At 40.5% G+C, this 57,671-nt stretch carries 53 protein-coding genes, 1 tRNA gene and 1 pseudogene; 33 read left to right on the top strand and 22 right to left on the bottom strand.

Annotated features, from left to right (window positions below):
- Positions 1-258 precede the first annotated feature (258 nt).
- Entirely contained in the window at positions 259-738 is a 480-nt protein-coding gene (gene smpB, locus PAT01_RS03715; protein ID WP_154944770.1) for an SsrA-binding protein SmpB, read from the bottom strand.
- A 145-nt stretch (positions 739-883) separates the two neighbouring features.
- On the opposite strand from smpB, the gene PAT01_RS03710 reads away from it, so the two are divergent.
- Together PAT01_RS03710 and PAT01_RS03705 are read left to right on the top strand one after the other, a co-directional pair.
- Positions 884-1,321, top strand: coding sequence for a type II toxin-antitoxin system RatA family toxin (locus PAT01_RS03710; protein WP_154944768.1), 438 nt, complete (start codon positions 884-886; stop codon positions 1,319-1,321).
- Positions 1,321-1,638 (top strand): RnfH family protein, encoded by a 318-nt coding sequence (locus tag PAT01_RS03705; protein ID WP_029773434.1) that lies wholly within the window; start codon positions 1,321-1,323, stop codon positions 1,636-1,638. Before PAT01_RS03710 ends, PAT01_RS03705 begins: the two co-directional genes overlap by 1 nt.
- Positions 1,639-1,701: 63 nt before the next feature.
- On the opposite strand, the gene PAT01_RS03700 is transcribed toward PAT01_RS03705, so the two are convergent.
- Positions 1,702-2,061, bottom strand: a complete 360-nt coding sequence (locus PAT01_RS03700; protein ID WP_004587368.1) for an outer membrane protein assembly factor BamE — start codon at positions 2,059-2,061, stop codon at positions 1,702-1,704.
- 107 nt (positions 2,062-2,168) lie between these two features.
- Here PAT01_RS03700 and PAT01_RS03695 point away from each other — a divergent pair, with 107 nt between their 5' ends.
- Entirely contained in the window at positions 2,169-2,483 is a 315-nt protein-coding gene (locus PAT01_RS03695; protein WP_004587367.1) for a GIY-YIG nuclease family protein, read from the top strand.
- Here the strand turns inward: PAT01_RS03695 and PAT01_RS03690 are convergent.
- From PAT01_RS03690 to ilvC, 3 genes are all read right to left on the bottom strand, one after another.
- Complete coding sequence (locus PAT01_RS03690) at positions 2,469-3,647, bottom strand: tetratricopeptide repeat protein (RefSeq protein ID WP_121637161.1); 1,179 nt, start codon at positions 3,645-3,647, stop codon at positions 2,469-2,471. The two genes, PAT01_RS03695 and PAT01_RS03690, sit on opposite strands and share 15 nt — an antisense overlap.
- A gap of 79 nt (positions 3,648-3,726) precedes the next feature.
- Complete coding sequence (locus PAT01_RS03685) at positions 3,727-5,646, bottom strand: methyl-accepting chemotaxis protein (protein ID WP_138577512.1); 1,920 nt, start codon at positions 5,644-5,646, stop codon at positions 3,727-3,729.
- Positions 5,647-5,810: 164 nt separating this feature from the next.
- The gene (gene ilvC, locus PAT01_RS03680; RefSeq protein ID WP_096042061.1) at positions 5,811-7,283 is read right to left on the bottom strand and encodes a ketol-acid reductoisomerase; all 1,473 of its coding nucleotides are present in this window, start codon (positions 7,281-7,283) and stop codon (positions 5,811-5,813) included.
- A gap of 139 nt (positions 7,284-7,422) precedes the next feature.
- Between ilvC and ilvY the strand changes: the two genes are divergently transcribed.
- From ilvY to PAT01_RS03650, 6 genes are all read left to right on the top strand, one after another.
- Positions 7,423-8,328, top strand: coding sequence for an HTH-type transcriptional activator IlvY (gene ilvY, locus PAT01_RS03675; RefSeq protein WP_138577508.1), 906 nt, complete (start codon positions 7,423-7,425; stop codon positions 8,326-8,328).
- 121 nt (positions 8,329-8,449) lie between these two features.
- A complete protein-coding gene (locus PAT01_RS03670) occupies positions 8,450-9,496 on the top strand; it encodes a GGDEF domain-containing protein (protein ID WP_171036158.1) in 1,047 nt (348 codons plus the stop codon).
- 111 nt (positions 9,497-9,607) lie between these two features.
- The gene (locus tag PAT01_RS03665; RefSeq protein WP_404821001.1) at positions 9,608-10,471 is read left to right on the top strand and encodes a MipA/OmpV family protein; all 864 of its coding nucleotides are present in this window, start codon (positions 9,608-9,610) and stop codon (positions 10,469-10,471) included.
- A gap of 1 nt (position 10,472) precedes the next feature.
- The gene (locus PAT01_RS03660; protein WP_171036157.1) at positions 10,473-10,853 is read left to right on the top strand and encodes a DUF3019 domain-containing protein; all 381 of its coding nucleotides are present in this window, start codon (positions 10,473-10,475) and stop codon (positions 10,851-10,853) included.
- Between the two features lie 14 nt (positions 10,854-10,867).
- Positions 10,868-11,560: a response regulator gene (locus PAT01_RS03655; RefSeq protein ID WP_024031826.1), complete on the top strand. Its 693-nt coding sequence runs from the start codon at positions 10,868-10,870 to the stop codon at positions 11,558-11,560.
- 23 nt (positions 11,561-11,583) lie between these two features.
- Entirely contained in the window at positions 11,584-12,831 is a 1,248-nt protein-coding gene (locus tag PAT01_RS03650; RefSeq protein ID WP_064386818.1) for an ATP-binding protein, read from the top strand.
- Between the two features lie 312 nt (positions 12,832-13,143).
- Here the strand turns inward: PAT01_RS03650 and PAT01_RS03645 are convergent, their stop codons facing one another.
- Both PAT01_RS03645 and PAT01_RS03640 read right to left on the bottom strand, forming a co-directional pair.
- Positions 13,144-13,365 carry a DUF3820 family protein gene (locus PAT01_RS03645; protein ID WP_138577502.1) on the bottom strand — a complete coding sequence of 74 codons (222 nt, stop codon included), beginning with the start codon at positions 13,363-13,365 and terminating at the stop codon, positions 13,144-13,146.
- Positions 13,366-13,770: 405 nt separating this feature from the next.
- Positions 13,771-15,345 carry a cation:proton antiporter family protein gene (locus PAT01_RS03640; protein ID WP_054982159.1) on the bottom strand — a complete coding sequence of 525 codons (1,575 nt, stop codon included), beginning with the start codon at positions 15,343-15,345 and terminating at the stop codon, positions 13,771-13,773.
- 266 nt (positions 15,346-15,611) lie between these two features.
- Between PAT01_RS03640 and PAT01_RS03635 the strand changes: the two genes are divergently transcribed.
- Together PAT01_RS03635 and PAT01_RS03630 are read left to right on the top strand one after the other, a co-directional pair.
- A complete protein-coding gene (locus PAT01_RS03635) occupies positions 15,612-16,355 on the top strand; it encodes a sporulation protein (protein WP_004587355.1) in 744 nt (247 codons plus the stop codon).
- Between the two features lie 58 nt (positions 16,356-16,413).
- Positions 16,414-16,863 carry a GNAT family N-acetyltransferase gene (locus tag PAT01_RS03630; protein ID WP_004587354.1) on the top strand — a complete coding sequence of 150 codons (450 nt, stop codon included), beginning with the start codon at positions 16,414-16,416 and terminating at the stop codon, positions 16,861-16,863.
- A 101-nt stretch (positions 16,864-16,964) separates the two neighbouring features.
- Here PAT01_RS03630 and PAT01_RS03625 read toward each other — a convergent pair whose 3' ends face one another.
- The 6 genes from PAT01_RS03625 to PAT01_RS03600 all read right to left on the bottom strand — a co-directional run bounded on the left by PAT01_RS03625 (position 16,965) and on the right by PAT01_RS03600 (position 22,832).
- Positions 16,965-18,317, bottom strand: coding sequence for a sodium-dependent transporter (locus PAT01_RS03625; RefSeq protein WP_096739947.1), 1,353 nt, complete (start codon positions 18,315-18,317; stop codon positions 16,965-16,967).
- Between the two features lie 181 nt (positions 18,318-18,498).
- Positions 18,499-19,791 (bottom strand): sensor histidine kinase, encoded by a 1,293-nt coding sequence (locus PAT01_RS03620; protein WP_024031832.1) that lies wholly within the window; start codon positions 19,789-19,791, stop codon positions 18,499-18,501.
- A 17-nt stretch (positions 19,792-19,808) separates the two neighbouring features.
- Entirely contained in the window at positions 19,809-20,516 is a 708-nt protein-coding gene (locus PAT01_RS03615; RefSeq protein ID WP_154944767.1) for a response regulator, read from the bottom strand.
- A gap of 194 nt (positions 20,517-20,710) precedes the next feature.
- Positions 20,711-21,094, bottom strand: a complete 384-nt coding sequence (locus tag PAT01_RS03610) for a DUF3019 domain-containing protein (protein WP_004587350.1) — start codon at positions 21,092-21,094, stop codon at positions 20,711-20,713.
- Entirely contained in the window at positions 21,084-21,941 is an 858-nt protein-coding gene (locus PAT01_RS03605; RefSeq protein WP_004587349.1) for a MipA/OmpV family protein, read from the bottom strand. The genes PAT01_RS03610 and PAT01_RS03605 overlap by 11 nt, the downstream gene beginning before the upstream one ends.
- 87 nt (positions 21,942-22,028) lie before the next feature.
- Entirely contained in the window at positions 22,029-22,832 is an 804-nt protein-coding gene (locus PAT01_RS03600; protein WP_029773447.1) for a hypothetical protein, read from the bottom strand.
- A 136-nt stretch (positions 22,833-22,968) separates the two neighbouring features.
- On the opposite strand from PAT01_RS03600, the gene PAT01_RS03595 reads away from it, so the two are divergent.
- Positions 22,969-24,093, top strand: a complete 1,125-nt coding sequence (locus PAT01_RS03595) for a serine hydrolase domain-containing protein (protein WP_404821000.1) — start codon at positions 22,969-22,971, stop codon at positions 24,091-24,093.
- Positions 24,094-24,227: 134 nt separating this feature from the next.
- On the opposite strand, the gene yhbY is transcribed toward PAT01_RS03595, so the two are convergent.
- The gene (gene yhbY / locus PAT01_RS03590) at positions 24,228-24,524 is read right to left on the bottom strand and encodes a ribosome assembly RNA-binding protein YhbY (RefSeq protein ID WP_004587346.1); all 297 of its coding nucleotides are present in this window, start codon (positions 24,522-24,524) and stop codon (positions 24,228-24,230) included.
- 88 nt (positions 24,525-24,612) lie between these two features.
- Here yhbY and rlmE point away from each other — a divergent pair, with 88 nt between their 5' ends.
- The 8 genes from rlmE to PAT01_RS03550 all read left to right on the top strand — a co-directional run bounded on the left by rlmE (position 24,613) and on the right by PAT01_RS03550 (position 32,690).
- Complete coding sequence (gene rlmE / locus PAT01_RS03585; RefSeq protein ID WP_004587345.1) at positions 24,613-25,242, top strand: 23S rRNA (uridine(2552)-2'-O)-methyltransferase RlmE; 630 nt, start codon at positions 24,613-24,615, stop codon at positions 25,240-25,242.
- Positions 25,243-25,308: 66 nt separating this feature from the next.
- Positions 25,309-27,252 carry an ATP-dependent zinc metalloprotease FtsH gene (ftsH, locus tag PAT01_RS03580; protein ID WP_004587344.1) on the top strand — a complete coding sequence of 648 codons (1,944 nt, stop codon included), beginning with the start codon at positions 25,309-25,311 and terminating at the stop codon, positions 27,250-27,252.
- A 70-nt stretch (positions 27,253-27,322) separates the two neighbouring features.
- Complete coding sequence (folP, locus tag PAT01_RS03575) at positions 27,323-28,168, top strand: dihydropteroate synthase (RefSeq protein WP_154944763.1); 846 nt, start codon at positions 27,323-27,325, stop codon at positions 28,166-28,168.
- Complete coding sequence (glmM, locus tag PAT01_RS03570) at positions 28,168-29,508, top strand: phosphoglucosamine mutase (RefSeq protein ID WP_004587342.1); 1,341 nt, start codon at positions 28,168-28,170, stop codon at positions 29,506-29,508. The genes folP and glmM overlap by 1 nt, the downstream gene beginning before the upstream one ends.
- A gap of 80 nt (positions 29,509-29,588) precedes the next feature.
- Positions 29,589-30,338: a triose-phosphate isomerase gene (gene tpiA, locus PAT01_RS03565; RefSeq protein WP_055253015.1), complete on the top strand. Its 750-nt coding sequence runs from the start codon at positions 29,589-29,591 to the stop codon at positions 30,336-30,338.
- 1 nt (position 30,339) lies between these two features.
- Positions 30,340-30,687 (top strand): preprotein translocase subunit SecG, encoded by a 348-nt coding sequence (gene secG, locus PAT01_RS03560; RefSeq protein WP_004587340.1) that lies wholly within the window; start codon positions 30,340-30,342, stop codon positions 30,685-30,687.
- 83 nt (positions 30,688-30,770) lie between these two features.
- A tRNA-Leu gene (locus tag PAT01_RS03555) sits at positions 30,771-30,855 on the top strand.
- A gap of 209 nt (positions 30,856-31,064) precedes the next feature.
- Positions 31,065-32,690 carry a methyl-accepting chemotaxis protein gene (locus PAT01_RS03550; protein WP_154944761.1) on the top strand — a complete coding sequence of 542 codons (1,626 nt, stop codon included), beginning with the start codon at positions 31,065-31,067 and terminating at the stop codon, positions 32,688-32,690.
- Positions 32,691-32,917: 227 nt separating this feature from the next.
- On the opposite strand, the gene PAT01_RS03545 is transcribed toward PAT01_RS03550, so the two are convergent.
- The 3 genes from PAT01_RS03545 to PAT01_RS03535 all read right to left on the bottom strand — a co-directional run bounded on the left by PAT01_RS03545 (position 32,918) and on the right by PAT01_RS03535 (position 35,353).
- The gene (locus tag PAT01_RS03545) at positions 32,918-33,325 is read right to left on the bottom strand and encodes a type 2 periplasmic-binding domain-containing protein (RefSeq protein ID WP_096042052.1); all 408 of its coding nucleotides are present in this window, start codon (positions 33,323-33,325) and stop codon (positions 32,918-32,920) included.
- A 12-nt stretch (positions 33,326-33,337) separates the two neighbouring features.
- Positions 33,338-34,468, bottom strand: a complete 1,131-nt coding sequence (locus PAT01_RS03540; protein ID WP_096739942.1) for a porin — start codon at positions 34,466-34,468, stop codon at positions 33,338-33,340.
- A 294-nt stretch (positions 34,469-34,762) separates the two neighbouring features.
- Positions 34,763-35,353 carry a LuxR C-terminal-related transcriptional regulator gene (locus PAT01_RS03535; RefSeq protein ID WP_096739941.1) on the bottom strand — a complete coding sequence of 197 codons (591 nt, stop codon included), beginning with the start codon at positions 35,351-35,353 and terminating at the stop codon, positions 34,763-34,765.
- 413 nt (positions 35,354-35,766) lie between these two features.
- Between PAT01_RS03535 and PAT01_RS03530 the strand changes: the two genes are divergently transcribed.
- Positions 35,767-37,989, top strand: coding sequence for a TonB-dependent receptor (locus PAT01_RS03530; protein ID WP_024031851.1), 2,223 nt, complete (start codon positions 35,767-35,769; stop codon positions 37,987-37,989).
- Positions 37,990-38,267: 278 nt separating this feature from the next.
- Here the strand turns inward: PAT01_RS03530 and PAT01_RS03525 are convergent, their stop codons facing one another.
- The gene (locus PAT01_RS03525; RefSeq protein WP_024031852.1) at positions 38,268-39,032 is read right to left on the bottom strand and encodes an outer membrane protein assembly factor BamD; all 765 of its coding nucleotides are present in this window, start codon (positions 39,030-39,032) and stop codon (positions 38,268-38,270) included.
- A 141-nt stretch (positions 39,033-39,173) separates the two neighbouring features.
- Between PAT01_RS03525 and rluD the strand changes: the two genes are divergently transcribed.
- The 3 genes from rluD (at position 39,174) to clpB (ending at position 43,556) form a co-directional block, all read left to right on the top strand.
- Complete coding sequence (gene rluD / locus PAT01_RS03520) at positions 39,174-40,151, top strand: 23S rRNA pseudouridine(1911/1915/1917) synthase RluD (protein ID WP_004587336.1); 978 nt, start codon at positions 39,174-39,176, stop codon at positions 40,149-40,151.
- Positions 40,151-40,882, top strand: a complete 732-nt coding sequence (pgeF, locus tag PAT01_RS03515) for a peptidoglycan editing factor PgeF (protein ID WP_138577494.1) — start codon at positions 40,151-40,153, stop codon at positions 40,880-40,882. Before rluD ends, pgeF begins: the two co-directional genes overlap by 1 nt.
- Before the next feature lie 97 nt (positions 40,883-40,979).
- Entirely contained in the window at positions 40,980-43,556 is a 2,577-nt protein-coding gene (clpB, locus tag PAT01_RS03510; protein ID WP_138577492.1) for an ATP-dependent chaperone ClpB, read from the top strand.
- Positions 43,557-43,602: 46 nt separating this feature from the next.
- Here the strand turns inward: clpB and PAT01_RS03505 are convergent, their stop codons facing one another.
- Complete coding sequence (locus PAT01_RS03505; RefSeq protein WP_154944759.1) at positions 43,603-45,138, bottom strand: methyl-accepting chemotaxis protein; 1,536 nt, start codon at positions 45,136-45,138, stop codon at positions 43,603-43,605.
- A 617-nt stretch (positions 45,139-45,755) separates the two neighbouring features.
- Between PAT01_RS03505 and gshA the strand changes: the two genes are divergently transcribed.
- Together gshA and PAT01_RS03495 are read left to right on the top strand one after the other, a co-directional pair.
- Positions 45,756-47,342: a glutamate--cysteine ligase gene (gshA, locus tag PAT01_RS03500; RefSeq protein WP_126006354.1), complete on the top strand. Its 1,587-nt coding sequence runs from the start codon at positions 45,756-45,758 to the stop codon at positions 47,340-47,342.
- A 133-nt stretch (positions 47,343-47,475) separates the two neighbouring features.
- Positions 47,476-48,087: a transglycosylase SLT domain-containing protein gene (locus tag PAT01_RS03495; protein WP_024031857.1), complete on the top strand. Its 612-nt coding sequence runs from the start codon at positions 47,476-47,478 to the stop codon at positions 48,085-48,087.
- A 61-nt stretch (positions 48,088-48,148) separates the two neighbouring features.
- Here the strand turns inward: PAT01_RS03495 and PAT01_RS03490 are convergent, their stop codons facing one another.
- Positions 48,149-49,417 (bottom strand): HlyC/CorC family transporter, encoded by a 1,269-nt coding sequence (locus tag PAT01_RS03490; protein WP_154944757.1) that lies wholly within the window; start codon positions 49,415-49,417, stop codon positions 48,149-48,151.
- A gap of 61 nt (positions 49,418-49,478) precedes the next feature.
- Complete coding sequence (locus tag PAT01_RS03485) at positions 49,479-50,285, bottom strand: cytochrome C assembly family protein (RefSeq protein ID WP_024031858.1); 807 nt, start codon at positions 50,283-50,285, stop codon at positions 49,479-49,481.
- A 253-nt stretch (positions 50,286-50,538) separates the two neighbouring features.
- Between PAT01_RS03485 and ffh the strand changes: the two genes are divergently transcribed.
- The 6 genes from ffh to tyrA all read left to right on the top strand — a co-directional run bounded on the left by ffh (position 50,539) and on the right by tyrA (position 55,527).
- Positions 50,539-51,918 carry a signal recognition particle protein gene (gene ffh / locus PAT01_RS03480; protein ID WP_024031859.1) on the top strand — a complete coding sequence of 460 codons (1,380 nt, stop codon included), beginning with the start codon at positions 50,539-50,541 and terminating at the stop codon, positions 51,916-51,918.
- A 260-nt stretch (positions 51,919-52,178) separates the two neighbouring features.
- Positions 52,179-52,427 (top strand): 30S ribosomal protein S16, encoded by a 249-nt coding sequence (gene rpsP, locus PAT01_RS03475; protein WP_004587327.1) that lies wholly within the window; start codon positions 52,179-52,181, stop codon positions 52,425-52,427.
- A 17-nt stretch (positions 52,428-52,444) separates the two neighbouring features.
- Positions 52,445-52,981, top strand: coding sequence for a ribosome maturation factor RimM (gene rimM, locus PAT01_RS03470; protein ID WP_004587326.1), 537 nt, complete (start codon positions 52,445-52,447; stop codon positions 52,979-52,981).
- Complete coding sequence (gene trmD / locus PAT01_RS03465; RefSeq protein WP_004587325.1) at positions 52,981-53,748, top strand: tRNA (guanosine(37)-N1)-methyltransferase TrmD; 768 nt, start codon at positions 52,981-52,983, stop codon at positions 53,746-53,748. The genes rimM and trmD overlap by 1 nt, the downstream gene beginning before the upstream one ends.
- 33 nt (positions 53,749-53,781) lie before the next feature.
- Positions 53,782-54,141 carry a 50S ribosomal protein L19 gene (gene rplS, locus PAT01_RS03460; RefSeq protein WP_004587324.1) on the top strand — a complete coding sequence of 120 codons (360 nt, stop codon included), beginning with the start codon at positions 53,782-53,784 and terminating at the stop codon, positions 54,139-54,141.
- Positions 54,142-54,393: 252 nt separating this feature from the next.
- Entirely contained in the window at positions 54,394-55,527 is a 1,134-nt protein-coding gene (tyrA, locus tag PAT01_RS03455) for a bifunctional chorismate mutase/prephenate dehydrogenase (RefSeq protein WP_024031860.1), read from the top strand.
- Between the two features lie 104 nt (positions 55,528-55,631).
- Here the strand turns inward: tyrA and PAT01_RS03450 are convergent, their stop codons facing one another.
- A complete protein-coding gene (locus tag PAT01_RS03450; RefSeq protein ID WP_154944755.1) occupies positions 55,632-56,789 on the bottom strand; it encodes a chorismate mutase in 1,158 nt (385 codons plus the stop codon).
- 358 nt (positions 56,790-57,147) lie between these two features.
- Here PAT01_RS03450 and PAT01_RS03445 point away from each other — a divergent pair.
- Positions 57,148-57,671 (top strand): annotated as a pseudogene (locus PAT01_RS03445) (diguanylate phosphodiesterase); the annotation flags it as partial.

The raw sequence follows: 57,671 nt of genomic DNA, 5'->3' as shown, positions 1-57,671 counted from the left end.
GTATTGAGGGAAAAATATTCAATAATAGAAACAACGAAAAAGGATAGACAAGGCTAAATTACTCGCTTTGTACCATAAAATTTGCGCACTAAAATGGACAGGCATCTAAAGAAATTAAAAAAATAAATAAAGTGTAATAATTTATTTATATCATGCACAGGGATGAATTAAATAAAGCTGAGGGGAATTTGATCAGGTTGTTTTATATTTAACCGGTGAGAAATTAAAAAAAACGCCTAAATAAATTAGGCGTTGTGTTTATACTTTATGTTTCATGAGGCGTTCTTTCTCACGCGACCAATCTTTATTTTTGCCGTCTTCACGTTTGTCATGCATTTTTTTACCTTTTGCTAAGTGAAATTCAAGTTTCACCCAACATTTTTTCCAATACATGGAAGTGGCAACAAGTGAGTAGCCATCTCGTTCAGTGGCACCGACTAATCTATCAAGCTCTTTGCGGCTTAATAACAGTTTACGGTATCGCATTGGATCGCAAATAACATGAGTCGAGGCGCTATTTAAAGGCTGAATTTGACTGCCTAATAAAAAAGCTTCGCCATTTTTAAGATGAATATAAGTTTCTGAAATGTTTACCTTACCAGCTCGGATACTTTTTACTTCCCAGCCCTGTAGTTCAACACCTGCTTCAAACTTGTCGTGTAAAAAATACTCATGACGCGCTTTTTTGTTAAGCGCGATGGTATTACTGTTCGATTTTGATGATTTGTTCTTAGCCATAGTGCCCTATAATATACGTATTAAGAGATGTTTTACATCGATTTTTTATATGTGCCTTTAAAATAATCTGGTGAACTTAAGACCATGAAAATTTGGGGAAACGCGCAAAGCTTGCTAAAATTCGCCCACACAGTTGGGAGTGAGTATGCCACAAATAGAAAAAAGTGCGCTGGTTATGTACAGCACTAAAGAGATGTTTGACCTAGTTAATGATGTAGAAGCTTATCCGCAGTTTTTACCTAATTGCTCAGACTCTAAAATCGTTTCGCAGCACAATAATAACATGACCGCGAGTTTAGAAATATCCAAGGCGGGTATAAAAAAGTGGTTTACCACTGAAAACACCTTTATTGGCGAGCAAACCGTGCAATTAAGGCTGGTTGATGGACCATTTAAAACTCTTAAAGGGCGTTGGCATTTTCAAGCGTTAGATAAAAAAGCCTGTAAAGTTGAGCTTAAGCTTGAATTTGAATTCTCTAGCAAGCTTATAGAATTGGCGTTTGGTAAAATATTTAATGATGTAGCTAAAAATATGGTTAGTGCATTCACGCAACGTGCAAAAGATGTATACGGAGCAAGATAATGATTAGCGTTGAGATAGTTTTTGCATTACCGACTAAAGCAACCACATTAACGGTGGAAGTAGCGCAAGGAACCACAGCCGAACAAGCTGTTATTCAATCGGGGATCATTGAAAAGTGCCCTGAAATAGACCCAACTGCGCTTACTTTAGGTGTATGGAATAGAACAGTAAAAGCGCATTACGAATTAAAAGATGGCGACAGAATAGAAATTTATCGTCCACTAATTGCAGACCCTAAAGATGCTCGAAGAAAGCGTGCTGAAAAAGCAAAAGAGGAAGGTCGAGCAAATAAAGTTACCGGTGGGCGTCCTTTATAAAGGTCATTAATGTAGTTATTAAAAAAGGTGAGCCATGCTCACCTTTTTTAATAACTAAAGCGTTTACTGCTCTAGCGGAGTATCAAAGTTTTCTGGTTGATCATAATCACCCGAAACAGCAACTAGTTGATCATTTTCAAATTTAACCAGCAACTCTTTATGCTGCTCATTATCGCGGCCTTTGTTAAAGCTGTATACATAACGCCAGGTACTATTATCAAACGCATCTTCTGCTATTGGACGACCTAATACATAAATAACTTGCTCTCGTGTCATGTTTACACGAAGCTTATCTACATCTGATTGCTCTAAAAAGTTACCTTGTGGGATATTGATTCTATATACCCAGCTAGAACAACCGGCTAAAGAGCTGAATGTGAGAGCAACGATAAGCCAAAGAGAAAAAGTTTTTAACGACTGCATTGTTAGTTGTGATCCTTATTTTTTATAATCTGCATGATACCGATTAGTCACTGAAGGTAAAACCCTTTTAAGAAATTGTTTTTAGTTACGAGGGTTAGGGCAACGTTTTGACCACAAACACACAAAAAAGTTTAAGTATAAATATAAGCAAAGCACACAAAGTACCCTCAACGTGGTATTTGTATATAGTGCAAACGCGTTTAGGCCACTGGTATACAGGTATAACAACCAATGTTGATAAGCGCTTAGCCACGCATCAAGCGGGTAAAGGCGCAAAAAACTTAAAAGGCAAAGGCCCTTTAGTTTTAATTCATCAACAAAAGGTGGGCTCAAAAAGCGAAGCCAGCAAGTTAGAGTGGCAAATTAAAAAATTAAGTAGGGCCCAAAAAGAGCATTACGTACAACAGCTAATGACTAAGTGAAGCTGTGGCATTTTTTAATGCTTTTAATTTATTACGATAGCGGGCTTTGTCATAGTTAAACTCGGCGTTTATACCCGCTAAACGCATATAATGTGTTGCCTGCTTTATATTGCCGGTAAAATAATATGCTCGCGCAAGGCCAAAGTGGCTTTCGTGTAACTTAGCGTCAATTTTATAAGCGCTTTTAAAATGCTTAATCGCTTGAGAGTAATTTTTAAGTACCAGTTCACTATTACCCAATGATATATGGTAATACGGGTTAGCTTGGCGCTTTTTATTGAGCTGTTTTAGCATTTGCTGACCTTGTTTAGCGCGGTTACTTAAGGTGTACAGCACAGCGAGATTACCTATGGCAGTATGGTTATTTTTATCAAGCAATAAAGCATAGTTATATGCCTGTTCAGCTTCTTTTAAATAATTAAGCTGCCTAAATACAATACCTAAATTTCCCCAGCCACCACTGTATAATGGGGCGGCTTCAACGGCGGCACTAAAGTAGCTATAAGCTAAATTATAATTTTTATTTACTAACGCTTGAGCGCCTTTATTGTTATAAAACATAGCCGTAACAAACTCTTTGCTTATTGGGCTGGTTTTAAAGCGTTGTTTTCTTATATTCGGGTCGAAGTCTATGGTTAACTGTTTATCACGTTGATAAACCATTGTGGCTGGTATTGTTTGCATAAGCGCATTGTCAATTGATAAATTAATATGCCCTGTCAGTAAATTAACCCCTTTATTCATTGCCCAATATTCAGGAATATGAACCTTTTGAAAGCGCGCTTTTATACCTAAATAATCGGCTAAGCTATACGCTAATATCGATAACGACAGGCAATTAGCATTTAAATTAGCGTAGGTTTGCGATGCACTCAATGTGGCGCCACTTTGATAGGTTAATGAGTTATCGCCGTTTTTTAATAAAAAACTTAAAATACTGTTCGCTAAGTAATGCGCGCTTCGCTTACTGGTTAAGTGGGCATCAAGTTGGGAAGTGATTGTTTTGTCGAGCTTAAATATGTCTTGCTCGGTTTCGACGTTAATACGGTTAAATGTTGGATGGTTTGCTAGGGCAAGCGGCGGCGGTTCACGCACCGTGGTGTTACATGCACTTAAATATAAGCAACTACTTAGTAATAATGCGTTAAAACAAGATATGTTCATAAACCACCTCCAACATATTACATCTATAAGTGTAGATGCAATATGCGCAGGTGGTTTATTAAAGTGTTACAAAACGTGTTTAGTGGTGTTTTTCAAAGGTGGCTACGAGTGCATCAAGGGCTTGAGCGCTATTTGCTAAATCTCGAATTGCTTGCTCGGTGTTTATTTGCTCATTCATAGCACGGTCACTAATTTCACTTATTTGCTCAATATTACGTCCTACATCAGCAACCACGTTACTTTGCTGCTCAGTTGCGGTGGCAATTAAAGTAGCCATGTCGTTTATTTGATTTGCTGTTTCGCTTATCGCATCAAGCAATTCAACAGAGCTTTGCATTGCGCCCACGCTTTGTTGGGCTTTTTGCTTAGATTGACTAATATCGTTTACTACATCTTCAGAAATAGTGGTTAGCTCTTCAATCATTGACTGAATTTCGGTGGTTGATTGCGAGGTACGATTAGCAAGCGCGCGTACTTCATCGGCCACCACTGCAAAGCCTCTACCATGCTCACCAGCCCGTGCCGATTCGATGGCTGCGTTTAAGGCCAGTAAATTAGTTTGCTCTGAAATGCCGCGAATAGAGTCAACAATACTCGCTATATCAATTGTTTTTTTAGAAAGCAGTGTTACTTGTTCGGTAATGCCGTCAATGTCAGCGGCAAGCGCTGAAATTGTAGCTTGGCTTTGCAGTACTTGCTGATGGCTTTGGCTGGTGTTTTCTTGACTGCTTTGCGTTAACTTAGCTGCATTAGCCGCACTTTGTGCTATTTCTTGTACAGTTGCGCCCATTTCGTTAATGGCTGCAGCTACCGAAATGGTTTGCTCTTTTTGATTATCAATAGACTGCGAGTTGTTTTTTGCTTGTTCAAATACATGATTAGAACTTTGGCGTATTTCTGTACTTTCGTTGGCGACTTGCTTGATGGCAGTTTCAATTTTATGAATAAACTGGTTAAAGCCATGGCTTAAATTGTTTAGCTCTGGCTGATTAGACTCTGGCAAACGGTACGCTAAATTAGCATCGCCTGATCCTAAACGAGAGAACAGCTCGGCCATATCCGAAAGCGGTGACGCTAAAGAGCGTGCTAACAAGTAACTTAGCATGCTAGCAACGAGGGCTATCACTAGCGTAAATGTAAATATTTGCCACTCCAATGTACCTACAGTCGCAAATACCTCACTTTTAGGTACTTGGGCTAATACGTATAAGTCGGTATTGGCTATTGGCATGGCTGCTAAAAATGTGGCTTCGTTATTAAGTGATAATTCTGTAATTGCAAAACCAGAAGGGTTATACAAAGTACTATGAACATTACTGCCATAAAGTGTGTCTATGTTTACTTTAGCCACTTTATTTGCATCTTTATGTAACTGAATTAAGCCGCTTTTATCTGCAATAAACACAAAGCCAGTTTGCTCAATTTTAAATTGTTGTAATAGCTTTTGCATGTCGGTGATGCTTTTTGCAAGCCCCGCTAATCCAAGCCCATTTGTTTGTTGATGATTTACAAACATTTTTACATCAGTCGGGGATTCTTGATAAATACTGATTGAGTACGGATTATTTGAGTTGGTAAAGCCAAAAAACCACCCATCAGCCGCGTCGTTTTTAAGCACGCGTAAAAATCCGTGTTGGTTCCAATATTGTGCTGTATCACGGTTAGCCCACGACGCCGTTGCTAAATCAAACTGCTTTGCTACGCGGTTTAATTCTTTAAGCAGTAGTGTGTCGTCTTGGTTATTTGAGCGCGCCCACTCTAAGATAAATTCATTTGATGATAGTTGCTGTGCAGCACCTAGTAGTTCGTTTATTTCGCCACCAATTTGATTACTAATACTGTGTAATTTGCTGGGTAGCTCAGATTCAATCATACGTCGTTCTATAATATCTTCAGAGCTATATAAAGACGTTAAACCAATTAATGCAGCGACACAGATTGCAATGGTACTGCCTAAAATGGTGATTTTTTGAGTGATAGTTAGGTTTTTTATCGTCATATTATTTAACTTTACAACTAGGTAGATAGCCATGTTAGCACATTATTAATTAAGCGCTAATTATTGCAATATATCTAAAAGGGTATACTCGCTTTTTATTATTACTAGCACGAAAAAGCCCACAGCGTATGCATGTGGGCTTGGTTTCTAACAAGCGAAACTAGTTATACAATTTTCTTCATAGCTGACATGTAGCCGCGTAGTCTAGCGCCAACAATTTCAACAGGGTGCTCACGTAGTGCAGTGTTAATTTGAATCAATGTTTGGTTATCTACTTGGTTACTTTGCTCATTTAAGCCTTTACCAATAACATCGGTGTCGATGTTTTTCATAAAATCGGCCAATAATGGTAAACACGCATGATTGTATAAGTAACAGCCGTATTCTGCAGTATCAGAAATAGTACGGTTCATTTCGAATAACTTTTTACGTGCTATTGTGTTGGCAATTAACGGTGTTTCGTGTAAAGACTCATAATAAGCCGACTCGTCAATAATGCCTGCTGCAGTCATGGTTTCAAATGCAAGCTCAACGCCCGCTTTAACCATAGCAACCATTAAAATACCGTTATCGAAAAACTCTTGCTCAGAGATTTCTACATCACCAGCAGGGGTTTTTTCAAAGTTAGTTTCGGCAGTTTCTGCACGCCATTTTAGTAAGTTTGCATCGTCGTTTGCCCAATCTTCCATCATTACGCGTGAGAAAGTACCGTCGATAATGTCATCTTGGTGCTTGTTATAAAGCGGGCGCATAATAACTTTAAGTTCTTCGCTTAGTTCAAACGCTTTTACTTTTGCAGGGTTTGATAAACGGTCAAGCATGTTAGTAACGCCGCCGTATTTAAGGGCTTCGGTAATTACTTCCCAGCCGTATTGAATTAGTTTTGATGCGTAACCCGCATCAATGCCTTTTTCAATCATTTTATCAAAACATAAAATTGAACCGGTTTGTAACATGCCACAAAGAATTGTTTGCTCGCCCATTAAGTCTGATTTAACTTCAGCGATAAACGATGACTTAAGTACACCGGCACGATGACCTCCGGTACCCGCAGCGTAGGCTTTAGCTTGTGCTAAGCCGTGACCTTGTGGGTCGTTTTCTGGGTGAACAGCAATAAGAGTAGGTACACCAAAGCCGCGTTTGTATTCTTCGCGAACTTCAGAGCCAGGACACTTAGGAGCAACCATGATTACCGTAATGTCTTCACGAATTTGCATGCCTTCTTCAACAATATTAAAACCGTGCGAGTAAGCAAGTGTAGAGCCTTGTTTCATTAAAGGCATAATGGCAGTTACAACGGCCGTATGTTGCTTATCAGGTGTTAGGTTTAATACTACGTCAGCGGTCGGAATTAGCTCTTCGTAAGTGCCTACAGTAAAACCGTTTTCAGATGCATTTAGGTATGACTGACGACGCTCATCAATTGCTGATTGACGTAACGTGTACGATACATCTAGGCCTGAGTCACGTAAGTTTAAACCTTGGTTAAGACCTTGTGCGCCACAGCCAACAATAACCAGCTTTTTACCTTTAAGTGCATCAACACCATCGGTAAATTCACTTGGGTCCATAAATTCACATTGCGCTAATTGAGCTAACTGCTCGCGTAAAGATAAGGTATTAAAATAATTCGCCATGTTAGTGTCCTATAATTCGTGTTTGTTAGATGCAAAGCGTATTTGCTTTGCTTAAACACACCATAAAAAAAAACTTTGCTTGCGTAAAATGATATATTTGCACTAAAGTATTTCAAAAAATGAAACATAGAGGCATGTAATGGATCATAAGCATTTAAATTACTTTTTAGCGTTAGCTAAAACGCTCCATTTTGCCAGGGCGAGCGAGCTGTGCCATATAAGTGCACCTACATTAAGTCGCAATATTAAGCAGCTTGAAGATGAGGTCGGCGTTGCTTTATTTATACGCGATAACCGAAGTGTAAAATTAACTAAAGAAGGGGAGTCGTTTATTGATTACGCCACCTCTACACTGGCTAATTGGCAGCGCTTTAAAGCGAATGTGAAAGACCCAACCCAGCATATTTACGGTAATGTGAGTATTTATTGCTCAGTCACCGCCTCGTATAGTTTTTTGCATCAAATATTAGAACAACTCCGCGCGCAGCATCAGCATATAGAAATAACGCTAAATACCGGCGATCCGGCGTTGGCAATAAACCGAGTACTGGATGCCCATGAATCAATGGCTATTGCTGCACGGCCAAGTAAACTGCCTGCCCAAATTGCTTTTGTTAATATAGGCCACTCTCCACTGGTTCTTATTGGCCCTAAAATTCAATGCCCGATCAGCGAAAAAATAGCGAAAAACGCCCCACATATTGATTGGTCAGAACTGGAGTTTATTGTACCTGAGCAAGGTTTTTCTAGGCAGCGGTTAGAGCAGTGGTGGCGGAAAAATAATGTGCATGGAAAAATTTATGCACAAGTAGCAGGGCACGAAGCAATGGTGTCTATGGTGAGCCTAGGATTAGGTGTCGCCATGGTTCCAAAAATAGTGCTAGATAATAGTCCGCTACAAGACAAGGTACACGTACTGCCCAGTGAAAATCACCAGCCAGAAGGGTTTGATATTGGTTTGGCGGTGTTAAAAAAAGAGCTTAACGACCCTGCAATCAGTGCATTATGGAATATTGCACAAACTTTAGGCGCAAATGTTATATAAGCTTTTAACGATTAATATAATTCAGTAAATAGTATGATTAACAGTTGCGTATGAGTTTACTATTACTTAACATGAAAGCTTAATAATAAAAAATAATGACGCACGAGAGTTTATAATAATTATGGATCATGCTGTATCGCTCGCTCATTCTGCTCAATGTTTAAAAAAAGCAATTCCTCTGATGGTAAAATACCGAATGCCGGTAACGCCTATCAATTACGCTATTTGGTATTGCTATGTGCAAGGCAGTAAGCCAGCATTAAATGCTGAGCTTGATCACGTCATTTCTGAGCAACAAACATGTACTCAAAATAAAGCAAAAGAAATTTTTGATAAGCATTTAAGCGAAGATGACTTAGTGTTTTTTCAAGAAATGGCAGATCGCTTCCATGGCACTATGGAGCAAGTACAGCATGATATAAGCGTTACCCTCGATCATTCTAAAAGCTTTACCACGTCGTTGGTAGATTCTCAAAATGAGTTGGCAGGTTTAGCTAATGTAAATTCGTTTAACGAAATACTCGGTTGTGTTGAACGCTTAACCGACGAGTCGGTGGCTATGCAAGACTATGCGCGAGAATTTCAAACTAAGCTTGCGGTAGCCTATAACGAAATTAAAGATTTAAAAGAAGCACTTAACCTTTCTCAAGAAGCAGCTGATACAGACCCCCTGACAGGCTTTTTTAATAGAAGAAAGTTTGATGATGATATTCAGCAGTTTTGTCAAACCTATTCAGAGCAAGCTGACGAGAGCGTATTGGCGGTACTAATCATGTTTGATATTGATCACTTTAAACGTTTTAACGACGATTTTGGTCATCAAAAAGGCGATGAAGTACTTAAATTAGTAGCCAAAAAAGTTTCGCAAAATATTTCCGATAGCCTGAATGTTTACCGCTATGGTGGTGAGGAGTTTTGTATTACCGGGTATTTTGACAGCATCAACGAGATTATGGTGTTTGCTGATAAAATTCGTTTAGATATTGCCTCATTAACTATCCGTAAAAAAGACGATGTAAATTCTAAACGTGCAATTTCTGCAAGTTTTGGGCTCGCTATTTTACGTCCATTCACGAAAGGTTCGGTACTTATTGAGCGCGCCGACTGTGCTTTATATATAGCTAAAACACATGGTCGCAACCGTATTGAAATAGCCCCTGATATTTAAATGTGATACGCATGTATAAAAATTGTGAATGATTGTAACTAGGTGGCGCACATTTGTGCTTACCTTGCTAGTATGGGTCACTTACTTATTTTACTCATTTAGATTAGGTTAATGCGGCTCAATACTTTTATTTACATTTTTTGCTTTGTGGTGTGTCTTATTTGCGTGCCTAGCACAGCTTCGCAGGCCTATAACGAACAAGAGTATGCACAGCAACATATTACTGTTAAGAAGTGGCATGTAAATCTAAGTGTCGGCGCGGGTGTTATTACCAACCCTCTGCATGGCGGAAAAAACGTCCCGCTCCCTGTGATCCCGCAAATTGCTTTTTATGGTGAGCGTTGGTTTTTCGATAATGGTCGCCTTGGCTTCACACTTAAAGAAAATCAAAAGCATCATTTTAATATCGTTTCAGAACTGAACGCAGAGTCACGCTTTTTTATTGATTGGCATCCTAATAACCTCTTTGTTTTACCAGCAACAGCAGGTGCTTCTGCATTAGCGCAAAATAATCCCCAGCCTAAAAAAATAAATATCGATAATATTGATAATCGCCATTTAGCCCTAGATGCCGGGGGAAGCTATCATTATGTGCAGCAAAACCATGTGCTATCGATACAGTTATTACAAGATATAAGTAATGTTTATAACGGTACTCGAGGCGCTATACAATGGCAGTACCACAGTGAAGTAGGGCGTTTAAAGTTAAAACCAACGCTTGGGGTTAACTATAAATCAGCTGAATTAAACAGCTACTATTATGGTTTAAAAGCACACGAAACCTCATTAGGTAAAATTGACGTTGGTAGTAGCTGGCAACCTTATGCTAAAATCGACGCCAGTTGGCCATTGAGTGAGGCTAACAGTCTTCGTTTTCATGTAGCATATTACGACTATTCAGCTATGGATGGCAGTCCGCTTTTTGAACGTAACTATTCAATGACTGCTTTTATAGGATTCGATCATACTTTTTAATATGAAGTATTTAATGTTGATTGTGCTTACAGTTTTTCTGTTTAGCCCTCCCGTTGTAGCGCAAAATGCGTCTTTAAAGGTCTCTCCCAAAGTGTGTGTTGTGTCTGAGCAGCAAGCGTTTTGCGATCTCGATTTAAAGTTTAATTGGCAGCAACCATCGCCAAGCGATGTATGCCTGTACCAACAAAACAAACTGATTAAATGCTGGCAACAGCAGGCTGTTGGTGAGTTTGAGTATAAAGCGCGTGTTCAGGTAGAGACCATATACTCCTTAATCAATCCTCATACCGGTGTGTTAATTGCTAAAACACACGTTGAAGTGCAAAGTGCTGATGCTAAAAAAAGTAGGCGCAGGCTTCGCTCTCCATGGAGCTATTTTTAATTTAGGAGCAACTCATGCCAAAAATTTTACTTGTTGAAGATGACCTAGGTTTACAACAACTAACAAAAGATTATCTTGAACATAATGGCTTAGAAGTAGACGTATTAAGCCGTGGTGATGAAGTATTTAGTTATCTTGAGAATAACGCTGCTGATTTAATGATTTTAGATATTATGTTGCCAGGTAAAGATGGCTTTAGCGTATGTCGACAAGTACGTGATAAGTTTTCGTTGCCAATTTTAATGCTTACTGCAAAAGGTGAAGACTTTGATCAGGTGATTGGCTTAGAGCTTGGCGCAGATGATTATGTGGTAAAACCTGCAGAACCGCGTGTTTTACTGGCGCGTGTAAATGCATTACTGCGTCGCGGGCAACCCGTGGTTAAGGCCGCAGAAGAGATTCAGTTTGGTGATTTAGTCATTGATAAAACCAGCCGAATTGTTAAATTAAACGAAAACGAAATAGTACTTACATCCCATGAGTTTGAGCTTTTATGGCTACTTGCCTCAAATGCAGGCGAAGTACTAAGCCGTGAACATGTTCATCAACATATGATTGGCCGTCAATACGATGGGCTTGACCGTACCGTTGATGTACGCGTGTCACGAATTCGCAAAAAGCTAGGTGATAACAGCGATAAACCTTACCGTATAAAAACCGTGTGGGGGCAAGGTTACTTGTTTGTATCAGACGCCTGGGAAAAATAATATATGAAGGTAAATAAGGAATAATGGGCAAACTATTTATAAGTTTATATGTTTATATCATTGTTTCTTTATTTATTGTTAGTGGTGTTATAGAACAAATTTGGCCTTACGAAGAGACGCAGCAGCAAGTGCTGTTAGATGATGAGTTTGGCCAAGCACTTTGGTTATTATCGCAAACCGATGATGGTCTAGATAAGCTAAAACACAGCTTTGAAAGCCAAGTTATTGCCCGCAAAGATCTTATTTTACCCCTTAAGCAGCAAGCCTCATTAGATAAAAACCATTACCTGTATCTGTATGATAAAAAGCAGCGCATAGTGTGGTATGTTGAGCTTGGTGATAACAAACTACTTCAAATTGGTCCTGTAGGCGTTATCAAAGCACCTGAAAGCTCTGTTATTCCGTATTTAATGTTACTGGCTATTGTAGGGTTACCTGTGGGGCTGTGGAGCTTTTTACTATGGCGTGATTTTTCTAAATTAAGCCATGCGTGCGAAGCGGTAGATGGCTCGCAAGACTTTAACTTAAGCAGTCCTTCTAAATCGTTTTTTTTACCCGTTACTGATACTCTAAAAGTAATGCAGCAGCGCATAGAGCATCTTCTTAGTGCGCAACAAGAACTTACCTCCTCTGTATCTCATGAATTTAGAACGCCCCTTGCACGATTAAAATTTGGTATAGCCATGTTAGAAGAAACACTGCAATCGGAAAAAGGGCAACATTACCTAACTAATATGCAGGCAGATATAAGCGAACTTGAAGCGCTTGTGTGTGAAATGCTTGAATATGCTCGGCTTGATTCGCAGCAACCAAGCTTAGCTAGAAGCGACGTTGATTTGGCTGCCTTAACACAATCGGTCATTAATAAGCTAAATTTTGCAAGCGGCATAGAGTTTAATGCGGTGTTACCACAGGCTTTAGTGTACAAGTGTGATGCGCACTTTATTGCGCGTGTAATGCAAAACCTAGTGGGCAATGCGTTAAAGTACGCTGTTAGTCGTGTTGATGTCACACTCAAAGCGCAGGGTGATGCAATTTACTTTATTGTGGAAGATGACGGAGAAGGTATTTTAAAAAGCGACAGAGAAAGCGTATTTAAACCTTTTACTCGTTTAGATAAAAGCCGTGATAAAAGCACAGGGGGCTTTGGTTTAGGCTTAGCAATAGTGGCAAAAATTGTATCGTGGCATAAAGGGCACTATTCAATCACTGACTCATCGCTTGGTGGCGCTAAGTTTATAGTTACCTTACCTAATACCTATCCACAATAATATTTAATCATTTTGTGGGGCCAAATGTGTCGCTACCTACGTTAAAAATTCTCATTTACGATTGCATGGATGCAGAAGGTAGAGCAATGCAGGAGCAAATGCCGAGAACAACTAAATAGCGCATTTTTTGCTTAGCTATCAACACGTTTTTCCATCCTCAAAATAGATCTCTTTATTATGCGGATTGGTATAAAAGCAATTCACCTAAAAACGCCAGACATAAAAAAAGCGCCTAAGGCGCTTTTTGTGGTTAAAAACCAAAATCAACAAGTAGCAAAATAGTAGACCCGGCTACGTGGAAAAAGTTCTCAATTATTTTTTATTTTTTTTAAGTAGGGGCATCAGCATTTGCTCAAGCCCGTTTAATTTAACCTCGTACATCATTGCAAGCTGCGCTCCGAGTTTACTTTCTGGAAACCCTTGCTGTTTAAACCACACGAGGTAGGGCTCTGGCAAAAGCAATAAGGGTCTGCCTGCGTATTTTCCAAAGGGCATAATTGTATTAATAGCGAGCTTGAGTTCGGCTGTATCCATAATAAGTCAGTAATTGATAAAACGTATAATAGTAATACTACTGCTTATTAATAATAAACGCATTAAATAGCGGCTGGGTAAGCGGGCAAGTAAACAGAAATAAAATAGGCTGTGACGGGCAAGAAACAGCCTATTGAACGAGGGAGTAGGCCCTCTGATTGAATAAATTTGTGTTGATAAATAAATGCTTACCTTGCATTAATTAGCTGGAGTCTAATTATGCGACATAGGTGCGAAGGCGTTTATTTAAACAACACCGGTAGTTTATCTGTTTTTTTTACAGATAGAGAGAAGTAATGTAAAGGAATGTAAATAAAATGAGTTTTTAAACTAAAACTAATAAAAAAGCCTTATTAAAAATAAGGCGTTTTCATTTGGTTGTTTTTATTGTTTAGTATAAAAGTGCTATTTTTCGAATAGCTCTTGCTTTACGTGCTCGGCAAAACCACTTCCTGCTTCTAAATAAAAGTTATAGGTCGAGTTTACGCCCATTTGTTCAAGCTCTTTTTGTTGATCAGGGTAATTGGCGATAGCTGTTACTTGGCCGTTATAGCCTGAGGCTTGTAATTGCTCTAGTGCAAAAATATTTTGCATATGCTTTGGCATAGCTAACATGACCATTTCAACATGAGAGTGGTTAACGCGCTGCCAAAAGTCAGGGTCGGTGGCATCGGCAAGGAGTACCTTTCGATTGCGTTTAATATGTTTTTCTACCACCTCTGGTTTTATATCAATGCCCGCCACTACATTAGGGTGAGTCGCATTTATTGTTTCGTAAGCACCTGTACCTATGCGGCCCATACCAAATATAACGATTTTAGTGTCGTTTAAATTAACGGGTAACTCTTCAGCTAAGCGGGTTTTGCTTTCGAATTTTAATAGCCAGCGCTCAATTTTTACGTATAACTCGTTTGAGCGTTTATTAAGAGGCGATGCAATAACAAAGGTAATAGACACCGCAATAGCCATTACCGCCAGCCACTCTGAGGTGATCATGCCTGTAGAGGCTGCCACAGCACACACAATAAGGCCAAACTCACTAAAATTAGCAAGGCTAAATGCAGTGAGTAACGAGGTGCGCGCTCTGAGTTTAAAGGTATTCGTAAACACATAATAAAGTAAGGTTTTAACTGGCAGCACAAATATAAGGATTAACGCTACAATTAATGAATTAGCTGTAAGCTCTGCGTTTAAACCAATACTTAAGAAAAAACCGACCAGCAAAATATCTTTTAAATTAAGCAGCGATTTTGAAAGCTCTCCCGCCTTTTTATGTGGCGCAAACATCATCCCCATAATTAGCGCGCCTAAATCGCCCTTTAAACCTGCAAAATCAAAAGCGTTATAACCGGCTACCAACGCAAAGAAAAAGCCAAATAACGGCAATAGCTCACCATGTTTAGAGCGGTTAAGCACTGCATACATAAGTGGGCGTACTAAAGGTAGTGCAATAATTAAAGCAAGAGCCCACATATTAGGTACTTTGCCGGTGCTAATGGCTAAAAATATAACCGCAAAAATATCCTGCATAACTAAAATGCCAATGGCTATTTTTCCGTGTAGGCTTGCCATTTCACCGCGCTCTTCAAGTACTTTTACCGCAAATACAGTGCTTGAAAAGCTTAGCGCAAACCCAACTAATAAGGCACTTTGCCAGCTTAAATCAACAAACATAGGCACAGCAAAAATACCTAGCAGTAACATAAAGCCACTAAATAATGCACTGCTAAAAATAATGTGTAGGGTAGCGGGCGCCCATACTTGGGGCTTGATTAAGCTGTTTACTTTAAGTTTTAAGCCAATACTAAATAAAAGAAGTGTTACGCCCAGTGCCGCAATGGTATCGAGTAGTTCGGTGCTTTTATAGCCAGATAAATTTAATGCAAAACCGGCAAGTAAAAAGCCAATAAGGGGAGGAAGTTTTAATTGATAAACACCAAAGCCACAAACAAACGCGGCGGCAAAATAGATTAGTTCCATAATTCTTAATATCACTTCATTTGGGATTGCAGTGTAGCGAAAATTTTATACCATTGAAAATAAAAATAGCCCTAAAAATGAGCGCGTTTAATCAATTACTTGCCCAGCTACGTATAAAAAATGCACATTAAACACGTATTTAATCGTAAATAGCATGTAAATAACATTTTTTCACTGACATTGGCTTTTAAATATGGTTAAGATGCTTTAACGAAGGAGTTTAAGCTTGAGCAACAAACTGAGCCGCTCAGCTTAAGGAGATAGATATGTTTAAAAAGATTTTAGCGTCGGTAGGTATTGGCGCTGCAAAAGTAGATACAATTTTAGAAACTGAGCATCTTCAGCCAGGGCAACTTTTTAACGCTAATATCGTTATAACTGCAGGCGATGTGGCTCAAGAAATTGCTGGCCTTGATTTGTTTTTAATGACTCGCGTTAAAGTTGATGGCGAAGAAGGTGAGTACTTTACTAATCACGTAATTGATCAGTGGCGTATAACCGATATAGGCACTGTTGAGCCAGGTGAAGTTAAAAGTATTCCATTTGAAGCGCGCCTTCATCCAGAAACGCCAATTACTGAAATTAATGCCGGCTACAACCAATCACATGTATGGATTGAAACAGGCCTTGATATTGATTTAGCACTAGACCCAACAGATAAAGACCATTTGCATATTTACCCTAACGAAGCTGTTAAAACCTGTATGCAAGCAATGGATAAATTAGGGTTTAGTTTATTAAAAGCTGATGTTGAAAAAGGGCATTTACGTGCGCCTACTTTTCAGTCGGTATCGGGGTGTTATCAAGAGTTAGAATACAAGCCTAATAGCCGCAGCTTATTTGGTATTCAAGAGATTGAATTATCGTTTGTACCAGAAGCACACAAAACGCATGTTTTAATTGAGCTGGATAGAGCATTTAGAGGCGATGGTTATGTTGATTTAACCATAGAGCACGACCATGTGAATTTATCGCAGTTGTGCGACCAATTAGAGCGTTTGTTTGCCTAAGTGATGCGTAATTTAACTAAACCCAGCTTAGGCTGGGTTTTTTATTTTAGGATTTTATATGTCGTTTAAATGTGCGCATTTTGATGCGCTTGATACGCGTACTTTATTTACGATAATGCGCGGCCGTGTTGATGTATTTGTAGTAGAGCAAACATGCCCTTACCCTGAACTAGATGAGGTAGACATTAACCCTAGTACTCAGCATTTATATGCAATTGCAGATAATAGTTTATTAGCTTATGCCCGCTGCTATGAAAAAAACGAGCAGTACAGTGCAATAGGCCGTGTACTGGTTTGCAAAAGTGAACGAGGTAAAGGGCGGGCTACTGAGCTTGTAAATGCGGCCATAGCGTGTTGTAAAAAGCAGTGGCCACAGCGTCATATTTATATAGGCGCACAAACCTATTTATTAGCATTTTATCGCTCTTTTGGCTTTACAGAAGTGGGGGAGCAATACCTAGAAGATGGCATCCCTCATCAAGATATGGTGTTAAATACTCTAAGCTAATTTATTACGAGTAAATTTAAGCTATTAAAAAGCCCACTTAACGCGTGGGCTTTACTTAATTTAGAACTTAACCTGAACTCGGGTTAGTTAAAAATAACGTTTTAACTTAACACCGAATGTAAAAACACAGCACCAATAGCTATAGGGCACACAAACTTAGTGTATACAGGCCATACTTTCCAAAATAGTGTGTTATGAACCTCAGGGTTACCTTGCTGTATTGCTTTTAGTAGTGAGCCACGGTACCAAATCCAGCCAACAAAAATACAACACATCAAGCCAAGTAAAGGCTGAGCAACTTTAGTTGTTAGGGTGATCACTAAACCAAATAAGCTTCCTAAGTTACATACTATGGTAATGCTCACTGCGCTTATTAGCGCGCCAATTAGCCATGTTGCCTGCAGGCGGCTCATTGCAAAGCGCTCCACAGTATACGATACCGGCGCCTCTAACATTGAAATAGAGGAGGTAAGTGCGGCTATACTCATTAAGGCAAAAAATGCAAAACCTATAAATAAACCCACAGAGCCCATACCATCAAACAATGCAGGTAGCACTTGAAACACCAGTGTGTCTTCAGAGAGAAGTTTGCCTGTAGATGAAAAAATTTCTACGCCTTGAGCTTGTGCGACATACATGGCAGGTATAATTAAAAGGCCCGCTACAAACGCGATAAACACATCTATTAAGGTTACATAAGCGCCTAGCGTGACTAGGTTTTCTTTTTTACTTATGTAAGAGCCATAAATAATCATCACACTGGTGCCTAATGACAAAGAGAAAAACGCTTGGCCGAGTGCACTTACGAGTAAATTTGCATCAAATATAGATGAAAAATCAGGCACTAAATAGGCTTTAAGCCCTTGCATAGCACCTTCTTGGGTCATAACGTAGGCAATTAAGGCAAATAAAATACCTAAAAGCGCAGGCATCAGACGCTTAGACCATTTTTCTATGCCGTTTTCTACGCCACGGCTAATAATAGCCACGGTGAGTATGATAAATATCACTGTAAAAATGATGTTTCGTGAAAGTGACTGCTCACTTAACCACGTTGAAGCTTGGTTTGCACCAGCTAATGTAGTGATAGGTTCGATTGTCGCGCTGAGCATCCAGCCTGCCACAATGGCATAAAAACTTAAAATAAAGCCCGCACATAAAATCCCGCCAAAACCCACGATAAAAGCAAAGCGCTTTTGCCACGCGTGTGATGTTATTTTTGTTAAAGAAGACACCGCATTAGCTTGTCCGTGGCGGCCAATTATAAGCTCAGCCATAAGTGCGGGGTATGCTAAAAAGAACGCGAGTACCAAATAAGCGACTAAAAAAGCTGCACCACCATTGCTAGCTGTTTGGGTAGGAAAACCCCAAATATTACCTAAACCTACTGCAGAGCCTGCGGCGGCCATTATAAATCCAAAGCGAGAGCTAAACTCACCTCTAACTGCGCTCATATTGTTGTACTTCTCTATTTTTTGACGGCGCTGACAATCTACTGGAATTGCAAATAAATAAAAAGTACTTATTTGCCCAATTGTGACAATAATTATCGTCTGGTGTGTCTATCACGCGATGCATTTAATTAATGTTATCAACAGGTTTAGAATAAGGAGTTGATTTTGTGTAAATAATATTTTACGAATCGTGATGCTGGCCAATTTTAAGGGTAAAACACGCCCCTTGAAGCCGCGCACTTTTACTAACGCTTACACTGCCGTGATGCCAATCTGCCACTTTTGCAACAATGGCTAACCCTAAACCATAACTTTTATCAGCACGGTTACGGTGGCTTTCTTCTCTAAAAAACGGGCTAAAAACGTTATTAAAGTTCTCTGGTGCGATGCCTGGGCCATCATCTTCAACCGTAATATATAAATAATGCTCATCGCGCTTTGCACTGACATAAATAGTGTCTTTTGCAAAGTCGCAGGCATTGCCAATTAAATTACTAATAGCCCGAGCAAGCCAATGTAAGTCAGCAAAAACTATATCGTCACTACTGTTTAGTTGTATTTTAAGTTGGCTGGTTTCAATTTTAGGCGAAAGCTGAGTAAGTAAATCTTCAAGATAGTGCGATAAATTAGTTTGCGAGTAGGTGAGCTGGTTGGCATTTTGCTCAAGGGTTGCAAAGGCTAAATAGCTTTTAAGCATTGATTCCATATGATCAAGATCGTTTTCCATACGCACAAGGTATTGCTTAACTTTAGGCATGTCTGCGCTGTCGAGCGCAGCATCTAAGCCAAAGCGTAAACATGCGATAGGGGTTCTAATATCGTGCGATAAGCTCGATGCCATTAATTTGTTTTCCGCCACGAGCTTTTCTATCTGGCTAGCCATGCGGTTAAATGTAAGCTCAACATCTCTTATGTAGGTAAAGTGAGAGACCTTTATTCTCGCTTGCACATCTCCTGCGGCAAACTTTTTAGCTGCATCGTTTAATACTGTTAAGCGTTTAGCAAGTGGGGCAATAATAAAGCCCATAAAAATGCAGAGCCCAGCATAAAACAACAAAGTTAAAATAATATCGTTGCGCTGATCTGTTTCAAAGCCTTTGTCTAGGCGCATGGAAAGATGATAAGGCGACAATACTTCGCTACTGTAGAGCATATAAAAACCTTGCTGGTCTTCTAAAATAAGGCCGCTTTGGGTATGCATTTGTAGTATTAAAGACGGTGGCAGGGCAAGGGATTCATTGTTTTTGTAATCAAGCTTTACATTAAAGTCGTTTGCCAATTGCTTTACATAAGCTGCGCGCTCTGAGGTCGCTACACTACTCAAATGTTTACTAAAGCCGTTGATCATTTGGCTTTGTAGGCTAAATTCATCATGCGGTGTTTGAGTTTGTTGGCTAAATGCATCGATTAGCCAGCCTAATACAACAATAGAAAGCAGCGCACTACCGAGTAGTGAAATGTAAAATTTTTTCATTTAAACCGCCACGGTTACTATTCCCACGCAGTGGCAACAAGTAAATAACCACGCCCCCAAATTGTTTTAATTTTTTCTGGGTTTTGCGGGTCATCATGAAACTTTTTGCGCAGCGCAGATATTAGTACATCAACACTTCTATCAAGCCCATCGTATTCACGGCCTTTGGTTGCTTTAAACACAGCATCACGCGAGACTACTTGGCTTGCATTACTGGCTAAATAGTGCAGTAGGAGGTACTCAGCACTAGAAATAGCCATATCTTGATTATTAAGCGTTACACTGCGTGATTGAGTATCAATACTGAGTGCGCCTACAGTAATCACACTCTCGTTAGTGGCTACTTTAGTCGGTTCGCTGGTAAGGCGCAGTGCTGCTTTTATACGGGCAAGTAATGCGCGAGGGCGCACTGGTTTCATGATGTAATCACTCGCACCTACTTCTAAACCAATTACTTCATCCATTTCATCATCGCGGGCGGTTAGCATAATAATGGGCGCGGTGTAAAAGCTACGTAGCTCTCTGCACACACTTATACCGTCTTGGCCTGGCAACATAATGTCGAGCAAGACTATGTTAGGGTTTAAGTTTTTTACCTGGCTTATTACTTCATCGCCGCGGTGACAAACATGGGTGGTATAGCCTTGCTCGGTTAAGTACTCTGCAACCCATTGGGCTAAAGAGGTGTCATCTTCAACTAATAAAATAGTGCCGTAATTATCCATAAAGCTTCCTTAGTGTTAGAGGGTTGCCGTGTGTGGATTGAAACTCGCCCTTAAATAACCCTAAGGGCTGCATAGGTTTGGGATTTATGCTGCGTTAGTGCCTATTTAGCTGAACAACCACACTTTATAAACGCTGACTTACTTAATTACCAAACACATTGCTGTAAAATCAATCACGAAGGTCACACCTCTAATTAGAACAAGCGCCAGCGGCGTTTTTTTTGTCTATTTTGATAAACCCACTGCAGTTTAACCTCTGTTGTGGCAATAACTTGGGCTGTATTACTATCAAACAATTCAAAAGAAATACTTTGCTGGGAGTCGAAGGTGTATTCAAATACGCCTTGTTGCTGCTTTAACCAGCATTGCATTATATATTTTGATGTTGCGTCTCTTAGGCAGTAATTACCAATAGTTGGTTGCTGCCAGCTAAGGGTTACATCAGCGTAGCAATTGCGGCCTTCACGTAGTGCAACACAGGTGTCGGGCAGCGCAATTAATGGGGCCGTTTTATCTGTTGTTTTAGCAGATGAAATAGCAGGGAAGATCAATAATAAACAGATCCATCTAAAATACATAACGTAGGCCTACCTTGGCTTTATGTTGATACCCTTGAGAAATAATGGGGCTGTCGTCTATTTCTTTTGAAAACCACGTTGTTAACCAGCCAGACAAAAACACCCAATCTTGAGAAATAGGGTACTCAGCATGAAATTCAAACATAATACTGGTGCTGCCATTAGGGGTGTAAATAGGGCGATTAGCGGTGGCTTCGTCTGCATCTATACCAAAGTAATAGTTAGTAAAACTGCCCGAATAAGCGCTAATACCCACCCCAGATCTAAACTCCCAATTACGCCATGGCAAAATATGGCTAAAAAAGGTGTTAAACACCCAGCCATTATGTGTACCTGTAATATCATGTAAAAACTCAAACGAAATTTGCGAGTTTTCAAAGCGGCGCGTTAATCTTAGCCCAGCATCAAAATCGTAATTACGCGATTTTATACCCGCAAGCTCTTCTATTACACCGTGGTTGTAAAAACCTAAACCTTTGTCATCAAAGCCCGCCTGAGTATTGGTGCCTAATATATCCAAGCCCCAATCAAATTTATCTATAAGGCTGTAACCCACAACTAAGCCGCCGCTTAATTGGTTATGATCAAAGTCGAGATAAAAGTTTTCGTAGGAAATAGCCAGGCTTAAATCGAGTTCAATGCCATCGTCGTAGGAATCAAGGCCAATTAGGTAAGAGTCTTCTACATAATAACCAGCCCCAGCGCTCCAATCCCACGCAAAACCTTGGGTGGGCTCTAGCGTGTTATCAGCATAGTATCGATTGCTTGCCTGGCTTTGAAAGCTCAAAAAACTGGCGCAAAGCAATACGCTATTAATAAAAGTATGCTGTAAGAAAGCGTTTTTCATCCCTGGGGACCTAATTATTATTTGTTATTAAGCGTATTATATTGGTAAGTGAATCCTTGAATCTGTAAAAAAATGTAGTTTTTCACGTTATTGCACTTTTATTTTGTCAATTAAAATACTGCTTAAGTAATATTGCATCATAGGCGTTAAGGCACTCACCTCTGTACGCGTACATGGGCCTTGTAGTTTAGTTAAGCTGCTTAATTTAGTAATAGTTTTAAAGGGCGGTACAGTTACTTCCTTACCTGCGCGCGCTATACGGGCTTGCTCGGTATTTTGTTGATGTACAAATGTTGCCACTTCTAACTCATTAGTAATTTTTTGCTCTTGGGCAAAGCTAAACAATAAAGGCTCACGGTGGAAGCTTGCGCTGTCTATTGATGATTTTGCAAACCACACCACATCGCCAGAGGCGCGGTGCGTAATGCGCATGCTCACTTGCGCTAGTATGGTGGCGCATTGTTGAGTAGGGTATTGCTGCGCTACTTTGGCAAATAAAGGGTAAGGGTTTTCAGGTTGAGTTAACGCATACTTTGTATCGTCAGTAAATGCTAAATCTAACTGATGAATAGCTAACGTGTAGTCACTGTTTTTGCTATCAGTCACTTCTAAGCCTTTATCGTTCAAGGCTTGTGTTATTTGCTTTAATAGCGTGTCTGTTACGCTTGCTTTATCGGTTGTAATACGCACTGTTTGGCCGCGTGTTACTTTGTGCGCCGGTAACTGTACAGACTTAACTTTTGGCGATGCGTGCTCTGTTTTATACTCAAGCTGGTAAGTTTCGCTCTTTAATGTTGGCTTTAACGGTAAAGCCAAAGGCTCGGCCGGCTGTTTGGTAATTGCACAACCTGCTGATAATAATATAAAAAGTGATACAACTATAAAACGCATAAATACTTAACATCCACTTAAAAAGCCAATAATCGCAACATTGTACGTTAGTCCTATCAAAACTTCATGATATTATGCACATAGATGTAGTTAAAAAAGAATAAATTTGTAACGAATGAAGTATCTCACTAATTTTATGTACGTTTGGGTCGCTATTTGTCTATCTATATCGCTTCAGGCGATAGCTAAAGCAGACTCAAGCTGGGATGGATTCGTAAAACAGTATGGACGCTACGCAGAAAAAAAACTCAACAGTAAAGGTATTCCTGGCGCTGCGCTTTCGATAGTGAGTATTGGTAACGCTGATTATATCCACACCATGGGCCGCACTAAGGCAAGAAGTGGCACACAGGTTAACCGCCACACCCGCTTCAGGTTGGCTTCTGTGTCAAAAACATTTGCAGGGTCGTTAACTGCAAAGCTTGCAAGTGAAGGGTTAATAGATTTATTTAAACCGGTAAGCGAGTATATACCTGCTTTTAAAGGCACGGTTTATAAAGACAATTTAAAAGTGTTTCACTTATTAAGCCACTCCAGCGGGTTGGTCCCTAATGCGTATGACAATTTAATCGAATCAAGAATGAATTACCCCGATATTGTCGAAAAGCTATTAACAGTAAATCCCATTTGCGAACCAGGCCAATGCTATGGCTATCAAAATGTGATGTTTAGTTTAATTGATGATGTAATTTACAGCAGTACCAATAAAAAATATGACCAGTGGCTGCAAGAGGGGATTTTTACACCATTAAAAATGAGCGATACCAGCTTAGGCTACGATGCAATGGTGCAGGATAAAAATTATGCGCTGCCGCACGTTAGAGGAAAAAAACGTTGGTACACAGCCAAGCTGAAAAAAAACTATTATAAAGTCGGCCCGGCTGCGGGCGTAAATGCAAGTGCCACCGATATGGCAAAATGGTTAAATGCGCAATTAGGGCAAAACCTAGATGTACTTTCTTTAGATGCACTTGCTACACAAACACGCCCTTATACACTTACAAAAAAAGAGCGTTATAGACGAGTATGGAAAAAGGAATTAGAACAAGCTTATTATGGATTAGGCTGGCGTGTTTATAACTATAACGATGAAACGCTTTATTATCATAGTGGCTGGGTGCAAGGCTATCGCAGTGATTTGGTGGTTATACCGCATTTAAATGTGGGTTTTAGCTTGATTGTTAACGCGGAAACAGGCGTGATAAACGAATTAACTACTGAATTTTTAGACCGTTTATTAAAATACAAACGCACTAAATAAACATACCTAAGATTGCTTAAAAGAGCCGTGCTTTTAAATTTATTTTTTACCGGTAAAAAGCATAAATAAGCACATATGATAAAAAAACCAGCTTAATGCTGGTTTTTTTATAAAAAGCTCACTGCACAATTAACTTATGCACGTGGTAATTGAATCTTTTTTTCTGCACTTTGACGATACAATACAACAGTGTGACCTATTGTTTGTAGCTTAGTAGCGCCGGTTTCACGAACGATTGCATCAAAAATAAGTGCTTTTGTTTCACGATCGTCAGTAGGTACTTTTACTTTAATCAATTCGTGAATTTCTAATGCACTTTGAATTTCGACTACTACGCCCTCGGTTAAACCGTTCGAACCTAGTAAAACTACAGGCTTAAGGCTATGCGCCTGACCTTTTAAAAACTGCTTTTGTTTGTTTGATAATGTCATGTTTATACAAATTTTGCTGAATATGGCTTGAATTAAGGGTATTCTAACGCCATCTAAAGAATATTACTAATTAGTTGCGTGTTAATTTATGACAAATAAAAAACATTCAGCCAGTTCAAAGCGATGGCTGAAAGAACATTTTGATGATCAATATGTTCAGCAAGCGCAAAAAAAAGGCTGGCGTTCTCGAGCTGTTTTCAAATTAGATGAGATCCAAAATAAAGATAAACTGCTTCGCCCTGGTATGACCGTTGTTGATTTAGGTGCTGCACCTGGCAGCTGGTCACAATACTTAGCCGAGAAAGTATCAGATAAAGGTCAGGTTGTTGCGTGTGACATATTACCTATGGACTCACTTGCGGGGGTTGACTTTTTACAAGGCGATTTTCGTGAAGAAGCCGTACTTGATGCATTGTTAAAACGCATTGATGGTAAAAATGTTGATGTGGTACTCTCTGACATGGCACCAAATATGAGCGGTAATAACTCGGTAGATCAAGCGGGTAGCATGTATTTGGTAGAATTAGCACTTGATATGTGTCATCAAGTATTAAAGAAAAATGGTGCATTTGTTGTTAAAGTGTTTCAAGGTGAAGGCTTTGATCAATACTTGCAAGACGTTCGTAATAGTTTTAAAGCAGTGAAAATACGCAAACCTGATGCCTCACGTGCCCGTTCTCGGGAAGTATATATAGTAGCGACCGGCTACAAACTGTAGTACAGTTGCTTGGCGTTTAGTTGAATTTAAATTAATTGGATACAAGAGGTTAACCCCTTGAGCGATATGGCGAAAAATCTAATACTCTGGCTGGTTATTGCAGTTGTGCTAATGTCAGTATTTCAGAGCTTTAATGGCGGCGATCAAGTTGATCGTCAAACAAGTTACACTCAATTTGTAAAAGACGTGCGTAGCGGCTCTTTACAGGAAGTTATTATTGACCGTGGAACGGGTAATATTACAGGTACTAAAAGCAGTGGTGAGCGTTTTCAAACCACAATGCCAATGTACGATGAAGACTTAATTAATGATTTACTTAAAAATGATGTAAATGTGAAAGGCGTTCAGCCTGAAGAACAATCGTTTTTAGCAAGTATTTTTATCTCTTGGTTCCCAATGTTGCTGCTTATAGGTGTATGGATATTCTTCATGCGTCAAATGCAAGGCGGTGGCGGTAAAGGCGCAATGTCGTTTGGTAAAAGCAAAGCGCGCCTGATGAGCGAAGACCAAGTTAAAACAACTTTTGCTGATGTAGCAGGTTGTGATGAAGCAAAAGACGACGTAACAGAGTTAGTAGACTTTTTACGTGACCCTTCTAAGTTCCAAAAACTTGGTGGTAGTATTCCTAAGGGCGTACTAATGGTGGGTCCTCCTGGTACGGGTAAAACATTACTTGCAAAAGCCGTAGCCGGTGAAGCAAAAGTACCGTTTTTCACCATTTCAGGTTCTGACTTTGTTGAAATGTTTGTTGGTGTGGGCGCATCGCGTGTACGTGACATGTTTGAGCAAGCTAAAAAGGCTGCACCATGTATTATCTTTATAGATGAGATTGATGCTGTAGGTCGTAAGCGTGGCGCTGGCATGGGCGGTGGACACGACGAACGTGAACAAACACTAAACCAAATGCTTGTAGAAATGGATGGTTTTGAAGGTAACGAAGGTATTATCGTTATAGCGGCAACTAACCGCCCTGACGTACTAGACCCTGCATTACTTCGTCCTGGTCGTTTTGACCGTCAAGTAGTAGTCGGCTTGCCTGATATTCGCGGCCGTGAGCAAATTCTTAAAGTACATATGCGTAAAGTGCCATTAGGCGATAACGTAGAAGCGGCAGTTATTGCACGTGGTACGCCTGGTTTCTCTGGTGCTGATTTAGCAAACCTTGTAAACGAAGCCGCACTTTATGCCGCACGTGGTAATAAACGTGTTGTAAGTATGGCTGAGTTTGATGCTGCTAAAGATAAAATCATGATGGGTGCAGAGCGCAAGACCATGGTGATGAGTGAGCAAGAGAAAGAAATGACGGCTTACCATGAAGCGGGTCATGCTATTGTTGGCCGTATGGTGCCAGAGCACGACCCAGTTTATAAAGTGTCGATTATTCCACGTGGCCGTGCCCTTGGTGTAACTATGTACCTGCCTGAACAGGACCGTGTTAGCCATTCTAAAGAGCTTTTAGAGTCAATGATTTCAAGCCTTTACGGTGGCCGGATTGCTGAAGCACTTATTTATGGCGAAGACAAAGTAACAACGGGTGCGAGTAACGACATTGAGCGTGCAACAGATATTGCACGTAAAATGGTAACGCAGTGGGGCTTGAGTGAAAAACTAGGTCCGTTACTTTACGCTGAAGATCAAAACGAGATGTACATGGGTGGCGGCGGTGGTCGCGCAATGAGCATGTCTGATGAAACAGCTAAAGTAATTGATGCCGAAGTACGCTTATTCTCAGACCGTAATTATCAAAGAGCAGAAGATATATTAAAAGAAAATATTGATATTCTTCATGCGATGAAAGATGCATTAATGAAATACGAAACAATTGATGCTAAACAAATTGATGATTTAATGGCGCGTCAGCCTGTGCGTGAACCACGTGATGCACATGACCGTTTAGACGATAAGCCAACTAAAACAGTCGCACCTCAAGAAAAGCCGGTTGATGAAAGCCAAAAACCGGATGATTCATCGAAAAAAGATGAAACAAACCTTGATGATAAAGCTGAATAATCGTTAAAATAATACTTTAAAAGCCCCGTACTTCGGGGCTTTTTTGTATCAAATAACTAAAAGGTTGGCGATGACTAACATAATAAACCTTCCCAGTGGGCGTAAACTTAATTTAGAAAAACCGTGTGTGATGGGTATTTTAAATGTGACCCCTGATTCATTTTCTGATGGTGGAAAGTTTTTAGATACAGCGCACGCGGTGCAACAGGCAATGCAGTTGTTAGACGAGGGTGCAACTATCATTGATATTGGCGGGGAGTCTACACGCCCAGGCGCGCCAGATGTTAATTTAGACGATGAACTTAATCGTGTGATACCTGCAATAAAAGCCATTAGAGCTAAAAGTGATTGCGTTATATCGGTAGATACCAGTAAAGCGCAGGTCATGGAGCAGGCGATTTTAGCAGGTGCTGATATAGTTAACGACGTACGTGCATTACAAGAGCCCCACGCCCTTAGCACACTCGCTAAGTATCCCGATGTAGCAATTTGTTTAATGCATATGCAAGGGCAGCCACGGACAATGCAAAGTGAACCCACTTATACTGACTTGCTAGCGCAAATTAACCTCTTTTTTGAGCAGCGCATAAGCGCATGCGAAACAGCGGGTATTAAGGTGGAGCAACTTATCCTCGACCCAGGTTTTGGCTTTGGCAAAACCCTAGAGCATAATTTTGAAATACTTGCTAAATTTAATGCATTTAATAAATTTGAACTACCGCTTTTAGCAGGTCTTTCACGCAAGTCGATGATAGGTAATTTGCTAAACAGAAAAACAGATGAGCGATTAGCGGGTAGCTTAGCCGGTGCGCTAATTGCCGCGCAAAATGGCGCAAAAATTATTCGTGTACACGATGTAAAAGAAACAGCAGATGTGCTTGGTGTACTCCAAGCTTGCGAAAAAGGAGCTTTATAATGAGCGAAAGAAAATATTTTGGTACCGATGGGGTACGTGGTTTAGTGGGCACAGCTCCAATTAACCCTGAGTTTGCAATGAAATTAGGCTGGGCCGCAGGTCGAGTTTTGTCTCTAAGTGGAACAAAAAAAGTAATTATAGGTAAAGATACCCGTATTTCAGGTTACATGCTAGAAACCGCGCTTGAAGCTGGTTTAATTGCCGCAGGAATAGATGTCGTACTGCTAGGGCCAATGCCAACGCCCGCTGTTGCATATTTAGCGCAAACGTTTAGAGCCGAAGCAGGTATTGTAATTAGTGCATCGCATAACCCTTATTACGATAACGGGATTAAGTTTTTTAATGGCCAAGGCTTAAAATTGGATGACGACGTTGAGCTACAAATTGAAGCGATGCTTGATGAACCAATGACCTGTGTTGCCTCAGATAAGCTTGGTAAAGCCTCGCGCTTAGTAAGTGCTGATGGGCGCTATATTGAATTTTGTAAAAGCCAATTTCCACAAGGCTTATCACTTGAAGGTTTAAAAGTTGTACTAGATTGTGCCAATGGCGCAACCTACCATATTGCTCCGTCGGTAATGCGTGAGCTAGGCGCTGAAGTGATTACTCATGCATGTGAGCCTAATGGGGTGAATATAAACCATGAATGTGGTGCTACACACGTTGATACGTTAAAGCGCAAAGTGCTAGAGCATAAAGCCGATGTGGGTATTGCTTACGATGGTGATGGTGATCGCGTAATGATGGTTGATCATAACGGTCGCGTATTTGACGGTGATGACTTAGTTTATATTATAGCCTGCCAAGCGGCTGAAGATCATATGCTAGGTGGTGGTGTTGTTGGCACGGTTATGTCGAACATGGGGCTTGAAAATGCATTAAAAGCAAAAGGAATTGAATTTGCGCGCAGTAAAGTTGGCGACCGTTATGTAATGGAAATGCTGCAGCAAAAAGGGTGGAGAATTGGCGGTGAAAGCTCAGGCCATGTATTAAACCTCGATTTAATCACCACGGGCGATGGTATCATTTCAAGCCTTCAGGTATTGGCTGCAATGGTGGCTCAAAATCGCACATTACAAGATTTAGGGGCTGGTTTTACAAAGTACCCAATGAAAATGATTAATGTACGTTACACACCTGGCACAGACCCTACACAAGCACCAGAAGTACAAGATGCAGTTGCGCAAGTAGAGCAAGCTTTAGGCGAAAAAGGCCGTGTTTTACTTCGTAAATCAGGCACTGAACCGGTAGTACGTGTTATGGTTGAAGCCGAACAAGAAAAAATAGTCATAGACAGCGCGCAAAAAATTGCAGCAGTTGTCGAATCTATGAGCAAATAAACTGATTGAGAACAATAACCTCTTGTAACTTAGGGCGAGAAAAGTTAATATCTCGCCCGCTTTCTAATCTGGAGTGGAAAATGGCAATACGTAAGGCAATGGTCGCAGGCAACTGGAAAATGAATGGCTCTTTAGAGCTTGTCACTCAACTGTCTGATGCCATTAACAGTGTTAAATCAAATGAGATAGACATTGTTTTATTTCCTCCATTTCCATTAGTATCAGCACTGGTTGACAGTGGTGTTACCACGGGTACCCAAACGCTAAGTGAAAATACCCCAGGCGCCTTTACCGGTGAAGTGGATGCTCAGCTTATTAAAGATTTAGGTGCTAAGTACGTACTCGTAGGTCATTCAGAGCGACGCAGTATTTACAAAGAAAGCAATGCAACCGTAGCCGCAAAATTTGCCCGTGCGCAGCAAGTGGGACTAACACCTATCTTGTGTATCGGCGAAAGCGAGAGCGAACAAGAAAACGGTCAAACCGAACACGTGGTTGCTGCACAAATTGATGCAGTAATTGAGAAATTAGGTGTAGCAGCACTGAAAGATTCTGTGATAGCATACGAGCCCGTTTGGGCCATAGGCACAGGTAAGACTGCATCGCCAGAACAGGCACAAGCTGTTCATAAATTTATCCGTGACAAAATTGCATCATTAGATAGCGATTTAGCACAAGGGCTTACCATCTTGTATGGTGGTAGCGTTAACGAAAAAAATAGCGAATTATTATTTGCACAACCAGATATAGACGGCGGCCTTATTGGCGGTGCTAGTCTAAAAGCAGATTCGTTCACTGCAATCTGTAACAGTGCAAAAGGGACCGTATAAGATGTACGAAATTTTATTAGTAGTTTATTTAGTTGTTGCTTTAGCTTTAGTTGGTATGGTTTTAATCCAGCAAGGTAAAGGCGCAGACATGGGTTCTTCATTTGGCGCCGGTGCTTCGGGCACAGTTTTTGGCTCATCAGGTGCAGGTAACTTCATGACCAAAACAACAACAAGCTTAGCAACAGTGTTTTTTGTTTTAAGTATTGTGTTAGGTAACTTAACTGCCGGTCAAATTAAAAAGACCGATGAGTGGGAAAACCTTGAAGCAGCACCTGCAGTAGAAACTGTAGCGCCAGCAGAAGAAGACGTACCTGTTACTCAACAGCAGAGCTCTGACGTACCAAACTAATTTAGCGTAAAGCTAACGTTAAACGACTTATACTCCTCAAGTAAGTCAATAAGTTTAACAGCAAAGCGAAAGCTTAAAAAAATGCGGATGTGGTGGAATTGGTAGACACGCTACCTTGAGGGGGTAGTGCTTTCGGGCGTGGGGGTTCAAGTCCCCCCATCCGCACCAAATTATAAAACCAGTAGCAGCAATGCTACTGGTTTTTTTATGGGAAATTCTCCATTTGCTCACTTATTAATCGTTCAATCCTTTTTGCGTTTATTAGTTGTTTAAAACTCGCTATATTTGTAAAAAAAACTAGAAATATTACAAATTTAGTTAACACTTATAGGTAATAAGCCGATAATAGATATAGACAACAAAATAAGGTATACACAATGGCTTCAGGCTTCTCTTTTCAAAACCTCAGCATAAGTAAAAAAATACATGCGATTACCAGCATTGCGGTTGTAGCATTTTTAGCAATCGTTTTGATTAATTACTTTGCAATGAATGACAATAGAATCGCACTTGATGAAATGGAAAAGTCTTCATATCAGGTTGTTAAGTTAACATCAGCAAATGTAAGTCTTTTAGAAAAGCTCGATGAGTTTTATACGCAAGCAGTTACATTTGGTGAGCAGGAGTTAGTAGAGAAAGCAGCAGACACATACAATGCACTAAGCAACAACATAAATGCGGTTGAGCAAATAAACGCTTCGTATATTCATAGTGACACGAAAGTTCAGTTAGCAAATTACGAAAAAATATCAGCCAGTATTGCCAATGGCATGGTAAATGGAACAGCTGACTTCAGTAAAATTCAGCAACAAGCACAAAGAAAAACAGCACTGTATAATGATGTGCTTGAAAAGTTTAAAACCGCTCAAGCAAAAGCGGACGATCGCTTTTTTGAGTTAGTTGCAAGTACTAAAGAGCGTTCTGATCACGCACTAACACTTATGTTGGTGGTATCTATTGTTTCGTTAATTTTACTGCTATTTATGGCTATTTGGATTGCTAAACGTATTGCTGCCTCTGCAAGTGATGCCGCTAATAACCTGAGTCTACTCGCAAACGGTAAAGGGTCGCTGAGCACTAATCTGAGCGTAAATTCAGAGGATGAAATTGGTCAAGTATCAATTAACTTCAACTCCTTCATCGCTTTGCTGAAAAAAACAGTACTTGAAGTAATCGCGGTATGTGAGCCACTAATGGAGAACTCAACTCGCTTAGTGCAAGGTATGGAGCAGGCTGAACGCGCAACCACAAAGCAAACAACAGAGGCTGAGGTGGTTAAACAGTCTATGGAAGAGATGAAGCAAAGCGTGGGTGATATTTCTCAATCGGCGGCAAGTGCATCAAATGCAGCGCAAACAGCAGAAAAAGAGGTAGAACAAAGCAGAACTCAAGTTCAAATGTCAGTCACCGCCTCGCGTACGTTAAGTGATGAAATAAATCAAGCCGCCTCAACTATCAATAAGTTAGCTGATGATACAAAAAATGTGTCTCAAATTCTTAATGTGATTACATCTATTGCTGAGCAAACTAATTTATTAGCACTAAATGCTGCTATCGAAGCGGCCCGTGCAGGTGAGCACGGTAGAGGCTTTGCCGTGGTTGCGGATGAAGTAAGAGAGCTTGCATCACGTACAGCACATTCAACGAATGAAATTCGTGAGTTACTTAGCACCTTGACTGAGGCTGCAAATGAGTCTGTGACGGCGATGACATCAGCGCGAGATATGGCCACAGATAACGCAACAGCAGCAGAGAAAACTGGCGTTTCGATAGAAAAAATTGCAGAGCAAATGCTAGAAATAAATGGCATGAACTCACAAATCGCCGCTGCAACAGAAGAGCAAACATCGGTTGCTGCGATGGTTGTAGAAAATGTGACGAATATGCATGAATCGTTTGAAGACACCATGGACTCACTCGCGGCGGTGAGGGATGTAGCGAAAAACCTACACTACCTTTCAGATAACCTTTTAGATGCCACCGCGAAGTTTAAAATTGAGTAATATTAACTTGCAATAATACTTAAGCATTTTAGAGGCTAAGCCAAGTGCTAGCTGCATTCAAAAAAACGTTATTTAGAGCAACTAAATAATAATTTTTTGCTTAGCTTACTACACACTTTGTCTGCCTCTCAATTGCTTATTTATTTAAGGGTATTAGTATAAAGCCGTAATATTTAGATATAAAAAAACCACCTAATCGGTGGTTTTTTTATATCTAGCTACCGCGCTTAAAACGTAGCAACTACCTTAACTTTATCTGTTGCCTTACTGCTGTCTATGTAACCAATTGAGTCGCCATTACTAGCAACAAAATCAATAACAGCCTGGTCAGAATCAAATTTCTCTGGTGGTGTACCTTTACCGGTAAAAACAAGTTTTGACCAATAGGCATTTAATTGGCTACTTGATTTACCAACTACTTTAGAATTGAATTCATCAGCAACAGCGGTACCATTTTGAGTGGCTGGGTTCACTTTATTACCGTTAGCAAATGACTTTGCTTTTCCTAGGTAAATCTTTTTAATAGTATCGCCATCAAGTGCACTTGCATTGCCAGGGTTTACTATTACCGCAACTTCAGCATAGGCGCTAAACGCACATACCGACAGTACACTGGCTAGGATTAATTTTTTCATATTTCGCTCCAATTAGAATACTAAGTCAACGCCGACAGCTACTACATCAGTGTCAATATCAGTTACGTCATCATCAAAACGACTAAAATCAATTTTAAATGCAGCCGATGGGTGGAAGTCGTATCGTGCACCAATGGTGTATACATTGCTTTGCGCGCGCATACTTTCTAATGCGTAATTTACAGTAGTATTTAATAATGGAATTGACTCAAGCGTATTGAAACGTGATGAATCGTGTTTATCATCATTATTCTCATAAGTTACATGAACAGTTACATCATCGAATCGGTAACCTCCAGATACATAGTATTGTGACTGTTCAGCTAAAATACTGCCTTCTACTTCAAATTGAGTGTACTCAGCATCAAATAAGAAGTTGTCATAATCAACTGAGAAACCAATTCCGAAAAACGTGGTCTCGTCCTCATCAGTTACAAGATCATTGGCAGTATCGGTCAATCCACTCGTGTTTAGAACGTCGATAAGTTGAATTAGGTCGCTGTCATCAGAAGAGATTGAAGTATCAGCAACAATGTATGCGGCTCTCGCACTAAACCAGTCGTAAGAAACACTCCAGTTAACACCACCTAAGTTATTTAACTCAGCAGGTAAGCTATCTCCAAATACATCAATATCACCGTCGAAAGCGCCGTAAAAGCCTTGTAATGTAGAATCCCAGTCACCTAATTGGCTGTTGTATACTACGCTAAGTCCTTCATAAGTAGAAAAAGGAATACCGTATACAGATCTCGGTGGGCGAACCCAGCGATAAGCATAGCCAACGTCTAAAAAGTCAGAGTACTTGTAAAAAGGGACACGCATTTTACCAGCGCTTAATTGCAGTTCATCGCTGTATTCATAGGTAACATAGGCCCATTCGAATGTTGCGTCAAAGTCATCCTCTCCACGCGCAATAATTTGCGCTGTAGCTGTTAGCTTTTCTTGAAGGTCAGCAGAGAGTTGTAAGGCGAACTTACTCTCATTTTTAAATGAGATATCGTCATCATATCCGTATAAAGTTTGATCACTGTCTAGACTTTTGCCACCTACTATAGATGCAAAGCCATTTATGCGAACTTCAGCACTCGTGTAACTAGATGCAAGTGCGGCACATATTGCTACTGCTACAGATAGCTTTTTCATATGTATTTCCTATTTGTTATTTAGATGTTGATTTCATGGGGATTATAGAAGTGATTTTAGTTTTTATCTAATAATTTTAGGAAGTTAGTTAAAAAAACCTTACCGACCGTGTTTTTCTTTTGGTTACAAATGTTAAATCATAGAAACAATTATCTAAAGCAGTATGATTTCATTAGATATTTTTTTATTTAGGTACTAAATGATGATTAAAGAGTGGAATACTATTTTATTAATATAAGCTTATTGCGCATATAAAAGCCTAAAAGCATTTGTCGTTATGCTACATCTTTAAGCTTAATTATTTACTTTATTAAGATTGGCTTGACACCACAACAAGGCCTGCTGCTTGTTTTTAACAGAAATTTTTTGATAAATTTTGTGCAAATGCACACGAACTGTTGCTTCGCTAATAAATAAGTTGTCTGCAATGGCGCTGGAGTGTAGCCCTGAGAATAACAAGTTTAACACTTTTATTTCTTTGCTAGTTAAGTTGCTTGATTGTACCGCTGACTGCTTCTCAGTGGCTAGCATTTGCTTCATCCAACAATCAGAAATATCTCGTGGAAACCAGAGCTTCCCCTTTTCAATTGCCTCAAGGCCTTTTTGAAAATATTTTTCATCGGTATTTTCGTAAAATAACCCTTTTAGATTAGGCCACTCTTTTAAAGAAAGTGCATTGCAATTTTTAGGGACATCAAAAATAACTAACCCTTGTTGCTTATTCTGCGCCATAAATTGCGTAATTAAATCATGGGTAGTAATTATGTTAAGTGCTTGGTAGTTAACCAGTAAAATATTGTATTTCGCAGCTACGCAAAATAGCGAGGTGTAATCAGGGTTATTAAAACATTTAAGACTTTTATTACTAGTATTGTCTGATTCCATAACGATTCAATCCATAAGGTTGATAATTATACTATATTGTTATTTATTGACGATTTCAATGAAGTTTAAAGCCGTTATTTGAAGCAACTATTACTATAAAGAAAATTAGTTCATCTATATCTATTACACTGTTTTGCTATGTATTTGAATAGGTTGCTTAAAAGTGAGGCCTTATAGCCTGCCTTAATTATTTATAATGTAAGTAATATTATCCAACAATAATCAAAAATTATAATTAATTTGCACCTGTATGTTTATTAAATGAAAATTTTTATACATTTCTTCACAAATATGTAATATAATGCCCCTCCAGAGGAAAGATGCTATTAGGCGTCTTTTTTTATGCCCAAAACTTATTGCCCAAGCCAATAAGTTCGCATAACTAAATTATACGGTATCCTTTGGAGAATATTTTGAAACTACGCAAACTCTCACAGTTAAGCCTCGCAATTGTCGCTGCATTAACTACCTCAGTAAATGCTGAAGAAGCTAAAACAACAGCAAAACAAGACGCGTTTGAAAAAATCGAAGTTACAGCTCGTAAACGTACAGAGAGCTTGTTTGAATCTCCAACCGCTATCACATCAATTGGTGCTAACCTAATTGATAAAGCCAATATGAGTAACCTAGAAGATATTGGTAAATACGTTCCAAACTTAAATATCACTCGCTACGGTGTAGGTAATGCGGCGCATGCCTCTGTGTTTATTCGTGGTATTGGTCTACAAGATCACATAATTACAACCGATCCGGGTGTAGGTGTTTATTTAGATGGTGTTTACTTAGGCCGTCAAATGGGGTCAAACTTATCGTTACCAAATGTAGAGCGTGTTGAAGTTCTACGTGGACCACAAGGTACATTATATGGTCGTAATACCTTAGGTGGCGCAGTAAATGTAATTACTAAGCAACCAGGTGATGAAGGGATTGTTTCAACTACAGCTAAAATTGGTAGCCGCGGACGTATTGCTGGCGATGTATACTTTAATAACTCGCTAACAGATGAAGTAAGTATGTCTGCAAGTGCATCATACAAAACGCGCGATGGTGTGGGTGAAGCTGTCAATTTAGCTAACCCAGAAAAAGAAATTGGTGAAGAAGAAGAGTTTAGCGGTCGCGTAGCCCTTAAATGGCAAGCCAATAGCGATTTAGCGTTTACTTTTTCACTTGACGGTGTTGATAACGAGTCGGGTCAATCGCCTTACACTATTGAGCTAACTGAGCCGCTTGATGCAAATGATGTATTTAATGGTGACTTTCCTTTATTAACACAGGATATGATCCCATCTGACCCAGATGATTTAGGCACTACCGTTGCTGGTATTGAATCTACGTCTTACTCAGGGTGGGGTACGTCATTTACTGCTGATTGGGCAATTGATGATACGTACACGGCTAAATTTATTTCAAGTTACCGTACTTCTGAATACGAAGGTGGACTTGATGATGATGCCTCACCACTTAATTTATCTGAGTTCCCAGAAGAGGGTGGTGCAGACCAATACTCGTTTGAAATTCAACTAAATGCGACTTACGACAATATGGACTTTGTATCAGGCCTTTACTTCTTTAATGAAGATGGCTTTACACGTTCAGGTCCATTTGTATTTAGCCCATTCAATACACCTAATGGCTTATTAAACGATGGTGTTACACCTTCATTTGGTGGCTATGGCGATTTTGAAATTAACCAAGAAACAAATTCATACGCTGTATATTTTAATACAAGTTACGATTTAACAGATGATTTAAGTATTGGTGGTGGCCTTCGATACTCAAAAGATGAGAAAGATGCCGATGCGATTTTCCCAACATTTGCTGAACGTAAATACGTAAGTGCAGAGTTTGACGCTGTAACATGGGATGTAAACGCATCATATCAAATCAGCAATAACATGAATGTATATGGTCAAATTCAAAAAGGTTACCAAACAGGCGGTTTCCCTCCACGTCCATTTGGTGGCCCCGATCAGTTTGTATCGTTTGATGAAACTAAAGCAATTAACTACGAAATGGGCTTAAAAGGTCAGGTACATGAAAATGTATCTATGATGTTAGCTGTATTTGTAACAGATTACACTGACCTTGCTTTACCATTTTCTGACCCTACTGCAGGCGGTGGTTTTGTAACGATTGTTGAAAATGCAGGTGAGTCTAAAGCGCAAGGTATTGAGCTTGAAACTACCGTTGCCATTACAGACGATTTCACAATTCGCAGCTCTGTAGGTTACTTAGATTCTGAAATTACAGAAGTAGATGCAGGCGTACAAGGTATTGGTAAAGGTGATTCACCGGCATTAACACCACGCTGGACTGTAATGATTGCTCCTTCTTACTTTATGGATTTAGATAGCGGTGCAACCGTTGCATTTAACGCTAACTACTCTTACAGAAGCGAAATGCAAGGCCAGTCGGTTTACAATGAAAGCGAGACTATTGATTCGCGTGAGTTAGTTGGTTTTAATATTTCTTACACTAACCCTTATGGCGATATGGAAGTAACCTTATACGGTGAAAACGTATTAAACGAGGTTTACGATGTAGGTCGTTTACAGCAGTCAGGTTTTGTTGGTGTAATGCGCAGTAATGACCGTAGCGAGTTTGGTTTAAAATTCAAAAAAGACTTTGAGCTTTAATAACCCGCAATGAGTTAATTAAAAGGTAAGCTTAGGCTTACCTTTTTTTTCACCTGTAAAAAGCAAAACTTAGATCAACAGCGAATCTTTTTGTAACAAGCGCCATACAATCGTGTAGTGCAATTGCTATTGATATATTTAGTGTGGTGCGAAGGCTAATCGCTAAGTATTAAAAAGCGCCACAGGCATCAACTAGTCTTATTTTTAGGCAATAAAAAAGCCCTCATAGAGGGCTTTTAAACAATCAACATAGGTTTAAATAAAAACCTCTGCCATTCTTATTTGTTAGATTCATTGTATTCACGCGTTAGTCTTGCGTGCTCACTTAAATCTGTCAGGCCAAGCTTTTCGTAGCTTTTTTCCATCATCTCAAGTGCAGGCTCTAAATAGCTGCTTTGCGAGTAATGCTCAACAACGTACTTACCACGATTAGCGGCCGCTAGGTAAGCTTCACGTTCGTAGTAGTAATTAGCCACTTTTAGCTCGTAACGCGCCATGCGGTTTAAAAGCCACACTAAACGACGTTTAGCCTCTGGTGCGTAATCACTCTTTGGAAAGCGTTTTACAAGCGTTGATAAATCGGTAAATGCAACACGTGTACGGTTTGCATCGCGGTCAGCTCTGTCTATGCCAAAATACTCTTGGAAGGCATTTTTATCTGCTTTAATGTTAACCAAGCCACGCATGTAGTACATGTAATCTAAATCTTTGTGGTTCGGGTTTAAACGAATAAAGCGGTCGATAGTCGCTAATGCTTGCTCTGTATTACCTGATTGGTAATGGGCATACACTAAATCCATTTGTACTTGCTTTGAGAAAGGGCCAAATGGGTAGCGTGAATCAATAGCGGTTAACAGCTCAATTGCTCGGGCGTATAAACCAGAGTCGAGCGTTTGTTTTGCATCTTCATACAAAGCGTGTGCAGATTTGTTAGGAACGCGTTGGATATCTTCTTGGTCAGGCGCAGAAGAACAGGCCCCTAAAGTAAGTACAGAAGCTGAAAAAACAATGGCGAATGCACGTTTCCCTATTTTATTTATCATTTTATTTGTTACCTTCGATGTCTTCGGCTAGGCCACGGCGGTAAAACCGAGTAAACTATGCGTATTATATTATGCTTTTATTAAAAGCGATTCTAACCCAGTCAGGCACAGCTTGCACTGGTAAATTGGGTAAAGTTACTAATGTCAGAACAAATTTCACTTCAAGCCGAGGTTCCTACCGAGTTAGGTGGTAAACGTCTAGACCAAGTATTAGCGCAATTGTTCCCTGATTATTCACGTTCACGTATAAAAACATGGATATTGGATGATAAAATCACCGTTGACGGTGAAATCTATAACACACCTCGAGAAAAACTACTCGGTGGTGAAGTTGTAAATGTTGAAACCAGCATTGAAGCACCACGCGAATACGAAGCACAAGATATCAAATTAAACATTGTTTATGAAGATGATGATATTTTGGTTATCAACAAACCTATGGGCCTAGTCGTTCACCCAGGTGCAGGTAACCCAGATGGCACAGTGCTAAATGCATTGCTGCATCATTTTCCGGATATTATTAACGTACCGCGTGCAGGTATTGTGCACCGTCTAGATAAAGACACCACAGGCTTAATGGTGGTGGCTAAAACTATTCAGGCGCAAACACACTTAGTTAAAGCACTGCAAAAGCGCGAAAACTTCACACGTGAATACGAAGCTTTATGTAATGGTACTATGACCGCAGGTGGCATGGTTGAAAAGCCGATTGGCCGTCATCCAACGCAGCGTACACACATGGCAGTTCACGAAATGGGTAAGCCTGCCATTACACATTACCGTGTTGCTGAAAAATTCCGTGCTCATACACGTTTACGCCTTCGCCTAGAAACCGGCCGTACACACCAAATTCGTGTTCATATGGCGTATATAAACCACCCGTTAATTGGTGATAGAGCCTACGGCGGCCGTCCGCGCCCACCTAAAGGTGCTACGCCAGAGCTGTTTGAAATGTTACGTACATTTAATCGCCAAGCCTTACACGCAGTAAAATTGAGTATTGCGCACCCTATTACGGGCGAAATGATGACCTGGCAAGCGCCTATTCCTGATGACATGGTGGCAATGACTCAGGTGCTTAGAGAAGATACGAAAGCTAACCCTAACATAGAGTATTAATGGCTTTTTTGTCAGCCCCTTGGCCTAATTTAACCTCGGTAGGTACGCTTAGTACCACCCGAGAGGGCGGCGTGTCAAAGCGGCCTTTTAATAGCTTAAATTTAGGCCTACATGTTGATGATGATCCAGAGCACGTGCTAAAAAACCGTGCTTTGGTTGAGCAATCCCTGCCAAACCCGCCACTGTGGCTTAATCAAGTGCATAGCGCCAATGTGCTCTGTGTTGATGCAGATTTTAATTTTCAAACATTACACAGTGCTGATGCGTTGTATACCAAAGTTAAAAATCAGCCTCTTGCTATTATGAGTGCAGATTGCCTGCCTATTCTGTTTGCAAGTCATGATGGCCATGAAGTTGCAGCAGTGCATGGTGGTTGGCGCGGCCTTGAAAAAGGGATCATAAAAAATACGCTTGCCTGTTTTAGCGCGCCTAGTAAGCAAATATATGCGTGGCTTGGGCCTGCTATTGGTGCTGAGCAATTTGAAGTGGGCGCCGAGGTTGCTACGCGATTTATTGCAAAATCCCCGTTGTTTAAAGAGGCGTTTAAATTACAAAGCAATAATAAATACTTGTGCGATATTTACCTAATCGCTCGCATTGAGCTTGAGCAATTAGGCGTTATTAATATTAGCGGAGGCGATTATTGTACTGTTTCTCAGCCATCATTGTTTTTCTCTTATCGGCGAGAAGGTAAAACAGGACGTATGGCAAGTTTGATCTGGCGCAAATAAAACACTATTTCCCCACAATATTCTTCTTAACACCTTGAACAATTCTATTAACATACCCATTTATTAAGCAATTAGTTTATTAAATAGGTAAACCCTCATGCGTTTAGATAGATTCACAAGTAAATTTCAATCTGCGCTTTCAGATGCTCAGTCGCTAGCATTAGGGCGCGATCATCAATTTATTGAACCCGTACATTTAATGTATGCGCTTTTACAGCAAAATGGCTCTAGCGTGCGCGCCTTGCTTGCACAAGCAGGCGTGAGTGCAGATGAGCTCAACACCAAGCTTTCTCAAGAAATAGAAAAGCTGTTTAAAGTCGAAGGAGTAGGGGGCGACGTACAGCTTTCTAATAATATGGCTTCGCTTATTAACTTATGTGATAAGTACGCGCAAAAGCGTAAAGATAAGTATATTTCGAGCGAATTATTTGTATTAGCTGCCTGTGACGACAAAGGCCCTTTAGGTGATATTTTTAGAGCGCTTAATATCACTGCAACTAAAATAGAAAGTGCCATAAAAGCAATTCGCGGTGGCCAAAAGGTCGATGACCCTAACGCCGAAGAAACCCGACAAGCACTTGAAAAATACACCATTGATTTAACCGAGCGCGCAGAGCAAGGTAAGCTCGACCCCGTTATTGGGCGAGATGACGAAATCCGTCGCACGATTCAAGTTTTGCAGCGCCGTACTAAAAATAACCCCGTGCTTATTGGTGAGCCAGGGGTAGGTAAAACGGCCATTGCAGAGGGGTTAGCGCAGCGCATTATAAATGGCGAAGTGCCAGAGGGCCTAAAAAGCAAGCGTGTTTTATCGCTAGATTTAGGCGCGCTGGTGGCGGGTGCTAAATACCGTGGTGAATTTGAAGAGCGTTTAAAATCGGTGCTCAACGAGCTGGCTAAAGAAGAAGGCCAAGTGATTTTATTTATTGATGAAATTCACACCATGGTGGGCGCAGGTAAAACCGATGGCGCTATGGATGCTGGCAATATGTTAAAGCCAGCGCTTGCTAGAGGGGAGCTACACTGTGTGGGCGCCACTACGCTTGATGAATACCGCCAATACATAGAAAAAGATGCCGCACTTGAGCGTCGTTTTCAAAAAGTATTGGTTGAAGAGCCCTCAGTTGAAGACACCATTGCTATTTTACGCGGCTTAAAAGAGCGCTACGAGTTGCATCACTCTGTGGATATTACCGACCCGGCAATTGTCGCCGCTGCGCATTTATCGCACCGTTATATTAGTGACCGACAATTACCAGATAAAGCCATTGATTTAATTGACGAGGCTGGCTCGTCAATTCGTTTGCAAATAGATTCTAAGCCTGAGTCTTTAGATAAGCTTGAGCGCCGTATTATTCAATTAAAACTTGAAGATAACGCTTTAGCTAAAGAAAAAGACGATGCAAGCCAAAAGCGGCGCAGCGAAATGCAGCAGCTCATCACCGACTTAGAAGCGCAATACCGAGAGCTTGATGAAGTATGGAATGCAGAAAAAGCCTCGTTACAAGGCACGCAAGTAATTAAAGCTGAGCTTGAACAAGCGCGCCTTGATTTAGAGGTTGCCCGCCGAGCGAGCGATTTACAGCGTATGTCGGAGCTGCAATACGGAAGAATTCCAGAGCTTGAGCGAAAACTTGATTTAGCCTCGCAAGCTGAAATGCAAGAAATGAGCTTACTAAAAAACCAAGTAGGCGAAGACGAAATTGCAGAAATACTTTCTCGTTGGACTGGGATCCCAGTATCGCGAATGCTGCAAGGTGAGCGAGAAAAACTGTTAAAAATGGAAGAGCAACTTCACAGTAAAGTGATAGGGCAGGACGAAGCAGTTGTTGCGGTCGCGAATGCGATACGACGCTCTCGTGCGGGGCTTGCCGATCCTAATCGACCAATAGGGTCATTTTTATTTTTAGGACCAACTGGGGTGGGTAAAACAGAGCTTACTAAAGCGCTTGCAGGTTTTATGTTTGATACAGAAGATGCCATGGTGCGTATCGACATGTCAGAGTTTATGGAAAAACACGCGGTAGCACGTTTAGTGGGCGCGCCTCCCGGTTATGTTGGTTACGAAGAAGGCGGTTATTTAACCGAAGCCGTTCGCCGTAAGCCTTATTCTGTAATTTTGCTTGATGAAATAGAAAAAGCGCACCCCGATGTATTTAATATTTTATTGCAAGTACTCGATGATGGCCGCCTTACTGATGGGCAAGGGCGTACGGTTGATTTTAAAAATACGGTTATTATTATGACCTCAAATTTAGGCTCAGATATTATTCAAGAGCAAGCGGGTACAAACGACTACGCAACGCTTAAGAGCAAAGTTATGAATGTGCTCGTTAACGAATTTAGGCCAGAATTTATAAACCGTATTGATGAAACCGTCGTATTTCATCCACTTGCCAATGAGCATATTAAAGAAATTGCCGATATTCAGCTTGTTAAATTGCGTGAGCGTTTAACAGAAATGGGCTACTTATTAGAGATCAGTGATGCGGCGCTTGAAAAAATTGCCTCTAGCGGGTTCGACCCTGTTTACGGTGCTCGGCCATTAAAACGAGCTATTCAGCAAACAATTGAAAACCCACTGGCTCAGCAGCTATTAGGGGGAGAGTATAACCCTGGCGATATTGTCGTGATAGATGCAAACCAGCAAGGCCTGATTTTTTCAAAACGCTAATACAGACGCACAATAAGCCGCCAAGCAGGCGGCTTATTGTCTTGCTTTATACTTTAAATGTATAAAGTAGGTTGTTTACTTTTTGAGAGCCGGCAACTAATTCTGCGGCATCTTTAGCAACGTCAAAACTTAAAGCTAAGTTTTCGTTTATATTATCTACATTATTAGCAATATCATGACTCACCATCTGCTGCTCCTCTGCAGCCGTCGATATGCTGTTTGTTAGCAATGCTATTTCACTAATTTGATTGAATATACTATCGAGCTCTTGGTGTGTTTGCTCGGTTGTTTGTACGCAGCCCTCAGCTTGTAGTTTTGTACTTTGCATTACCTTTGACCAATTAACCAATGTATCTTGTATATCTTTAATCGAGCTGTGAATTTGCCCCGTAGCACTTTGTGTACGAGAAGAAAGAGCACGTACTTCATCAGCAACTACGGCAAAACCACGGCCATGCTCGGCTGCTCTTGCGGCTTCTATTGCTGCATTAAGCGCTAGTAAATTGGTTTGCTCAGCAATACCTTCTATCTCATTCATTACTTGGCCTATTTTATCTGCTTCCTGCGCGAGGTTATTAGCCGTATTGGCTGCATGATCTACGTGAGTTGCCAGCTCAGATACCATTTTTTTGTTATCAGCAATATGTTGTTTTATATCCGCGCAGCTGTGCTGAGTAGAATTAACTTTGTCGGCGGTAGTTGTTGTACTATTCGAAATCTCACCAATAGTGGCGGTCATTTGCGCCATAGCAGTGGCGATTTGTGTAAGCTGTGTGCTTTGCGCCTCAATGCCTTTTTCGGTGAGCGTCGATTTATCATCTAGGTTTTCAGCAATGTTATTAAAGGCATAGGTAGCATCTTTTACGCGCCCCAATACAGTTCTGAGCTTAGCAAGTAACATTTGCTCTTTATAGTCACTCACACTTAGCGGTGAGTTATCGCAAAAAACATAGCGCGAGATAGAGTCAGAATGCTGTTTATAGGTGTTTAATTTAGCAGGGGTTGCCACAAGCTCTTGATAATTTAAGGCCAAAATAAGCACGCAAATTAATGCGTTGATAACCGCTGCTATGGTTGAAAAGGCAAACCCACTCATTATTAGCCAGCTAAATACAATGGCTAACGTAAGCATTTGGCGCAAGTGTGTGCGTTCGTTAAAATTAAAAGCGGCTTTACCGCTATTTAATTTTTCGTATAGTTTATGGGCTGTTAAAACATGTTTTTTATCTGGTTTTGTACGTACAGATTGATAGCCAACTAACTGATCACCTTCAAAGATAGGGGTTACAAATGCATCAACCCAGTAATAGCGCCCATCTTTACATCGATTTTTTACTATGGCGCGCCATGAGTGGCCGCTTTTTAGCGTACTCCACATTTCTTTAAATGCTGCTTTGGGCATATCTGGGTGGCGCACAATATTATGATTTTTACCAACGAGTTCTTGGGCACTAAAGCCTGCTACATCGCAAAATGCCTTATTTGCATACGTAATGACTCCTCGTAAATCGGTCGTGGATACCAATTGCTGAGTATCACTAAAGTGAACCTCTTCATTTATTAAGCTTTGATTATGACGCATGTTAGTTTTAACCATCCTTTTTAATTAACTTGTCATTGTATTGGGTAAACAAAAAGAGGTGAAGTAAAGGCGCTGCGCTAAATAAAATTGTCATCAAAATTGCGACTTTTTATGATCTATATCAAATACTGCGTTTAAAATGTTAAAGCTTATGAAGTGTAATCTATTAATTCAAGGTCTTTATGTTTTGGGGCATGTTGATTTTTGGTGGCTGAATTTACAGCAGTATGTTTGGTTTTTAGGCAAGGGGTATGAGCAGGACGCGAAAGCTTTGTTCGGTTTTTACTTATTCTTACATGGAGGTAAGTCATTAGAATAACGCAGGGCAGTTATCGAGCCCATTCGGTTACAAATATCGCGCCGCAATTGAATTGCCCTTAGTTTGGACAAATTTCAATTCACAAAGGCCAACACGCCCTAGCAAAGCGATTGTATATTAGCGTGAGCAGTGGCAAGATTAGCTTGCTGGTTGATGCTTATTGTATCAAGCGCATGCTCAACAGGGTAAATAGCTAAAAATTTTGAAAAATTATATTGTTCTTAACAATTTAATCTTGAGTATGGGCAATTAGCCCCCATAACCCTAAGATTAAGCCACGTGGCCGAGGAAGCATTTTTTGACTATACATGATTTATCTAGCGCGCTAAACGCGTTATCAGCAACACCGCATCAGCACGCAATTAAAGGGATCAAACGTGGTATTGAGCGAGAGTCGTTGCGTATTAAAGGTAATGGCGCCATTTCCACTTTAGGACATCCTAAAGGCGTAGGTAGTGCATTAACAAACGGACATATTACTACCGACTTTTCAGAGTCATTACTTGAATTTATTACCCCTGTTAGTGAATCAGCGACAGAAACCTTAGCGCAATTAAAAGACCTGCAAAAGTTTACACTTGAGCACATGGGTGATGAGCTTTTATGGCCCATCAGTATGCCATGCTTTATTGAAGATCAAGATGACATCGTACTGGCTCAATTTGGTAACTCAAATACTGCGCGTATGAAAACCCTATACCGTGAAGGATTAAAAAACCGTTACGGTAGTATGATGCAAGCGATTGCGGGTGTTCATTTTAATATTTCTTTTCCAGAAACACTTTGGCAATCCTTACACACCTTAAAGCAAAGTGAGCAAAGCCTAGAAGCATTTATTTCGGATGGTTATTTAGCGCTTATTCGTAATTTCAAACGCGAGCTTTGGTTAATTAGTTACTTGTTTGGTGCCTCACCTGCATTATGTAATTCTTTTTTACAAGGTCGAAAAACTGACCTACCGTTTAAAAAACTAGGTAAAGGTACACTTTATTTAGAAGTAGGAACCGCGCTACGCTTGGGTGATTTAGGTTACACCAACAGTGCGCAATCTTCATTACGCGTAATGTATAACTCGCTTGATGAGTACGTTGCTGGGCTTAAAAAAGCAATCAACACGCCTTCTGACTTATACGGCGATATTGACGACTACACCACAGCAACACCTAAGCAGCTTAATAAAAATATTCTGCAAATCGAAAACGAATTTTATTCGCCGATCCGCCCTAAACGTAATGCTAAAAGTGGTGAAAAACCAACGGATGCATTATTAAGAGCAGGCATTGAGTATGTTGAAATTAGAGCGCTGGATGTAAACCCGTTTAGTGAAACGGGCATTGATATAGAGCAAATTCATTTTTTAGATGTGTTTTTAACGTATTGTTTGTTGAAAGACTCTCCAGAAATGCAGTGGAAAGAGCAAGCCCGCAGCACTGAGAATTTAGACACAGTGGTTAATCAGGGGCGTCAGTTAGGTGTTATGCTTAACGACAACAACCAACAGCGTACGTTACAAAGTTGGGGGAGAGAAATTTTTGACCAACTAAGTGAAGTCGCTGAGCATATGGATAAGGCGTATGGGGTGACCTATTACAGCGAAACCATCGCACAAATGGCTACTTGGGTTGATAACCCTGCGCTGACTTTTTCAGGGCGTTATGTGCGCGAGCTAGAAAGTGCGGGTATAGATAACGGTTTATTTGCTATTCAATTGGCTAATAAATATAAGCAAAGCCATGCACAAGCCAACTACAATGTGTTTTCTAAAGAATGGCTAGAGCAACAAGTTGTTCTCTCAGATAAAGCGCGAGAAGAAATAGAGCGCGCCGACACGCTAAGCTTTACTGACTTTTTAGATGAATATTTTAATGCCAAAGCATCTGCTTAAGTTTTTTTAAGCAAAAAAAACGCAGCCCAAGGTGGCTGCGTAAATATTCTTCAGGGATGAAACAATGCTATACTGCTGCATTCATATACTCAGACCCACGCTTTTTTAAAAAGTTCAGTGAGATCTTATAAAAATGAAAAAAAATGCAATTATTTTATCTTTTGCCCTCTCTTTAGCTGGGTGTGCCACTGCGCCGCCAAAGCAACCTAATGATCTTTGTAAAATTTTTGAAGAAAAGTCAGACTGGTACTTTGATGCAAAAGATGCACAAGAAAAATGGGGCTCACCTAAACATGTTCTTATGAGCATGATGTACCAAGAAAGTTCGTTTCGTCATGATGCCGCACCACCCATGGAGTATTTTTTATGGATAATTCCAACTGGGCGTGCCAGTGATGCTTACGGGTACTCACAAGCAAAAACTCCAACTTGGTCTGACTATATTCGTGAAACGGGTAACAGTGGGGCTGATAGAGATGATTTTGACGATGCAATCGACTTTATGGCATGGTTTGTTTATAAAACACATAAAGTAAATGGTATCTCTAAATGGGATGCTTACGCCCAATACTTAAATTATCACGAAGGGTGGGGCGGTTATAAACGCGGTACCTATAAAAAGAAAAAGTGGCTAATGAGTGTTGCTAATAAAGTAAAACACCGCGCAAGTCGTTATGGTGCGCAGCTTAAACGTTGTGAAGAGGAGCTTGATAAAGGCTGGTTTGAGCGACTGCTTTTTGGCTAACTACATATCTTAAAAGCAAAAAAAGGAGCCAAGGCTCCTTTTTTTAATGCATTATTTAAACTTACAACTTACGTTGATTTGGCTTAATTTTTACCTGTTTTATCATATTCTCTTTTACTTCTAACACCTCAACAGGGTAGCCGGCTATTTTAAGGCTTAAATTAGCATCTGGGATATCTTCTAGGTATTCCACAATTAAACCGCTGAGTGCTTTAGGGCCATCAAGAGGAAACTCCCAGCCCATCTCTTTGTTTAAGTCGCGCACGTTAGCGCCGCCATCAACAAGGTAAGAGCCATCGCTTTGTGTGGTCACTTCTTCACTTGGCGTACGTGTTTGCGTGGTAGTGAAATCGCCAACCACTTCTTCAAGAATATCCTCAAGGGTTACGAGACCTTGTATGTCGCCATATTCATCAACCACTATACCAATGCGCTCTTTTGATTGTTGGAACTTTAATAGCTGGGTATTTAGGGATGTCCCCTCAGGAATAAAGTAAATCTCACGTACAGCACGCAATAATGACGGTTTATCAAATTGCTCTTTGGTTAAAAGACGAAGAGCGTCACGCGAATGGATAAAACCTACCGCGTCATCAATATTGTCGCGATAAAGTAATACACGGGTGTGCTGAGCATGAGTTAATTGGCGGCTAATGAGCTTCCAATCGTCGTTAATATCAATCGCCACTATTTCGTTACGAGGGATCATAATATCTTCAACGGTCACTTGCTCTAAATCTAAAATAGAGGTCAGCATGCTTTGGTGACGAGCTGGCAGTAATGCGCCTGACTCATTCACCACTGTTTTAAGTTCTTCTTTACTCATGCTGTGCTCATCTATTTGTGCTGAGCTGATACCAAATAGACGTAAAATACCGTTGGTCATCCAGTTAACAACAACCACAAACGGGAATAGTATTTTGAGTAACCCTTTGAGAATAATAGAGCTTGGAAAGGCTACTTTTTCAGGGTACAACGCAGCAAGCGTTTTTGGGGTTACTTCTGCAAATATTAGTACCACTAGCGTTAACACACCGGTTGCAATACCAATACCTAAATCACCGTATAAACGAATACCAATGATAGTGGCTACCTGGGCGGCAGCGATATTTACAAGGTTGTTACCAATTAATATTAGGCCAATGAGTCTATCAGGACGGCTAAGTAATTTACTGACTCGTTTAGCTGCGCGATGTTCCTCTTTTGCAAGGTGGCGCAAGCGTATACGATTAATTGACATGATCCCGGTTTCTGAACCCGAGAAATAAGCAGAAAAAAGCACCAATAAACCTAAAATGATAAACAAGGTACTTGTCGATATGTCGTCCAACGATGGATCCTTTTTTTATAAACCAATGCGTATTAAGCTAGAGTGAGCTGACAGAGTCAAGTTAAAACTTATTTAACACCACTTCTTGTATAAAACGGCTGCCAAAATAAGCAAGTGTGAGGATAAATGCAGCGACCATGATGGTAATAACCACAGGTTTACCACGCCAGCCTTTTTTCATGTGCCCAAGCGCAACAGTGACAAAAATAACCCATGCGACAAGCGATAAAATGGTTTTATGGATAAATTCTTTTGCAAACATCCCATCTAAAAACACAAACCCTGTTAATAAGGCAAAGGTAAGTAACACCGTACCTAAGTTTAATAGTTGATAGAGCTGACGTTCTACCACCATTAATGGTGGCAAATGACTATGCACAATTGCTAAATCTTTACGTTTTAAGCGTTTATCAATAAAGTAAAACTGCACGCCGTATAAAGTGGCAATAATTAACACGCAATATGCTAACAGTGATAGCGATATATGTGTGATAAGGCCTATTTCAATATTAAAGCTTTGTAATAAAATATGGTGCGGTATAAACAAACTCGCAATGGTGAGTAGGGCTGCAAAGCCATAGACAACCGGTAACAGCAATGTAGCAGGGAACTTTAACGACACCGCAGTAACCGACACCACAATAACCCAGCAGGTCAGCAGTGCAACATTAACAATGCTTAAATCTTGCCCGTCGGAGCGAAACACCGAATTAACCAACAGCAGCATGTGCGCTAGTATAGCCACGGTACTTAAAATAACCGTTACCTTTTGGCTGGGGCCTTGTTGATGAAACAGGCGTGTTAACACGTGAGACGTTGCTAACACATAAAATAAACTGGCAATAATAGTTAAACTAATAATCAGCATTGTGCTTGGGCCACTTATAATTAGAGTCAAATAATTCTTGTTGTTATAAGCACATTGTATTTTATAGCAAAGCAATTGCATAGACCTAAAAAAAGAAACTCAATAAGCTGTGCTTCAATACTGTATTGTGCGCCATCATTTACGGTATACTGTTTTTAATTGAAATTTAATACTATTGCTCCCATCTAATAAGTAAAATGCAAATAAGCGTGAGCTTATTGGGTCAATATAAACGTCTTATCGGAACCGTTACATGTTTGAGAACCTCCAAGAACGATTAGGTAAAACCTTAAAAAATATTAGTGGCCGCGGCCGTTTAACAGAAGACAACATTAAAGACACGCTACGTGAAGTACGTATGGCGTTTTTAGAAGCTGACGTTGCGTTGCCTGTTGTTCGCGAGTTTGTAAAGCAAGTTAAAGAACGTGCCGTAGGTGTTGAAGTAACTAAAAGCTTAAGCCCTGGCCAAGTATTTATAAAAATAGTGCGCGAAGAGCTTGAAAAAGCGATGGGTGAAGCCAACGAAGAGCTTAGCCTAAATGCACAGCCGCCAGCTGTTGTTATGATGGCTGGTTTACAAGGTGCGGGTAAAACCACCAGTGTTGGTAAGCTTGCTAAGTTTTTAAAAGAGCGTAAGAAAAAGTCAGTGCTAGTTGTTAGTGCCGATGTATACCGTCCGGCGGCTATTAAACAGCTTGAAACACTTGCCAGCGAAGTTGACGTGGATTTTTTCCCTAGTGATATTTCGCAAAAGCCAGTAGATATCGCCACCGCTGCTATTTCTCATGCTAAAAAGAAATTTATAGACGTTGTTTTAGTTGATACCGCCGGCCGTTTGCACGTAGATAACGAAATGATGGGCGAAATTAAAGATCTTCATAAAGCAATCAACCCAATCGAAACATTATTTGTGGTTGATGCAATGACGGGTCAAGATGCGGCGAATACCGCTAAAGCATTTGATGAAGCGCTACCTCTAACCGGTGTTATTTTAACTAAAACAGATGGTGATGCACGCGGTGGTGCTGCTTTATCTATTCGCCATATTACCGGCAAGCCAATTAAATTTATGGGTGTGGGTGAACGTACGGATGCACTAGAGCCGTTCCATCCAGATCGTATCGCATCGCGCATTTTAGGCATGGGGGATGTACTTTCATTAATCGAAGAAGTCGAAATGAAAGTCGATAAGGAAAAAGCAGCTAAGGTCGCCGAAAAAGTATTTAAAGGCAACGGCTTTACCCTTGATGATTTTGCAGAGCAATTAAAGCAAATGAAAAATATGGGTGGCATGATGTCGATGCTAGATAAGCTGCCTGGTATGCAAAACTTACCCGATGCTGTAAAAGGCCAAATGGGCGACAAAACCTTCATTCAAATGGAAGCAATCATCAGCTCTATGACCAAACAAGAGCGTGCGCGCCCTGAGATTATTAAAGGCTCTCGTAAAAAGCGTATAGCCGCAGGCTCTGGTACACAGGTACAAGAGATAAATAAACTGCTAAAACAGTTTACGCAAATGCAAAAAATGATGAAAAAAATGAAAGGTAAAGGCGGCATGCAAAAAATGATGCGCGGCATGAAAGGCATGTTACCACCTGGAATGATGGGCGGCGGTGGCCCTAAATTTTAATGTAGCGCTTAAATAGGCGCTATATGGCGCTATATAATGTATAACAAAAGGGCTAATTGGCCCTTTTTTGTTGAATAAATTATGCGCGTGGTGCATGATAATCTATTAATTGTGGCTCAGATCACAGTTTAACCTACTAAAGTGGCTTTTTGCTTCACTTCTTACTTGCATTGTTGCTAAAAACTCGTACAATTCCCCAGCTCCCCATACTGGGGAGTAAATCTTATTAATGAAAACAGTCAATCTATTTAGAGGACGGTATGGTAACTATTCGTTTGCAACGTGGTGGCGCTAAAAAACGCCCTTTCTATCAAATTGTGGTTGCGGATAGCCGTTTCTCGCGTGACGGTCGCTTCATCGAGAAAATTGGTTTCTTTAACCCAATTGCTTCAGGTCAAGAAGAAAAACTTCGTTTAGATTTACCTCGTGTTGATCACTGGGTAGGTCAGGGCGCAGGTCTTTCTGATCGTGTAGCTAAGTTAGTTAAAGACGCTCGTAAAGCGGCTTAATAGGCGTAAGTGTAACCATGAGTCAAGAGAACACCTCATCAATTATTGTCGTAGGAAAGCTCGGTGCCCCATATGGTATAAAGGGCTGGCTTAAGGTACATTCATTTACTGATGATCCCCAAGGGATCTTCGATTTCAGCCCGTGGTTGATAGGGCAACAAGGTAAATGGCAGACCTTAGAAGTGGTCGACTGGCGTCGCCACAACAAAGGCTTTATCGCTAAAATTGCGCAAGTAAACGACAGAGACGAAGCAATGGCTTATACCCATGCAGAAATATCTGTTGATTCAGCGCAATTACCAGAACTCCCGCAAGGCGAGTTTTATTGGCGAGATCTCATTGGCATGTCGGTTGTAACTGATAAAGGTTACAATTTAGGCACTGTTGATGACCTGATGGAGACAGGATCGAATGATGTACTGGTTGTTAAGGCAAACAGTAAAGATGCATTTGGTCAAGCTGAGCGTTTGATTCCTTTTTTAACTGATTCAGTAATTAAAGAAGTTAAATACGAAGCGAGAGAAATTACCGTAGACTGGGATCCTGGGTTTTAATGACTCAAACTAGTTCATTATGGGTAGGGGTGATAAGCCTTTTCCCAGACATGTTTGATGCTATTACACACCAAGGTGTCACTGGTCGCGCAGTGAAAAATGGCTTAATTGACTTTAACTGCTGGAATCCACGTGACTATGCTTTAGATAAGCACAGAACCGTAGATGACCGTCCTTACGGGGGCGGCCCAGGTATGTTAATGATGGTTGAACCATTAAAACAAGCTATTCTTGACGCTAAAAAAGCGGCAGGTGATGGCGCAAAAGTAATTTATATGTCCCCGCAAGGGCGCAAATTAGATCAGCAAGGGGCTAGCGAACTCGCAAACTCTGAAAAGCTGATTTTGATTGCCGGTCGCTATGAAGGTATAGACGAGAGAATAATAGAGTCATACGTTGACGAAGAATGGTCAATTGGTGATTTTATTTTGAGTGGTGGTGAATTACCTGCCATGACATTAATTGATGCAGTAGCGCGATTAGTGCCAGGCGTGTTAGGTCATAACCAGTCAGCAGAGCAAGACTCATTTTCGGATGGCTTGCTAGATTGTCCTCACTATACACGGCCAGAAACATTGGACGACAAACAGGTGCCTGCTGTACTACTCAGTGGAAACCACCAAGAGATAGCAAAATGGCGGCTTAAGCAGTCATTAGGCAGAACTTGGCTACGACGTCCTGACTTGTTGCATAACCTAGCTCTGACTGAGGAGCAAGCGGTATTACTCGCACAATTTCAGCAAGAGTACCAAAAAGCTTGTGGCTAGAAGACAGTTACACCTAGGAAAGTGAGAAACATAATGGCAAAAGTAAACCAAAATATTATTAAAGCGCTTGAAGAAGAGCAGCTTAAAACAGACGTACCAGCATTCGGCGCTGGTGATACAGTAGTTGTACAGGTACGTGTAAAAGAAGGTAACAAAGAGCGTCTACAGGCCTTTGAAGGTGTTGTAATCGCTAAGCGTAATCGTGGTCTTCACTCAGCATTCACAGTTCGTAAAATTTCGAGCGGTGAAGGTGTTGAGCGTGTATTCCAAACGCACAGCCCTCTTATTGATAGCGTAACAGTTAAGCGTCGTGGTGCGGTTCGTCGTGCTAAGCTTTACTACCTACGTGAGCGTTCTGGTAAATCTGCACGTATTAGAGAAAAACTTAACTAATACGCGCTGTTTATCAACGCAAAGAAAACGGGTTGCAGCCTCACGGTTGCAACCCGTTTTGGTTTTTAAGCCATTAAATAACATACTACCTCTTCACAAAAGCACCCCTCTGTATTAAGTAATCTTCACTCGCGTTGTTACATTAACCTTTTAACCCATACTTGATCCTGTTAGTATTTAACGTATTGATTAGTTTACTTAAATGTAAATATATATTTACGAAATGAGTTGTTTATAGGTGGAATGAGAAACGTGGCTGAATTAAGTGATTTATCACAATTACGAGATGGCATAGATGAGTGCGATGCGCAATTAGTTGCTTTACTTGCAAAGCGAAATGCAATAACCCAAAAAATTGGTGCTATTAAGCAGCAAAATGGCGCCCCCCTGCATGCCCCTGAAAGAGAAGCTACTTTGCTAGCTGCTCGTCGTGATGAAGCGATTAAACAAGGAGTCAGCCCTGAACTTGTTGAAGACATATTAAGGCGCATGATGCGCGAAGCCTATCAAAACCAACAAGCTAAACTTGCCTGTGCAGCTCCTGATTTATCACCTATTGTAATTGTAGGTGGGCAAGGGGCAATGGGCCAGTTATTTGCTCAGCAGTTTATTCGTTCAGGTTATGAAGTTAAGATTTTAGATAAAGATCAGCAAAACGATGCTAAAGCCATTTTAGCTGGCGCAAAATTAGTGATGATCAGTGTGCCTATCAATGCACTTGAGGCCGTGGTTGCTAAGCTACCTAAACTTGATGATGACTGTTTGCTTGTTGATATTACCTCAGTTAAGCAATCACCCATTAAGGCATTAAAGGCGGCGCATTCTGGGCCCGTTGTTGGCCTGCACCCTATGTTTGGCCCTGATATTTCTCACTGGGTTAAACAAACTGTTGTTGTGTGTGAAGGCCGAGCGCATGATGCTGCAAAAGGCTTACTACAGCAGTTGCAAGTATGGGGTTGCCAACTTGTTGAGCTAGATGCTAAAAAGCATGATGAAGCCATGCAAATTATACAAGTAATGCGCCACTTAACGACCTTTGTTTATGGGCAGTTTTTAGCAAAGCAAAGCCATACGCTTGAGGAACTAAGGAGCTGTTCGTCTCCTATTTATCAGTTAGAGTTGATGATGGTAGGGCGCTTATTTGCACAATCTCCTGAGCTATACTCAGATATAATGTTGGCCCAGTTTGATAATGTTGAGAGTTTATTAGCGCAATACCAAGAGACCTTTGCACAAACTCTTGAAAAGCTAAAAGCGGGAGATAAAGGCGCACTCATCGATGCATTTGCTGATGCTAAAGCGTATTTTTCAGACTCGACCGCGCACTTTTTAACGCAAAGCCGTAGCCTGCTAAATAAAGCAAATGACGCCAAGGTATTAGATTAAAAGGGTTAAAAATGTGTAGTTACTTAAGCTATACGTTGAAAGCATTTTAAATCAGCGATTAAAAAAGGGCCTACTTAGGCCCTTTTTAGTATTTGCGTGTTAGGTTAGGTATTAACACTCACAGCTTGTAAAGACTCACTTTGATAGCAGCCTAAAACGCGCACATATTGAGTATGCTCTTTTAGCTCCTCTAAGGCATGTTGTACTTGGCTATCGGCAAGGTTTGCTTCTAAGTCCACATAAAACACTTCTTCCCACGGGTTACCCGGTACAGGACGAGACTCTAGTTTAACTAAGTTTATTTGATGTTGTTTAAACACCATTAACGCATCAGCCAATGAACCTGCTTGTTGTTTAGTGGCCATAATAAGGCTGGTTTTAGTCGGTATTTGTTTAGATACCTGCAGAGGTTTGCGCGCCACCACGATAAAGCGGCTGTGGTTTTCACTTTGATTCGCAAGGTTTGATTTAATCACTTCAAGGCCAACGTTTTTACCTGCCTGCGCTGAGCCAATAGCCGCACTATTTGGCGTATTTAAAGCTGACTGTAGAGCACTTGAGGTTGAATCACAGGTTTCATGTTGTAAATCACCGAGGCCTTGTAAAAAGCGACTACATTGAGCAAATGGCTGAGGATGGGCATAAATTTTAGTTAATTGGCTTAATTCAGTATCTGGGGTGGCAAGTAAGCAGTGCTCTACACTGTGTGTAACTTCACCTACAATTGATACTTGAGCATGTTGTAATAAATCAAATACTTCGTTAATACTGCCCGAGCTGGTGTTTTCTATAGGCAGCAAACCAAAATCTGCTTGGCCATTTTCTACTTTGCCCGTAATTTCATCAAACGAGGTACAGCCAATTTCGACTAACTTGCCAGGGCGGCGGCTAAAGTATTTATGACATGCTAGCTGACTGTACGAGCCTTGCCCGCCTAAGTAAGTAACGCGATGTGTTTCGCTTAATGCATCGGGGTTTAAGTTTTTTTGCAGCATGGCCTGTTGATGCAGCACAGAGTCTTCCAAAATGGTTTGAAAAACGTTATTTACATAATACGCATCTAGACCAAGCGACTTGCCATAACCAATCAGCTTTTCGAGTAAGGCTAGTTCGCGCGCTTCATCACGAATCGGTTTGTTCTTCGCAATTTTATACTCAACAACACCGTGGCTAATACGGCGGCGCTTAGCTAATAACACCAATAGATCGGAGTCTATTTCGTTAATGTCGTGTCTGAGCGCGTTTAAAACATCGTTGGTCATTTTGGTTTCCTCATTCCAAAAATAAGTTGCTTAGTGCAACTAAAACAAAAAAGCCTCCCAAGTGGGAGGCTTTGCTATTCGATTGATTTTATCTCACAAACAGTTCAGCCTCTTTTATATAAAGAAGCTAAAAAAAGAAAAAAAAGTGCAAGATAAGATAATTTTCATGCTGTTAATGTATGAGGTGTTACTAGCAAAGTCAACAAGCAAGCCAGTTTAAATAGACATAATGAATAATTATCAGCTCCTAGCTAACATTTAGATAAAATTTACAAATAGTTTATAAATATGAATAGGGATCTGGTATATTTCAGGTATTAGCTAAAAATAACAACAACTAAAATAGTAAGGTTGGCCTGTGGTGTATAGACGCCCTCCATCGCGTTTTGGACTAAATTCTTTAAGTGTAAAGCTGTCGTTGCTTATATCTGCAATTTGTTTAATTGCCGGTGTGTGCGCTGCCGCGCTGATGCTTAAATCTGAAGAGAAACAATTAGTTTTCGAAGAGCATGAAGTACTTAAAAGCTCCACCGAATTACTTATCAGGCAATTTGACGCACTAATCAAAACAAAATCAGCCGTTGCCAAACAGGCTAATAATGTTGTGTCAGAGCAGCTATTTAGTGATAGTTCAGCAATCAATTTATCTAACAAAACCCAGTTACAATTTAATAGCGACGGCACTATACGCAGTGCATCGAGCGACGGCCTTTCAGCCGCATTTCTTCCTCAGCAGCATTATTCTCCTTTTTATAAGCGTTTATTTAATAACTCAGAGTCGTTATGGAAAGTCATTTCACCAACCTTAATTCACGACTTTTTTAATTTTTATATGATCACCAAAGACGATTTCATCCGTGTCTCGCCTCCCAATTGGGCGTT

The sequence above is a fragment of the Pseudoalteromonas atlantica genome, assembly GCA_007988745.1.
GTDB lineage: Bacteria > Pseudomonadota > Gammaproteobacteria > Enterobacterales > Alteromonadaceae > Pseudoalteromonas > Pseudoalteromonas atlantica.
Note: the sequence above shows the minus strand (reverse complement) of the source record. Positions and strands in the feature narration are given on the sequence as shown.

Excerpts from the sequence above, each read along its gene's own strand:
- PAT01_RS03550 (WP_154944761.1), top strand. The coding sequence starts at position 31,065 with ATGGCTTCAGGCTTCTCTTTTCAAAACCTCAGCATAAGTAAAAAAATA.
- smpB (WP_154944770.1), bottom strand. The coding sequence starts at position 738 with ATGGCTAAGAACAAATCATCAAAATCGAACAGTAATACCATCGCGCTT.
- ftsH (WP_004587344.1), top strand. The coding sequence starts at position 25,309 with ATGGCGAAAAATCTAATACTCTGGCTGGTTATTGCAGTTGTGCTAATG.
- PAT01_RS03615 (WP_154944767.1), bottom strand. The coding sequence starts at position 20,516 with ATGGATAATTACGGCACTATTTTATTAGTTGAAGATGACACCTCTTTA.
- PAT01_RS03525 (WP_024031852.1), bottom strand. The coding sequence starts at position 39,032 with ATGATAAATAAAATAGGGAAACGTGCATTCGCCATTGTTTTTTCAGCT.
- PAT01_RS03700 (WP_004587368.1), bottom strand. The coding sequence starts at position 2,061 with ATGCAGTCGTTAAAAACTTTTTCTCTTTGGCTTATCGTTGCTCTCACA.
- pgeF (WP_138577494.1), top strand. The coding sequence starts at position 40,151 with ATGGCTTTTTTGTCAGCCCCTTGGCCTAATTTAACCTCGGTAGGTACG.
- PAT01_RS03630 (WP_004587354.1), top strand. The coding sequence starts at position 16,414 with ATGTCGTTTAAATGTGCGCATTTTGATGCGCTTGATACGCGTACTTTA.
- tpiA (WP_055253015.1), top strand. The coding sequence starts at position 29,589 with ATGGCAATACGTAAGGCAATGGTCGCAGGCAACTGGAAAATGAATGGC.
- PAT01_RS03660 (WP_171036157.1), top strand. The coding sequence starts at position 10,473 with ATGAAGTATTTAATGTTGATTGTGCTTACAGTTTTTCTGTTTAGCCCT.
- PAT01_RS03665 (WP_404821001.1), top strand. The coding sequence starts at position 9,608 with ATGCGGCTCAATACTTTTATTTACATTTTTTGCTTTGTGGTGTGTCTT.
- secG (WP_004587340.1), top strand. The coding sequence starts at position 30,340 with ATGTACGAAATTTTATTAGTAGTTTATTTAGTTGTTGCTTTAGCTTTA.
- PAT01_RS03650 (WP_064386818.1), top strand. The coding sequence starts at position 11,584 with ATGGGCAAACTATTTATAAGTTTATATGTTTATATCATTGTTTCTTTA.
- ffh (WP_024031859.1), top strand. The coding sequence starts at position 50,539 with ATGTTTGAGAACCTCCAAGAACGATTAGGTAAAACCTTAAAAAATATT.
- rpsP (WP_004587327.1), top strand. The coding sequence starts at position 52,179 with ATGGTAACTATTCGTTTGCAACGTGGTGGCGCTAAAAAACGCCCTTTC.
- rplS (WP_004587324.1), top strand. The coding sequence starts at position 53,782 with ATGGCAAAAGTAAACCAAAATATTATTAAAGCGCTTGAAGAAGAGCAG.
- folP (WP_154944763.1), top strand. The coding sequence starts at position 27,323 with ATGACTAACATAATAAACCTTCCCAGTGGGCGTAAACTTAATTTAGAA.
- PAT01_RS03640 (WP_054982159.1), bottom strand. The coding sequence starts at position 15,345 with ATGGAACTAATCTATTTTGCCGCCGCGTTTGTTTGTGGCTTTGGTGTT.
- PAT01_RS03535 (WP_096739941.1), bottom strand. The coding sequence starts at position 35,353 with ATGGAATCAGACAATACTAGTAATAAAAGTCTTAAATGTTTTAATAAC.
- glmM (WP_004587342.1), top strand. The coding sequence starts at position 28,168 with ATGAGCGAAAGAAAATATTTTGGTACCGATGGGGTACGTGGTTTAGTG.
- PAT01_RS03505 (WP_154944759.1), bottom strand. The coding sequence starts at position 45,138 with ATGCGTCATAATCAAAGCTTAATAAATGAAGAGGTTCACTTTAGTGAT.
- trmD (WP_004587325.1), top strand. The coding sequence starts at position 52,981 with ATGACTCAAACTAGTTCATTATGGGTAGGGGTGATAAGCCTTTTCCCA.
- PAT01_RS03625 (WP_096739947.1), bottom strand. The coding sequence starts at position 18,317 with ATGAGCGCAGTTAGAGGTGAGTTTAGCTCTCGCTTTGGATTTATAATG.
- PAT01_RS03600 (WP_029773447.1), bottom strand. The coding sequence starts at position 22,832 with ATGCGTTTTATAGTTGTATCACTTTTTATATTATTATCAGCAGGTTGT.
- PAT01_RS03705 (WP_029773434.1), top strand. The coding sequence starts at position 1,321 with ATGATTAGCGTTGAGATAGTTTTTGCATTACCGACTAAAGCAACCACA.
- PAT01_RS03595 (WP_404821000.1), top strand. The coding sequence starts at position 22,969 with ATGTACGTTTGGGTCGCTATTTGTCTATCTATATCGCTTCAGGCGATA.
- clpB (WP_138577492.1), top strand. The coding sequence starts at position 40,980 with ATGCGTTTAGATAGATTCACAAGTAAATTTCAATCTGCGCTTTCAGAT.
- PAT01_RS03690 (WP_121637161.1), bottom strand. The coding sequence starts at position 3,647 with ATGAACATATCTTGTTTTAACGCATTATTACTAAGTAGTTGCTTATAT.
- ilvY (WP_138577508.1), top strand. The coding sequence starts at position 7,423 with ATGGATCATAAGCATTTAAATTACTTTTTAGCGTTAGCTAAAACGCTC.
- PAT01_RS03610 (WP_004587350.1), bottom strand. The coding sequence starts at position 21,094 with ATGTATTTTAGATGGATCTGTTTATTATTGATCTTCCCTGCTATTTCA.
- PAT01_RS03670 (WP_171036158.1), top strand. The coding sequence starts at position 8,450 with ATGGATCATGCTGTATCGCTCGCTCATTCTGCTCAATGTTTAAAAAAA.
- rimM (WP_004587326.1), top strand. The coding sequence starts at position 52,445 with ATGAGTCAAGAGAACACCTCATCAATTATTGTCGTAGGAAAGCTCGGT.
- PAT01_RS03605 (WP_004587349.1), bottom strand. The coding sequence starts at position 21,941 with ATGAAAAACGCTTTCTTACAGCATACTTTTATTAATAGCGTATTGCTT.
- rluD (WP_004587336.1), top strand. The coding sequence starts at position 39,174 with ATGTCAGAACAAATTTCACTTCAAGCCGAGGTTCCTACCGAGTTAGGT.
- PAT01_RS03495 (WP_024031857.1), top strand. The coding sequence starts at position 47,476 with ATGAAAAAAAATGCAATTATTTTATCTTTTGCCCTCTCTTTAGCTGGG.
- PAT01_RS03635 (WP_004587355.1), top strand. The coding sequence starts at position 15,612 with ATGTTTAAAAAGATTTTAGCGTCGGTAGGTATTGGCGCTGCAAAAGTA.
- rlmE (WP_004587345.1), top strand. The coding sequence starts at position 24,613 with ATGACAAATAAAAAACATTCAGCCAGTTCAAAGCGATGGCTGAAAGAA.
- PAT01_RS03655 (WP_024031826.1), top strand. The coding sequence starts at position 10,868 with ATGCCAAAAATTTTACTTGTTGAAGATGACCTAGGTTTACAACAACTA.
- PAT01_RS03685 (WP_138577512.1), bottom strand. The coding sequence starts at position 5,646 with ATGACGATAAAAAACCTAACTATCACTCAAAAAATCACCATTTTAGGC.
- ilvC (WP_096042061.1), bottom strand. The coding sequence starts at position 7,283 with ATGGCGAATTATTTTAATACCTTATCTTTACGCGAGCAGTTAGCTCAA.
- PAT01_RS03545 (WP_096042052.1), bottom strand. The coding sequence starts at position 33,325 with ATGAAAAAATTAATCCTAGCCAGTGTACTGTCGGTATGTGCGTTTAGC.
- PAT01_RS03485 (WP_024031858.1), bottom strand. The coding sequence starts at position 50,285 with ATGCTGATTATTAGTTTAACTATTATTGCCAGTTTATTTTATGTGTTA.
- PAT01_RS03450 (WP_154944755.1), bottom strand. The coding sequence starts at position 56,789 with ATGACCAACGATGTTTTAAACGCGCTCAGACACGACATTAACGAAATA.
- PAT01_RS03710 (WP_154944768.1), top strand. The coding sequence starts at position 884 with ATGCCACAAATAGAAAAAAGTGCGCTGGTTATGTACAGCACTAAAGAG.
- yhbY (WP_004587346.1), bottom strand. The coding sequence starts at position 24,524 with ATGACATTATCAAACAAACAAAAGCAGTTTTTAAAAGGTCAGGCGCAT.
- PAT01_RS03540 (WP_096739942.1), bottom strand. The coding sequence starts at position 34,468 with ATGAAAAAGCTATCTGTAGCAGTAGCAATATGTGCCGCACTTGCATCT.
- PAT01_RS03620 (WP_024031832.1), bottom strand. The coding sequence starts at position 19,791 with ATGAAAAAATTTTACATTTCACTACTCGGTAGTGCGCTGCTTTCTATT.
- PAT01_RS03645 (WP_138577502.1), bottom strand. The coding sequence starts at position 13,365 with ATGGATACAGCCGAACTCAAGCTCGCTATTAATACAATTATGCCCTTT.